This is a genomic window from Arthrobacter sp. 10N44_2 (assembly GCF_056394385.1).
This window is the reverse complement of record NZ_JBFTHT010000012.1, coordinates 57672-113393: the sequence shown is the minus strand read 5'-3', so window position 1 is coordinate 113393 and position 55722 is coordinate 57672. Positions and strand designations below refer to the sequence as shown.

Annotated in this window: 56 protein-coding genes, 7 tRNA genes and 1 riboswitch (2 of these 64 running past the window's edge); of the genes, 33 read left to right on the top strand and 30 right to left on the bottom strand. The window is 66.9% G+C overall.

Translation table 11 applies throughout. The features are described from left to right. The 14 genes from AC1DBX_RS13990 to AC1DBX_RS13925 form a co-directional block, all read left to right on the top strand. Window positions 1-59 carry the 3' portion of a LysR substrate-binding domain-containing protein gene (locus tag AC1DBX_RS13990; protein WP_476858161.1) on the top strand. 925 nt of this gene lie to the left of the window's left edge, so the window shows 59 of its 984 coding nt (coding positions 926-984); its start codon lies off the left edge, out of view; it ends in the stop codon at window positions 57-59. Next, entirely contained in the window at window positions 49-1149 is a 1101-nt protein-coding gene (locus AC1DBX_RS13985; RefSeq protein ID WP_476858160.1) for a mandelate racemase/muconate lactonizing enzyme family protein, read from the top strand. The genes AC1DBX_RS13990 and AC1DBX_RS13985 overlap by 11 nt, the downstream gene beginning before the upstream one ends. Window positions 1150-1218: 69 nt before the next feature. Further along, complete coding sequence (gene catC, locus AC1DBX_RS13980; RefSeq protein ID WP_476858159.1) at window positions 1219-1497, top strand: muconolactone Delta-isomerase; 279 nt, start codon at window positions 1219-1221, stop codon at window positions 1495-1497. Window positions 1498-1691: 194 nt separating this feature from the next. Then, entirely contained in the window at window positions 1692-2540 is an 849-nt protein-coding gene (gene catA / locus AC1DBX_RS13975; protein WP_476932004.1) for a catechol 1,2-dioxygenase, read from the top strand. A gap of 94 nt (window positions 2541-2634) precedes the next feature. Further along, a complete protein-coding gene (locus AC1DBX_RS13970) occupies window positions 2635-4071 on the top strand; it encodes an MFS transporter (RefSeq protein ID WP_476932003.1) in 1437 nt (478 codons plus the stop codon). 73 nt (window positions 4072-4144) lie between these two features. Beyond that, complete coding sequence (locus AC1DBX_RS13965) at window positions 4145-4918, top strand: 1,6-dihydroxycyclohexa-2,4-diene-1-carboxylate dehydrogenase (protein ID WP_476858157.1); 774 nt, start codon at window positions 4145-4147, stop codon at window positions 4916-4918. Between the two features lie 38 nt (window positions 4919-4956). Next, window positions 4957-5541: a flavin reductase family protein gene (locus AC1DBX_RS13960; RefSeq protein WP_476932002.1), complete on the top strand. Its 585-nt coding sequence runs from the start codon at window positions 4957-4959 to the stop codon at window positions 5539-5541. 415 nt (window positions 5542-5956) lie between these two features. Beyond that, on the top strand, window positions 5957-6619 hold the full coding sequence (locus AC1DBX_RS13955; RefSeq protein WP_476932001.1) for a GntR family transcriptional regulator: 663 nt from the start codon (window positions 5957-5959) through the stop codon (window positions 6617-6619). A gap of 240 nt (window positions 6620-6859) precedes the next feature. After that, window positions 6860-7609: an amino acid ABC transporter ATP-binding protein gene (locus AC1DBX_RS13950; RefSeq protein WP_476850859.1), complete on the top strand. Its 750-nt coding sequence runs from the start codon at window positions 6860-6862 to the stop codon at window positions 7607-7609. A 40-nt stretch (window positions 7610-7649) separates the two neighbouring features. Beyond that, window positions 7650-8519 carry a glutamate ABC transporter substrate-binding protein gene (locus AC1DBX_RS13945; protein ID WP_476932000.1) on the top strand — a complete coding sequence of 290 codons (870 nt, stop codon included), beginning with the start codon at window positions 7650-7652 and terminating at the stop codon, window positions 8517-8519. Between the two features lie 10 nt (window positions 8520-8529). Further along, window positions 8530-9174 (top strand): amino acid ABC transporter permease, encoded by a 645-nt coding sequence (locus tag AC1DBX_RS13940; protein WP_476850861.1) that lies wholly within the window; start codon window positions 8530-8532, stop codon window positions 9172-9174. Beyond that, entirely contained in the window at window positions 9171-10034 is an 864-nt protein-coding gene (locus tag AC1DBX_RS13935; protein ID WP_476850862.1) for an amino acid ABC transporter permease, read from the top strand. Before AC1DBX_RS13940 ends, AC1DBX_RS13935 begins: the two co-directional genes overlap by 4 nt. A gap of 94 nt (window positions 10035-10128) precedes the next feature. Then, on the top strand, window positions 10129-11622 hold the full coding sequence (gene tcuA / locus AC1DBX_RS13930; RefSeq protein ID WP_476858155.1) for an FAD-dependent tricarballylate dehydrogenase TcuA: 1494 nt from the start codon (window positions 10129-10131) through the stop codon (window positions 11620-11622). A 372-nt stretch (window positions 11623-11994) separates the two neighbouring features. Next, window positions 11995-12249 carry a hypothetical protein gene (locus AC1DBX_RS13925; RefSeq protein WP_476858154.1) on the top strand — a complete coding sequence of 85 codons (255 nt, stop codon included), beginning with the start codon at window positions 11995-11997 and terminating at the stop codon, window positions 12247-12249. A gap of 451 nt (window positions 12250-12700) precedes the next feature. On the opposite strand, the gene AC1DBX_RS13920 is transcribed toward AC1DBX_RS13925, so the two are convergent. Then, entirely contained in the window at window positions 12701-13078 is a 378-nt protein-coding gene (locus AC1DBX_RS13920) for a hypothetical protein (RefSeq protein ID WP_028275079.1), read from the bottom strand. A 422-nt stretch (window positions 13079-13500) separates the two neighbouring features. On the opposite strand from AC1DBX_RS13920, the gene AC1DBX_RS13915 reads away from it, so the two are divergent. Beyond that, on the top strand, window positions 13501-13743 hold the full coding sequence (locus tag AC1DBX_RS13915) for a hypothetical protein (protein WP_476931999.1): 243 nt from the start codon (window positions 13501-13503) through the stop codon (window positions 13741-13743). Between the two features lie 142 nt (window positions 13744-13885). Here AC1DBX_RS13915 and AC1DBX_RS13910 read toward each other — a convergent pair. After that, window positions 13886-13967 (bottom strand) — tRNA-Leu (locus AC1DBX_RS13910). Between the two features lie 205 nt (window positions 13968-14172). On the opposite strand from AC1DBX_RS13910, the gene AC1DBX_RS13905 reads away from it, so the two are divergent. Continuing rightward, on the top strand, window positions 14173-14778 hold the full coding sequence (locus AC1DBX_RS13905; protein WP_018772478.1) for an ANTAR domain-containing response regulator: 606 nt from the start codon (window positions 14173-14175) through the stop codon (window positions 14776-14778). Window positions 14779-14921: 143 nt separating this feature from the next. Here AC1DBX_RS13905 and pyk read toward each other — a convergent pair whose 3' ends face one another. The 11 genes from pyk to hisI form a co-directional block, all read right to left on the bottom strand. Beyond that, the gene (gene pyk / locus AC1DBX_RS13900) at window positions 14922-16424 is read right to left on the bottom strand and encodes a pyruvate kinase (protein WP_043436173.1); all 1503 of its coding nucleotides are present in this window, start codon (window positions 16422-16424) and stop codon (window positions 14922-14924) included. Between the two features lie 69 nt (window positions 16425-16493). Then, window positions 16494-17951 (bottom strand): glutamate synthase subunit beta, encoded by a 1458-nt coding sequence (locus AC1DBX_RS13895; RefSeq protein WP_028277049.1) that lies wholly within the window; start codon window positions 17949-17951, stop codon window positions 16494-16496. Continuing rightward, window positions 17944-22560, bottom strand: coding sequence for a glutamate synthase large subunit (gltB, locus tag AC1DBX_RS13890; RefSeq protein ID WP_028277048.1), 4617 nt, complete (start codon window positions 22558-22560; stop codon window positions 17944-17946). Before gltB ends, AC1DBX_RS13895 begins: the two co-directional genes overlap by 8 nt. 268 nt (window positions 22561-22828) lie before the next feature. Beyond that, entirely contained in the window at window positions 22829-24139 is a 1311-nt protein-coding gene (gene lgt, locus AC1DBX_RS13885; RefSeq protein WP_476931998.1) for a prolipoprotein diacylglyceryl transferase, read from the bottom strand. Window positions 24140-24142: 3 nt separating this feature from the next. Further along, complete coding sequence (gene trpA, locus AC1DBX_RS13880; RefSeq protein WP_476851526.1) at window positions 24143-24964, bottom strand: tryptophan synthase subunit alpha; 822 nt, start codon at window positions 24962-24964, stop codon at window positions 24143-24145. Next, the gene (gene trpB / locus AC1DBX_RS13875) at window positions 24961-26325 is read right to left on the bottom strand and encodes a tryptophan synthase subunit beta (RefSeq protein WP_476857176.1); all 1365 of its coding nucleotides are present in this window, start codon (window positions 26323-26325) and stop codon (window positions 24961-24963) included. Before trpB ends, trpA begins: the two co-directional genes overlap by 4 nt. A 127-nt stretch (window positions 26326-26452) precedes the next feature. Next, on the bottom strand, window positions 26453-27271 hold the full coding sequence (gene trpC / locus AC1DBX_RS13870) for an indole-3-glycerol phosphate synthase TrpC (RefSeq protein WP_476857175.1): 819 nt from the start codon (window positions 27269-27271) through the stop codon (window positions 26453-26455). A gap of 2 nt (window positions 27272-27273) precedes the next feature. Then, complete coding sequence (locus AC1DBX_RS13865; RefSeq protein ID WP_476851523.1) at window positions 27274-27561, bottom strand: HGxxPAAW family protein; 288 nt, start codon at window positions 27559-27561, stop codon at window positions 27274-27276. A 113-nt stretch (window positions 27562-27674) separates the two neighbouring features. Further along, window positions 27675-28379: a Trp biosynthesis-associated membrane protein gene (locus AC1DBX_RS13860; RefSeq protein WP_476931997.1), complete on the bottom strand. Its 705-nt coding sequence runs from the start codon at window positions 28377-28379 to the stop codon at window positions 27675-27677. Next, on the bottom strand, window positions 28379-29956 hold the full coding sequence (locus tag AC1DBX_RS13855) for an anthranilate synthase component I (RefSeq protein ID WP_476851521.1): 1578 nt from the start codon (window positions 29954-29956) through the stop codon (window positions 28379-28381). Before AC1DBX_RS13855 ends, AC1DBX_RS13860 begins: the two co-directional genes overlap by 1 nt. A 122-nt stretch (window positions 29957-30078) precedes the next feature. Continuing rightward, a complete protein-coding gene (gene hisI, locus AC1DBX_RS13850; RefSeq protein ID WP_476851520.1) occupies window positions 30079-30522 on the bottom strand; it encodes a phosphoribosyl-AMP cyclohydrolase in 444 nt (147 codons plus the stop codon). A gap of 177 nt (window positions 30523-30699) precedes the next feature. Between hisI and AC1DBX_RS13845 the strand changes: the two genes are divergently transcribed. Continuing rightward, the gene (locus AC1DBX_RS13845) at window positions 30700-31344 is read left to right on the top strand and encodes a TIGR03085 family metal-binding protein (RefSeq protein ID WP_028277041.1); all 645 of its coding nucleotides are present in this window, start codon (window positions 30700-30702) and stop codon (window positions 31342-31344) included. Between the two features lie 121 nt (window positions 31345-31465). Here AC1DBX_RS13845 and hisF read toward each other — a convergent pair whose 3' ends face one another. The 15 genes from hisF to AC1DBX_RS13770 all read right to left on the bottom strand — a co-directional run bounded on the left by hisF (window position 31466) and on the right by AC1DBX_RS13770 (window position 43524). Then, the gene (hisF, locus tag AC1DBX_RS13840; RefSeq protein ID WP_026536975.1) at window positions 31466-32242 is read right to left on the bottom strand and encodes an imidazole glycerol phosphate synthase subunit HisF; all 777 of its coding nucleotides are present in this window, start codon (window positions 32240-32242) and stop codon (window positions 31466-31468) included. Between the two features lie 72 nt (window positions 32243-32314). Continuing rightward, entirely contained in the window at window positions 32315-33157 is an 843-nt protein-coding gene (gene hisG, locus AC1DBX_RS13835; protein WP_028277039.1) for an ATP phosphoribosyltransferase, read from the bottom strand. Window positions 33158-33261: 104 nt separating this feature from the next. After that, entirely contained in the window at window positions 33262-33525 is a 264-nt protein-coding gene (locus tag AC1DBX_RS13830) for a phosphoribosyl-ATP diphosphatase (protein WP_476931996.1), read from the bottom strand. Window positions 33526-33691: 166 nt separating this feature from the next. Then, window positions 33692-34177, bottom strand: a complete 486-nt coding sequence (gene ribH / locus AC1DBX_RS13825; protein ID WP_476931995.1) for a 6,7-dimethyl-8-ribityllumazine synthase — start codon at window positions 34175-34177, stop codon at window positions 33692-33694. 45 nt (window positions 34178-34222) lie between these two features. Continuing rightward, entirely contained in the window at window positions 34223-34885 is a 663-nt protein-coding gene (ribA, locus tag AC1DBX_RS13820; RefSeq protein WP_476886961.1) for a GTP cyclohydrolase II, read from the bottom strand. Window positions 34886-34931: 46 nt separating this feature from the next. Then, complete coding sequence (gene ribB, locus AC1DBX_RS13815) at window positions 34932-35645, bottom strand: 3,4-dihydroxy-2-butanone-4-phosphate synthase (protein ID WP_230008400.1); 714 nt, start codon at window positions 35643-35645, stop codon at window positions 34932-34934. Next, window positions 35642-36328: a riboflavin synthase gene (locus AC1DBX_RS13810; RefSeq protein ID WP_230008401.1), complete on the bottom strand. Its 687-nt coding sequence runs from the start codon at window positions 36326-36328 to the stop codon at window positions 35642-35644. The genes ribB and AC1DBX_RS13810 overlap by 4 nt, the downstream gene beginning before the upstream one ends. Beyond that, window positions 36328-37425, bottom strand: coding sequence for a bifunctional diaminohydroxyphosphoribosylaminopyrimidine deaminase/5-amino-6-(5-phosphoribosylamino)uracil reductase RibD (ribD, locus tag AC1DBX_RS13805; RefSeq protein ID WP_476932019.1), 1098 nt, complete (start codon window positions 37423-37425; stop codon window positions 36328-36330). The genes AC1DBX_RS13810 and ribD overlap by 1 nt, the downstream gene beginning before the upstream one ends. 116 nt (window positions 37426-37541) lie before the next feature. Next, window positions 37542-38240: a nicotinamide riboside transporter PnuC gene (gene pnuC, locus AC1DBX_RS13800; RefSeq protein ID WP_476857167.1), complete on the bottom strand. Its 699-nt coding sequence runs from the start codon at window positions 38238-38240 to the stop codon at window positions 37542-37544. 94 nt (window positions 38241-38334) lie between these two features. Next, a riboswitch (FMN riboswitch) is annotated at window positions 38335-38485 on the bottom strand. 106 nt (window positions 38486-38591) lie between these two features. Further along, the gene (gene rpe / locus AC1DBX_RS13795) at window positions 38592-39248 is read right to left on the bottom strand and encodes a ribulose-phosphate 3-epimerase (RefSeq protein WP_476857166.1); all 657 of its coding nucleotides are present in this window, start codon (window positions 39246-39248) and stop codon (window positions 38592-38594) included. A gap of 66 nt (window positions 39249-39314) precedes the next feature. Next, window positions 39315-40913 (bottom strand): RsmB/NOP family class I SAM-dependent RNA methyltransferase, encoded by a 1599-nt coding sequence (locus tag AC1DBX_RS13790; protein ID WP_476860254.1) that lies wholly within the window; start codon window positions 40911-40913, stop codon window positions 39315-39317. Continuing rightward, window positions 40910-41830, bottom strand: a complete 921-nt coding sequence (gene fmt, locus AC1DBX_RS13785) for a methionyl-tRNA formyltransferase (RefSeq protein WP_476857165.1) — start codon at window positions 41828-41830, stop codon at window positions 40910-40912. Before fmt ends, AC1DBX_RS13790 begins: the two co-directional genes overlap by 4 nt. Continuing rightward, window positions 41827-42399, bottom strand: a complete 573-nt coding sequence (gene def / locus AC1DBX_RS13780; RefSeq protein WP_230011447.1) for a peptide deformylase — start codon at window positions 42397-42399, stop codon at window positions 41827-41829. The genes fmt and def overlap by 4 nt, the downstream gene beginning before the upstream one ends. 121 nt (window positions 42400-42520) lie before the next feature. Further along, entirely contained in the window at window positions 42521-43366 is an 846-nt protein-coding gene (locus AC1DBX_RS13775) for a cytochrome (RefSeq protein WP_476931994.1), read from the bottom strand. A gap of 86 nt (window positions 43367-43452) precedes the next feature. Next, window positions 43453-43524, bottom strand: a tRNA-Val gene (locus AC1DBX_RS13770). A 380-nt stretch (window positions 43525-43904) separates the two neighbouring features. Here AC1DBX_RS13770 and AC1DBX_RS13765 point away from each other — a divergent pair. The 6 genes from AC1DBX_RS13765 (at window position 43905) to AC1DBX_RS13740 (ending at window position 44894) form a co-directional block, all read left to right on the top strand. Beyond that, window positions 43905-43977, top strand: a tRNA-Gly gene (locus AC1DBX_RS13765). Window positions 43978-44023: 46 nt separating this feature from the next. Next, window positions 44024-44094, top strand: a tRNA-Cys gene (locus tag AC1DBX_RS13760). 39 nt (window positions 44095-44133) lie between these two features. Beyond that, window positions 44134-44208 (top strand) — tRNA-Val (locus tag AC1DBX_RS13755). 56 nt (window positions 44209-44264) lie between these two features. Further along, a tRNA-Gly gene (locus AC1DBX_RS13750) sits at window positions 44265-44337 on the top strand. A gap of 38 nt (window positions 44338-44375) precedes the next feature. Next, a tRNA-Val gene (locus tag AC1DBX_RS13745) sits at window positions 44376-44450 on the top strand. 174 nt (window positions 44451-44624) lie between these two features. Beyond that, the gene (locus tag AC1DBX_RS13740; protein WP_476931993.1) at window positions 44625-44894 is read left to right on the top strand and encodes an antitoxin; all 270 of its coding nucleotides are present in this window, start codon (window positions 44625-44627) and stop codon (window positions 44892-44894) included. Window positions 44895-45068: 174 nt separating this feature from the next. Here AC1DBX_RS13740 and zapE read toward each other — a convergent pair whose 3' ends face one another. Beyond that, window positions 45069-46106 carry a cell division protein ZapE gene (gene zapE / locus AC1DBX_RS13735; protein ID WP_476931992.1) on the bottom strand — a complete coding sequence of 346 codons (1038 nt, stop codon included), beginning with the start codon at window positions 46104-46106 and terminating at the stop codon, window positions 45069-45071. 226 nt (window positions 46107-46332) lie between these two features. Here zapE and AC1DBX_RS13730 point away from each other — a divergent pair, with 226 nt between their 5' ends. From AC1DBX_RS13730 to ybaK, 3 genes are all read left to right on the top strand, one after another. Next, window positions 46333-47250: a sulfurtransferase gene (locus tag AC1DBX_RS13730; protein WP_476931991.1), complete on the top strand. Its 918-nt coding sequence runs from the start codon at window positions 46333-46335 to the stop codon at window positions 47248-47250. Between the two features lie 70 nt (window positions 47251-47320). Next, the gene (locus AC1DBX_RS13725; protein WP_243179191.1) at window positions 47321-47794 is read left to right on the top strand and encodes a SufE family protein; all 474 of its coding nucleotides are present in this window, start codon (window positions 47321-47323) and stop codon (window positions 47792-47794) included. Window positions 47795-47821: 27 nt separating this feature from the next. Continuing rightward, complete coding sequence (ybaK, locus tag AC1DBX_RS13720) at window positions 47822-48319, top strand: Cys-tRNA(Pro) deacylase (protein WP_476851506.1); 498 nt, start codon at window positions 47822-47824, stop codon at window positions 48317-48319. A gap of 110 nt (window positions 48320-48429) precedes the next feature. On the opposite strand, the gene AC1DBX_RS13715 is transcribed toward ybaK, so the two are convergent. Next, window positions 48430-49797 carry an alpha/beta hydrolase family protein gene (locus tag AC1DBX_RS13715; RefSeq protein WP_476931990.1) on the bottom strand — a complete coding sequence of 456 codons (1368 nt, stop codon included), beginning with the start codon at window positions 49795-49797 and terminating at the stop codon, window positions 48430-48432. Between the two features lie 137 nt (window positions 49798-49934). Between AC1DBX_RS13715 and AC1DBX_RS13710 the strand changes: the two genes are divergently transcribed. The 7 genes from AC1DBX_RS13710 to AC1DBX_RS13680 form a co-directional block, all read left to right on the top strand. Next, window positions 49935-50423, top strand: a complete 489-nt coding sequence (locus AC1DBX_RS13710; RefSeq protein WP_230007972.1) for a hypothetical protein — start codon at window positions 49935-49937, stop codon at window positions 50421-50423. 14 nt (window positions 50424-50437) lie between these two features. Beyond that, the gene (gene msrB / locus AC1DBX_RS13705) at window positions 50438-50950 is read left to right on the top strand and encodes a peptide-methionine (R)-S-oxide reductase MsrB (protein ID WP_476931989.1); all 513 of its coding nucleotides are present in this window, start codon (window positions 50438-50440) and stop codon (window positions 50948-50950) included. Between the two features lie 164 nt (window positions 50951-51114). After that, window positions 51115-52545: a DUF6421 family protein gene (locus AC1DBX_RS13700; protein ID WP_476931988.1), complete on the top strand. Its 1431-nt coding sequence runs from the start codon at window positions 51115-51117 to the stop codon at window positions 52543-52545. Further along, on the top strand, window positions 52542-53330 hold the full coding sequence (locus tag AC1DBX_RS13695) for an SDR family oxidoreductase (RefSeq protein ID WP_476931987.1): 789 nt from the start codon (window positions 52542-52544) through the stop codon (window positions 53328-53330). Before AC1DBX_RS13700 ends, AC1DBX_RS13695 begins: the two co-directional genes overlap by 4 nt. Before the next feature lie 129 nt (window positions 53331-53459). After that, window positions 53460-54548, top strand: a complete 1089-nt coding sequence (locus tag AC1DBX_RS13690; protein ID WP_028277018.1) for a threonine aldolase family protein — start codon at window positions 53460-53462, stop codon at window positions 54546-54548. 72 nt (window positions 54549-54620) lie between these two features. Continuing rightward, window positions 54621-55268, top strand: coding sequence for a DUF3000 domain-containing protein (locus AC1DBX_RS13685; RefSeq protein ID WP_018772438.1), 648 nt, complete (start codon window positions 54621-54623; stop codon window positions 55266-55268). Between the two features lie 61 nt (window positions 55269-55329). Further along, window positions 55330-55722, top strand: partial view of an HRDC domain-containing protein gene (locus tag AC1DBX_RS13680; protein ID WP_243179289.1) — the beginning only. It continues 966 nt past the right edge of the window; the window shows 393 of its 1359 coding nt (coding positions 1-393); it begins with the start codon at window positions 55330-55332; its stop codon lies beyond the right edge, outside the window.

The window sequence follows — 55722 nt, the reverse complement described above, 5'->3', positions numbered from 1 at the left end:
AGTCCCTGCCACAGTCACAACCCGCATCCGCAACAAAGGAACCACCCCGTGAAAATTGACCGCATTGAGGCCATTCCCTACGCCATTCCTTACGCGCGGCCGCTGAAGTTCGCCAGCGGCGAGGTGACTTCCGCGGAACACGTGCTGGTCCGGATCTACACGGACACCGGCATCTGCGGTATCGCGGACACCCCGCCGCGGCCCTACACCTACGGCGAAACCCAGGATTCGATCGTCTCGGTGGTGACCAAGGTCTTTGCCCCGCAACTCATCGGGCTGGACCCGCTGGACCGCTCCAAGGTCCAGCAGCTGCTCCGGCGCACGGTCAACAACCCCACGGCCAAGGGGGCCCTGGACATCGCCCTCTGGGATGTCATCGGGATCTCGCTGGGCACCCCGGTGCACAAACTGCTGGGCGGCTTCACCGACAGCATGCGGGTCTCGCACATGTTGGGCTTCAAGCCCGCCGCCGAGCTTCTGGAAGAAGCGCTGCGGTTCCGTGAAAAGTACGGCATCAACACCTTCAAGCTCAAGACCGGGCGGCGGCCCCTCTCCCTCGACGTCGAGGCCTGCCATGTTTTGCGGGAGGGCCTTGGCGAGGACGCCGAGATCTACCTCGACGCCAACCGTGGCTGGACGGCGAACGAGGCCATGGAGGTCCTGCGCAGGACCGAGGGCCTGGGCCTTTCCATGCTGGAGGAGCCGTGCGATGCCGGCGAGGCGATGGGCCGGCGCCGGCTGGTGCAGAGCTCGAGCATCCCGATCGTGGGCGACGAAAGCGTCCCCACCCTGGGCGATGTCTCCCGCGAATTGCTTTCCGGCGGCAGCACCGCGATCTGCATTAAGACTGCGCGCAGCGGTTTCACCGAAGCCCAGCAGATCCTCGGCCTCTGCGTGGGCCTCGGCGTGGACGTCACGATGGGCAACCAGATCGACACCCAGATCGGCAGCCTCGCCACGGTCACCTTTGGTGCGGCGTTCGAGGCCAGCTCCCGGCGGGCCGGGGAGCTCTCCAACTACCTGGACATGACGGACGACCTGCTCGCGGAGCCGCTCGAAATCAACGACGGCGCCATCCGGGTCCGCGAGGTCCCCGGCGTCGGCGCGGCCATCGACGCCGACAAGCTGCAGAAATACCGACAGGACTAGGCCGGCCCAGCCCCGCATCCTGCCCTCAGAACGCCCGCATACCGCTCCCCACCCCGCAAGGAGAACCACATGCTGTACCTGGTCCGCATGGACGTCAATATTCCGCTGGACACGCCCAAGGAACACGCCGACGCCATCAAGGCGGAAGAGCGGGAGTATTCCCAGCAGCTGCAGCGCGACGGACGCTGGGCGCATTTGTGGCGGGTCGTGGGCGAATACTCCAACTACTCGGTGTTCGACGTCGCGGACAACGACGAGTTGCACACCCTGCTCTCCGGACTGCCGCTCTTCCCCTACATGGACATCAAGGTGACGCCGCTGGCCATGCACCCGTCCGCTGTGAAATAGCCCGGCCCCTCGCTCGAAACATTCATATCCAAAAGCTTTCAATGGGCCGGAAATAGGTATTTCCCCTCGATCAATTACGGGCCTACCGTTGAATCAACACCGGTTGTGATGTGCGGCACGGCACTGAGCGAAATTTGCCAGTCCGAAACCGCCGACCGTTTTTACCATCGTTCTTTTTTGACAAGGGAGTCACCATGACAATGGAAACCGAAGCCACAGCAGCTTCCTCGGGCGCAGGGGCAACCGCCCGCTTCCGGGAGAACAAGCACCTCGCCGCCGGCACCAGCCAGGAGCGGGTCAGCACGCTTGCCGGCCGCGTCATCAAGGCGATCAACGACACCGTCCTGGACGAGAAGGTCACCTACGACGAATACAACGCTTTCAAGGCCTGGCTCATCCAGGTCGGCGAGGACGGGGAGTGGCCGCTGTTCCTGGACGTATGGGTGGAGCACTCCGTCGAGGAGGTCGCCAATTCCAGCCGCCACGGTTCCAAGGGCAGCATCGAGGGACCGTACTACATCCCGAACGCCCCCACGCTCAACACCCCGGCCACCCTGCCGATGCGCGACGACGAACCAGGCACGCCGCTGCTGTTCCAGGGCCAGGTCACGAACGTCGCCGGCCAGCCGCTCGCCGGAGCACTGATCGAACTGTGGCACGCCGATGACCTCGGTTTCTACTCCCAGTTCGCCCCCGGGCTGCCCGAATGGAACCTCCGCGGCTCCATCATCGCCGACGCTCAGGGCAACTTCCAGATCAACACCATGCAGCCCGCGCCGTACCAGATCCCCACCGACGGTGCCTGCGGTGCCCTCATCGCCGCGGCCGGCTGGCACGCCTGGCGGCCGGCCCACCTGCACCTGAAGGTTTCGGCCCCGAAGCACGAGCTCATCACCACCCAGCTCTACTTCGAAGGCGACGAGCACGTCGCCGACGACATCGCCTCGGCCGTGAAGCCCGAACTCGTCCTGGCCCCCACCGAGCGCGCCGACGGCAAGGGCCGCGAAGTCATCTATAACTTCGTGCTCGATCCCCGGGGCTAAGCCCCCCCTTTTCGGCGCCGGGGCCGGAACCGCCCGGCCCCGGGCCCAACCCCAATATCATCCCCACCACCCGCCGTAATGCCGCGTGCCCAAAATGAAGTGGCCGCAGCCGCCCGGCCCCCGGATCAGTCGGGTCAGAACATCACACGAAAGTGAGTTACCGGTGACTAAACTCGCCTATAACGTCCAGGACGTTATCGACAACACGCCCATGGGAATCAAACGATGGTCCATCGTCGTCCTCTGTTTCGTGATCGCACTGCTGGACGGATTCGACACCCAGTCGATTGCATTCATCGGACCGGCAATCGCCGAAGGCTTCGGCCTGCAGGCCACTGACATGACCTGGGTGATCACCGCCAGCACCGTTGGCATGTGCGTGGGCGCAATGTCCCTTGGCACCTTCGGGGACAGGATCGGTCGGAAGAAGACCATCCTGCTCGCACTGGCCCTTTTTGGTGTGTTCTCCCTTGCCGGTGCTTTTGCTCAATCCCTGGAGCAGATAGTCATTCTGCGCTTCCTCATTGGCCTCGGCATGGGGGGGGCCACCCCGGCGCTGCTGGCACTGACCGCCGAGTACAGTCCCAAATCGCGCCGCGGCACGTTCATGACATTGGTGTTGCTTGGCCTGCCCGGTGGCGCGCTACTCGGTGGGCTTATGGCGGCGGCATGGCTGCCAGTGATGGGCTGGCGTGGCATCTTCCTAGCCGGCGGCGTGCTGCCACTTGCCATGGTTTTGGTCTGCAGCAAGATTCTCTCCGAATCGCCGATCTTCCTGGCGGCCAAGGGCACCTCCGCAGCCGACGCACAGGCGCGTCAGATCATGGCCTCAATTTCCGGGAGCCCAGTCAGCCCGGACGCCGTGCTCGCAACCAACGACAAAATGCAGGAGCGCAGCTCCGTCGCCGCACTTTTCTCCGCTAAGTACCGGATGGTCACCATCGCGGTCTTCGCCACCTACCTGCTCAATTGGATCGCGTGGTTCCTGCTGCTGCTCTGGATGCCAACCGCGCTCAAGATGTTGGGGCTGGCCGGCTCGCAGGCCGCGATGGGAACCGTGACCGTCAACGGCGCCTTTATCCTCTTCGCCATCCCTCTGTCCATCATCCTGCCCAAGGTCAACCCCAGAAAATTGCTGCTGGTCATGTTTGCGGCGGGGATCGTCATCGCGCTGGGCCTGGGCCTGGCCGGCTCCAACTTTGCGCTGGTCTTCGTGCTTATCGGGCTGGCCGGCTTTGGCATTGGCGGCCAGCAGTTGGCCCTGAACTACCTGATCGCCAACGCCTACCCCACTCAACTTCGTGCCACGGCTACCGGCTGGGGCATCGGAATTGGCCGCCTCGGTTCCATCGTGGGCTCCGCCCTCGGCGGGCTCATTCTCACGGGACTGGGCGTCTCCGGCTACTTCATGGCACTCGCGGTACCCCTGGTTCTGGCCGGACTGGCCACCCTGATGGTGCGAAGCTCGACAGTTAAAGCCGAGATTGCTTCGACGGAGCCGGCGCCACGGGAACGTGAAGCCATCAGCTGACGCGGGGGCAGCTACGCAGATATCGAACTGGCCTCAACGGCTGAAAAATCCTAATAAGAGAGGACGCACAGCAATGCGTTTTACCGACAAGGTTGTTGTGGTGACCGGCGCTGCCCAAGGGATTGGTGCCGTCGTCGCCCGTAAGATTGCGGCCGAGGGAGGCACCCTAGTGCTGGCGGACCGGTCCGAGCTGGTCATTGAAGTGTGTGCTGAGCTGACGGCCAGTGATGCACCCGCACGATACTTCCTTTGCGATCTGGAAACTTATGCGGGCGCCGTGAAGCTGATGGCCTACGCCGTGGCAGAGTTCGGACGCATCGACATCCTGATCAACAATGTCGGCGGTACGATCTGGACCAAGCCCTACGAGCACTACGAGGAGGACGAGATCGAGGCCGAAGTGCGGCGCTCCCTCTTCCCCACGCTGTGGTGCTGCCGCGCAGTGCTGCCGCACATGGTCGAACGGACGGCCGGGGTCATCGTGAACGTCTCCTCGATAGCCACCCGAAGCATCAATCGCGTTCCATACGCGTCGTCCAAGGGTGGGGTCAACGCTCTGACCGCGTCGCTGGCGTTCGAAGCCGCTCCGAAGGGCATCCGGGTAGTGGCCACCGCGCCCGGCGGCACCGAAGCTCCGCCGCGGAAGGTCCCGCGCAACCCGAACGCGCAGTCCGCCCAGGAAGAGACGTGGTACCAGCAGATCGTGGAACAGACCACCGAAAGCACCCTCTTCAAGCGGTACGGCACGCTGGAAGAGCAGGCAGCTCCGATCTTGTTCATGGCCTCTGACGACGCCAGCTACATCACTGGCGCGGTGCTGCCGGTGGGCGGCGGGGACCTTGGGTAATTCAGCGCGGCCTGAACAACAGCAGAAAGGAGAAGTCGATGACTCAGGAAGTCATGGGATGCATTGAAGAACGAGAATTGCGCCACGCCTTTGGCACGTTCGCCACCGGTGTCACGGTGGTCACCACCCGGACGGACGACGGCGTTCCGCACGGCGCCACCGTCAGCGCCTTCACCGCGGTATCCCTCGACCCGCCGCTTGCCCAGGTCACACTGACCCGGTCCTCGCGCGGCGCCCGGTATCTGGAAGCTGCGCCGTTCGCTATCAACATCCTGTCGGTAGAACAAAAGGATGTGGCCCTGCACTTCGCTGGCAAAGTCCTTGACGCGGAACCGGAATGGACGCTGGACGGCAACGTCCCGGTGCTGACGGGGAACGCCGCGACGCTTAAGTGCCGGCCGTGGAATATCTACGACGGCGGCGACCACATCATCGTCGTCGGCGAGGTCATCACACTGGACGTCACCAAGCGGGAACCCCTCGTGTTGTTCGGCGGCGAGTTCCACAATCCAGGAGGACGGATCGAGGGTGCCCGGCGGGATAACTCCGGCGATGCTCCCGAATCGGACTGGTTCGCCGGCTCCAGCTCCTTCAGGCCGCTTCACGACCGGACACCTGTCTAATCTGACCGGCCCTGCAGGGCGCAGCGATCTACATGTCGGGCTATGCGACTCAGTCTCCCGAGTAAATGACCTCGGCCAAACTCAGGCTCGCCACGGCCTCCCTGGGCAAGCCCGGAACCAAAGTCGGCGATCTCTGCACCGAACTCGGCATCACCCGCCAGACCCTGTACCGGCACGTATCACCGACGGGCGAGGTCCGCCCGGATGGCAAAAGTTGCTGGCGAAGAACTAGGCCGGCAGCGGCCGAACAATACCGATTCATGCACCATCCGGATGGAAAGGACAACACATCTTGGACTCGCGCGTATCCACTGGAATACTATGGGGGTCCGGGCGATGGCTCGGGTCTGCGAACTGGCGGGACCGAGTGGCGGCGTAAGCCTCCCTTCCGAGTCGCCACTGTGGAAGGAAAGTTGTGTCACCTGGTTCTGAAACGATGCGGCACGACGGGGATTCGATCTACGCCCAGCTGCGCTCTGAAATCCTGGCCGGTGCAATTGCTCCGGCCACTCCCTTGCGGGAAGTTACCTTGGGGGAACGCTTCGGTGTCTCCCGCACGCCGGTGCGCGAGGCTCTTCGCCGCCTCCAGCACGACCGTCTTCTGGATCGCGGCGCCCGTGGACTGCAGGTCCATCAGGCAACACCCCAGGAAGTCATCCAGGTCTATGACGTGCGGATTCTTTTGGAACAGGAGGCGGCCGGGCAGGCGGCCCTGTCCCACGACATCACTGACATTATGCAGCTCGAAGGCCTGGTGGAACGTGACCGCGCACTTTCGGAGCCGGATGACATCACCCGGGCGTCGACGAACCTGGAGTTCCACGCTGCCGTCTGGGCGGCTGCGCACAATCCCGTCCTCCAGGATCTCCTGCAGCGGCTGTCCACCCACCTGATCCGCACGCCGCACTCGACTCTGTCTGTGGGAGAGCGTTGGGACGAGGCCCTGGCCGAGCATTCGAAGCTGGTCGCGGCCATCACCGCCGGCGACGAAACTGCTGCGCGGAACACCGCACGCGAACACATGGAGACAGCCCGTCGGATCAGGCTCGACCTGCTGCGGAAATCGGCCTCCCACTAAGATCACCGCCAGGCTCTCCGGCTAGCTCTCCGGGCCCCGATGCGCCAGCTTTTCTGCCTTCTCCCGGGCATCAGCCCGGTGCTGCCACCCTTGCGCCCACCGCTGCCATTGGTAACTGCCGCGGCGGTGGGCGAGACCTCCACACCCATCCAAGACTCGTAATGACTTGCCGTGATTGCGGTCACCATGCCACACTGTACTTCACTGTATACAGTCGTATTCCATCAAAGGAGATAGATCATGACAGCCATCACGGAGACGGACACCGTCGTTGAGTTCCGCGGAGTCGGCAAGCGCTTTGGCAGCATGCAGGCCCTGACCGGCATTGATTTGTCGGTGCGCCGTGGCGAGGTGGTCGTCATCCTGGGCCCGTCAGGGTCGGGCAAATCGACGCTGTGCCGGTGCATCAACCGGCTCGAAGCGATCGACGAGGGCCACATTCTCATCGACGGCCACGAACAGCCGGTGGAGGGCAGGGATCTGTACAAGTTCCGTACCGAGGTGGGGATGGTCTTTCAGTCCTTCAACCTCTTCTCCCACAAGACCATCCTGGAGAACATCACCCTCGCCCCACGGAAAATTCTCGGCCTGGCCAAACAGGCGGCAGAGACGCGGGCCCACGAACTGCTCGCCATGGTCGGCATCGCCGACAAGGCACACAGCAGGCCTGCCCAGCTCTCCGGAGGCCAGAAGCAGCGCGCGGCCATCGCCCGCGCACTGGCCATGGATCCCAAGGTCCTGCTCTTTGATGAACCGACGTCGGCGCTCGATCCGGAATCCACCCGCGAGGTTCTGGCGACCATGCGGAGCCTCGCGCAGAGCGGCACGACGATGATCGTCGTGACCCACGAGATGTCGTTCGCGCGGGCCTTCGCGGATCGGATCGTGTTCATGGCCTCCGGCGCCATCGTGGAAATTGCCGACCCTGAAACGTTTTTCACCTCCCCTTCCTCGGACCGGGCCAAAGCCTTCCTCTCCTCGGTCCATTAACAGCACCTGTGCAACGACGCACCCACCCTAAGGAGTCACCATGAAACGCGAGCACTTCCTGCCGGCCCTGGCCATCGCCGGCGCATTGGTCCTGGGCACCACAGCCTGCGGCGGCAGCACCCCGGCCGCCGAGACCCAACCGGCCCGGAGCTTCCCGGCCAACAGCACGATGGACAAGATCCAGAAACGCGGCAAAGTGATCGTCGGGGTCAAATTCGACCAGCCGCTCTTTGGCGTGAAGAATCCGGTCACCGGCAAGATGGAAGGCCTGGACATTGAGATGGCCAGAATCCTGGCCAAGGACATCACCGGCAGTGCAGAGAATGTCGAGTTCGTTGAGGCGGTCACCAAAAACCGTGAGGCGTTCCTGCAGCAGAACAAGGTCGACGCCGTGATCGCCTCCTACGCAGTGACGGACGAACGGAAGAAAGTCGTCAGTTTCGCCGGACCCTACCTTGAGAGCAACGTGGCCCTGCTGGTACGCAAGGACGACAGCTCAGTGAACAAACCCGAGGACCTCCAGGGAAAGACCGTGTGTTCCACCACCGGCGCCCGCGCGGCCCAGCTCATCGGTGCGGCCGTGCCCGCGGCCAACGTGGTCCTGTTCAGCACCTACAGTGAATGCGCGCAGGCACTGAAGGATAAGAGGGTCGACGCGGTGACCACGACCGAGGCAATCCTGCTCGGTGTCCAGTCCCAGAATCCGGATGCCTACCGCATCGCGGACGGCCATTTGGCCGATGCCGAGGAATTTGCCATCGGCGTGGCCAAGGACGATGCAGCATTTCATGACTACCTCGATCAGCTCCTGACCAAGGCCATCGCGGACGGGGACTGGAAGAAGGCCTACGACGCCACGATCGGCCAGGTCAAGCCCGGCGATGTTACCCCGCCCAAAGTAACGCTGTAGGGATCCGCTGATGTCATTCCTTCTCAATCACCTCGGCGATTTTGGCCAGGGCGTGATGGTGACTCTGGGACTCGTTCTCCTGGGGGCCGCCGGTTCGGTGCTCCTGGGGACACTGCTCGCCGCACTGCGGACGAGCCCCATCAGGACGGCCCGGGGTGTTTCCTCGGCCTACGTGCTGATTTTCCGGAACGTGCCGCTTCCCGTGCAGATGGTGCTGTTTGTCTTCGGACTGCCGGTCCTGGGCATCCAGTACTCGCTCTACGCCTCGGCCGCCATCGTCCTGGTGCTCTACACCGCGCCGTTCGTAGCCGAAACCCTGCGCGCGGGCCTGAACACCGTGGACCGCGGCGAGCTGGAAGCCGGACGCGCCCTGGGCTTCGGGCCGATGGCCTCACTGAATCACATCGTCCTCCCGCAGGCCTTCGCCACGGTGACCAGACCGCTTGGCAACGTCTTCATCACCATGGTCAAGAACACCTCGGTCGCTGCCCTGGTGGGGGTATCCGAACTGACGTTCCTTTCGGACAAGATCGCGGTGGATGAGGCACAACCGTTCATTATCTTCGGCGGGGCCGCCCTCTGCTACCTCGCCATCGGGCTGGTCATCGGCCGGCTCGTATCCGCAGTCGATCAGAAGGTGGCGTTCAGCCGATGAGTACCGTATCGCTTTTTGACCCGGCCGGTCCGCGCGCCAAACGCCGCCACCTGCTCCTGGAAATCCTCACCGCCCTCATCGTGATCGCCGGCGCCTATCTGGTCTTCCGCGTCCTCTACGACAAAGGCGAGCTGAGCGCCGCGGCGTGGGCCCCGTTCGCCGAGCCCGGACTCTGGGCGCTTCTCGGCCAGGGGCTGTGGAACAACATTGCGGCCGCAGCCGTCGGCATGGTGCTGTCCATGATCACCGGATGCCTCCTGGCCTTCGGACTCGTCTCCACACACGCACCTCTGCGCCGGACCTGCCGGGTCTACACGGACGTCTTCAGCAGCATCCCCCTGCTCCTACTGCTCTACTTCACGTCCCTGGTGCTGCCCAACTACGGCCTCAAACTCGGGGACTTCTGGTTCCTGGTCATCGCGCTGACCCTGTACAGCGGGGCCGTCATCGGTGACCTGCTGCGCTCCGGGATCCTCGCGCTGCCGCCCGGTCAGGCCGAGGCCTCCCTCGCACTGGGTTTCTCCCACGTAGGGACGCTGCGCCTGGTCCTGCTCCCGCAGGCCCTGCGGTCCATGAGTCCTGCCCTCGTGAGCCAGCTCATCATCCTCTTCAAGGGAACAGCACTGGCCTTTGTGCTCGGCGGCTACATGGAACTCCTGAGGTCCGCCACCGTCATCGGCCAGTACTACACCCGGTCCCTGCTGCAGGCCCAGTTTGTTGCCGCCCTGGGATTCCTGGTCGTCAACATCGCCCTCGGCGCCCTCGCCGTGGCCCTAGAGCGCCGCCAAAACCGCCTCGCCGCCCATGAACCGCTCCCCGTGACAGCGGCAGAGCCAGCCCCCGTACCGGCCCACCGCTAACACCCCCGGACGCGCTCCTACCCCCAAATCACCCCTATCTCACTGTGTATACAGTCGAATACTTAAGAATTCAACATGAAGGAGACAGAAAACAATGGCTGATCAGAACGAACCTGCAGCGGGAAACCTCACCAAGGCCGACGTGATCGTCGTCGGCGGCGGAAATGCCGGATTCACGGCGGCCCACGCCGCTGCCGTCCGCGGACGAAAAGTCATCCTGCTCGAAAAGGGCACCAAAGACATGGCCGGCGGCAACAGCTTCTACACCGCCGGCGCCACACGCATCGTCCACAACGGCCTGGATGACCTCCAAGGGCTCGTGGAACCGGACGAACGGCACAGCCGGACCGTCGTTCCGCCCTACAGCGCTGAGGAATACGCGTCTGACCTGGAAAAGGTCACCGAAGGCCGCAACGACCCGGCACTGACGGAAGTCCTCATTGCCGAGAGCCAGTCCACCCTTCGGTGGCTCAACAGCCTGGGCCTGAAGTACCGCCTGATGTACGAGCGTCAGGCCTTCGAGCGTGCCGACGGGTCCTACCTCTTCTGGGGCGGCCTGCACGTGGGAAACGTGGGCGGCGGCGAAGGCCTGATCGAAGACCACACCCGGGTCGCTGCAGAGCTGGGCATCGAAGTCAGGTACGGCCACGCGGCCCAAAGCCTCATCGTTGAGAACGGCCGTGTAGCCGGCGTCGTCGTCAACACCGCTGGAGGGGAGCTGCGCCTGAGGGCAGAATCCGTGATCCTCGCCGCCGGAGGCTTCGAGGCGGACCCGAAGCGGCGGCGGGAGTACTTGGGCGAAGGCTGGGAAAACGCCAAGGTACGCGGCACTCCCTACAACACCGGCGACATGATCGCCGCAGCGTTGGAGATCGGCGCCACCAAGGGCGGAGACTGGGGCAGCTGCCACAGCGTCCAGTGGGATGCCTTTACCGCCACTAACGAAAGCAACCGCGAACTCACCAACCGCCTCACCCGGCAAAGCTACCCGTTTGGAATCATCGTCAACACCGACGGCAAGCGTTTCCTGGACGAGGGTGCCGACTTCCGGAACTACACGTACGCCAAGTACGGCAAGGAAATCCTCAAGCAGCCCGGCTCGGTTGCGTACCAGATCTTCGACGCCGGCCTTCGGCCCATGCTGCGCAGCGAAGAATACGAGATGCCCGGCATCTCTGTCGAGGTCGCCGACACCCTCGAGGACCTGGCCGTCAAAATCGGCATAGACCCGGAAAGCTTGTCCAAAACAGTGACGGACTTCAACAGCTCGATCGAGCGCTCCACCCCGTTCGACCCCAACGTTAAGGATGGCCGGAAGGCCGCAACCGAACCGGTCAAGAGCAACTGGGCCGCCCCGATCGAAACCGGACCCTTCTACGCCTACGGCGTCACCTGCGGAATCACGTTCACCTTCGGTGGCATCAAGTCCGACACCCACGGCCGCGTCCTGGACGCAGACGGCAAGCACATCGAAGGCCTGTTCGTGGCAGGTGAAATGCTCGGCGGACTATTCAGCGTCAACTACCCGGGGGGCACCGGACTTGCTGCCGGGTGCGTCTTTGGGCGGCGGGCGGGCGTCCTGGCGTAGGGCACGGATCCACTGCACTTCTCCTCAAAAACCCGGGCGGGCCACCGCCGGCTTCACTCGCTCCGACGCTCGTCGCAGTGACCGGGACTGAGGGAGAGCCGGCTCTTGACGGCGAAACCTCCCCCGGGAGATTTGCCCTGATGTTCGCGAGCAAAACGGGTCTCCCGAGCGGACCATCACCACCGACTGCCGGCCCATTGTCCGGCACAGATGGGCGCTCTTCCCGCACTCCATCGCAACAGGCAGCCCGATAGTCGGGCGTGGGAAGAGAGCCCATAAGGAGGAGGCAGGGTGGCGGAAACGCCGCCCTGCGACCTCCCCCGACGCTCAAACGATGCCGGCACCGCAGTCGCCCCAACCCAAGGACAACCCATGACGCCCCGATCGTCCGGATCTCATACAGAAAACCGGAAACCCGCCCCCGTTGCCAACTGGTCCAAGCTCTCACGGGCCGACTACGTGCAAATCCACCAACACGGGGAAGTCATCGCTACCGGGCGCATCGACATGCTGGCAGCTGACGGCAGCGTGCTTTGGCTCCATCTCGCGGGCGGCAACGAACGCGCCATCTTTCTCCAGAGTGACGGGCTAAGAATCTACCGAAGCCACCGCAGCGCAGCCAACTGACGGAACAGCTTCATCCCAGGACCGTGCTGGTGCTGCACCGCGCGGCCCGACAACAGCTGAACCGGATCATGGAACCGGGCCACCAGACATTCGGCTAACGTCACGATGACCAGTTCAGAGTGCAGAGGACTTCTGACATTCCGTGCCTCGACTGCTGAAAATGACAACTTTCGAAGCCCATGGCTGAAAGACCACGCTGTCTCAGTAATTGATCGTTATTGAGAACGGCGGGACCACCCCTTTGGCTCCTTATGCGCGCTATCGTGTGGCATGAGCTGTGGAGTTGGTCGCTCTGTGGCGGCGTTTTTTGGTCGGTCCGTGTCGCAACAGTGCCCGTAAGGCGAGCACCTATTCCCAATACATCGCAGCCGCACGTGAGCAGAGGCGCATCTCATGACCGCCGACACGAAACGCCGAGGCTAGTCGACGCACCGGATCGCGTCGCAGACGGTCACGGCTGGGCGTGACGCTCCAACGCGTCCAGAGTCGTCTCGGGCGATGTGTTGAAGCAGAAGGTGATTCCGGGCGATTCCGCATTGCACACGTTGATGATCCGCTCGAAGAGCTCGGTGTACTCCGGGATCATCCTGATGCCGCCCCCGATCATCACGAGGCCGAAACGATCACGACCGAACGCCGAGCGAATCTCTGCTTCGGCCTCGTCCGGGGAGGTGCCGATCAGGCAGTTGACGGCGTCGAAGCCGGCGGCCGTAGTGGCCCCGAACCCCGCTTCGATCCGTTCGGTCATCGTGGCCTCGTCGAGGCCAGGAGGCAGCTTGCTATAGTCGAGGGCTCGCGCGTGGATGCCGATCATGAGGATTCGAGTCATGGGCCTCATTGTGGCATGCACCCGAAACACTTGGCTGCGGGCCCGCTGGATCCTTGCTCGACCCGCCCCGCCCCAGATGAGCTGTTCCTGTAGTGCAGAGGACTCGTGACGTTCCGTGCAGACGACTTCGGAAAATGACATTGGTGGGCCGGCTCCAGGTTTGCAAACCGCCCGTTAGACGATCCCCCACCGCGACACCGTCCGCCCGCACTGGCGCTGCGAGAAATCAGATACAGATACTGGAAACTTGGATTCGCGCATGCCCCGCCCGCAAAACTGTCCCGCTCAGGTTGGACAATCGCGACAGTTGCACCCCTGCCCGCGCAGATCATCGGGCTACGCCCGGATCTCCACCAACGAACAGGACCTGACAGCGCCACGCTTTGGCTGGGTGTCCCCAGGGGGCCCGATCTATTTCGACAATGGCTGACCGACAGGAAAAAGAAACGGCCAGGACCAAGCGAAAGCCGTGGCGGCTGTTCGAGCCGGCGTCACCAAACGCGATAGGTTGGCCCGGCTCCTGCCCGCTGCTCGAGAACATTGCCGAGGACACAACGAAAATTTCCCAGGAGTTCTGGCTGCCGACAGGGATGACCATAGAGTTTTTGATCCCGAAGTCGCAGCAGGTCATGCAGTTCCAAGCGCTCCCGGCCATGAAGGAGTAAGCAGCAACACCGCTGTCCAAGGCAAGAGGAGGAGCCGCCAGACCGCAACGGGCATCAACAAAAATGGGCCCCCGCAGGGGGCCCATAAAGGAGATTTGTACACATTCAGAGGCCCAACAAGCCCCTGCACAGGGAAAACACGTGCCCGAGGTGGGACTCGAACCCACACACCTTTCGATACCGCATTTTGAGTGCGGCGCGTCTGCCAATTCCGCCACTCGGGCGCGGAGTACACCGGTGTAACAATCAGCCTGCCACAGTGCTGTGAGCAACGCGATCGCTTCCAGTGCGCGAAATTACTCTACATGCAGATAGGCTGAATTCCAGAATCGCGCCAGTGACGCCGCATCGAACCAAACCGGTCCAAGTACATTGGCGGACAAAACCTATGATGGTTGAGTTCCCGCCGTACCTTTCCAAGGAGTTCCCGTGTCAGAACAGACGGAGTCAACCCCCACTTCCCAGCCGGCGCGCCGCGTTGTCGTCGCCGAGGATGAGACCCTCATCCGCCTGGACATCATCGAGATCCTGCGGGGCGAAGGCTACGACGTCGTCGGTGAGGCGGACAACGGCGAAAAGGCCGTCCAGCTTGCCGAGGAGCTCAAGCCCGACCTGGTCCTGATGGACGTCAAGATGCCGGTCATGGACGGCATCTCGGCCGCCGAGAAGATCGTCAAGGCCCGGATCGCCCCCGTGGTCCTGCTCACCGCGTTCAGCCAGAAAGAACTCGTGGAGCGCGCCCGCGACGCCGGCGCCATGGCGTACGTGGTCAAGCCGTTCACCCCGGCGGACCTCATCCCGGCTTTGGAGATCGCGCTGTCCCGCCACGAGGAAATCAAGGCCCTCGAGAGCGAGGTCACCGACCTGCAGGAGCAGTTCGCCACCCGCAAGCTCGTGGAGCGCGCCAAGAGCCTCCTGACCACCAAGATGGGCCTGACGGAACCGGAAGCCTTCCGCTGGATCCAGAAGACCTCGATGGACCGCCGCCTCAGCATGCGCGAGGTTGCCGAAACCATCATCAACCAGGTCAACTAGCGGCCGGCGGTTCCGGCCGCGCTCCGCGGCCGCCAGCCGCGCACTCGAAGCACTAAGCACCAAGCACCAAGCACCAAGCACCAAAAAGGGAGGATCCCCGCCAGCCGGCGGGGATCCTCCCTTTTGCGTTCAAGCTTTCAGAACTAGGCCTGGACCCGGTTCTTCTTCTTCTTTTCCGGCCACGGGCCGAGCTTGTCCTTGGCCACTGCCGCTTCGCCCTGGCCGCCGATGTCAGCGAGGTCGCCCACCTTGTGGACCTTCAGCAGGTTCGTCGAACCGGCCTTTCCGGGAGGCGAACCGGCGGCGATGACCACCAGGTCGCCGTCCTCGACGACGTCGAGTTCCAGCAGGCTGCGGTCAACCTGGGCCGTCATCTCGTCGGTGTGGCCCACCATCGGGACCAGGACCGGCTGGATCCCCCAGGTCAGTGCGAGCTGGTTCCAGACGTGCTCCACCGGGGTGAAGGCGAAGACCGGCTTGATGGGGCGCAGCCGGGAGAGGCGGCGTGCAGAGTCACCGGACTGGGTGAAGGTACAGATGTACTTCGCATCCAGCTGGTCGGCGATCTCGACGGCGGCCCGGGTGATGGCGCCGCCGCGGGTCTTGGGCTTGGTGCCGAGCGGGGGGACGCGCTCGAGGCCGTGGACCTCGGTGGACTCGATGATCCGGGCCATGACCTTGACGGTCTCGATCGGGTACTTGCCCACGCTGGTCTCGCCGGAGAGCATGACCGCGTCGGCGCCGTCGAGCACCGCGTTGGCGCAGTCGGAGGCCTCGGCGCGCGTCGGGCGCGGGTTGTCGATCATGGACTCGAGGACCTGGGTGGCTACGATGACCGGCTTCGCCCAGCGGCGTGCCAGTTCAACGGCGCGCTTCTGCACGATCGGCACTTCCTCGAGGGGAAGTTCCACACCGAGGTCGCCACGGGCCACCATGATGGCGTCGAAGGCGTCGATGATCTCGGGGAGCTGCTCCACGGCCTGCGGCTTCTCGATCTTGGCGATCACCGGCACGCGGCGGCCTTCCTCGTCCATGATCTCGTGCACGCGGACGATGTCCGAGGCATCCCGGACGAAGGACAGGGCAACCATGTCCACGCCGCGGCGCATGGCCCAGCGCAGATCGTCCTCGTCCTTTTCGCTCAGCGCCGGCACGTTGACGGCAACGCCGGGCAGGTTGATGCCCTTGTTGTTGGAGACCCAGCCGCCGACAATCACCTGGGCGACCACCTTGACGTCGTCGACGTCGATCGCGCGGAGGGCGACCTTGCCGTCGTCGATCAGCAGGGCATCACCGGGGTTGACGTCCTCCGTCAGGCTCTTGAGGGTCGTGGAGCAGATGTCCTTGGTGCCGGGAACGTCCTCGGTGGTGATCGTGAACGTGTCACCGACTTCCAGGAGGTGGGGACCGTCGACGAAACGTCCGAGGCGGATCTTCGGGCCCTGCAGGTCGGCCATGATGGCCACGGCCTTGCCGAGCTGTCCCGCAGCCTTGCGGACGTTCTCGTAGGTGTTGTCGTGCACGGAGTAATCGCCGTGGCTCATGTTCATGCGTGCCACGTCAACGCCGGCTTCCAGCACGGCCAGCGTGTTGTCAAAGCTTGCGATTGCCGGTCCGAAAGTGGCCACGATTTTAGCGCGTCTCATATACCTACCCTACTGGTGTGTTGCATGGATTAAGTTGAAGTGCGGATGAATCCCGGAGGTCCTGTGGGACTACAGAACAGCCATCGCACGGTCGGTCGGCGCCACGGGTGCCGGCAGAATGGTGCTGCCCATCAGGAACTTGTCCACCGCGGCCGCGCAGGCGCGCCCTTCGGCGATGGCCCAAACGATGAGCGACTGGCCGCGGCCGGCGTCGCCCGCGACGAAGATGCCTTCAGTGTTGGTCATGTAGTAACCGTCGCGTGCCACGTTGCCGCGCCCGTCGAAGTCGGCCTGGACCTGGTCGGTGATCCCGGCCGGCTCGGCGCCGGTGAAGCCCAGGGACAGGAAGACGAGGTCCGCCGGAATGATCCGCTCGGTGCCGGCCTTCGGCAGGCGCTTGCCGTCGACGAATTCCGTCTCCGCAACCTTGACGCCCGTGAGTTTGCCGTTTTCCCCGACGAACTCCACGGTGGAGGCGAGGTAGGTGCGTTCGCCGCCTTCCTCGTGCGCGCTGGCGACCTCGAACAAGGTGGGGAATGTCGGCCAGGGCTGGTGGCCGGCCCGCTCGACGGGCGGCTGCTTGCCGATCGCCAGGGTGGTCACGGACGCGGCCTGGTGACGGTGCGCGGTTCCGAGGCAGTCGGCGCCGGTGTCGCCGCCGCCGAGGATGACCACGTGCTTGCCCGCGGCATTGATCTGGTTCTCCACGGTCTCCCCCGCCACCACCCGGTTGGCCGGCACGAGGTAGTCCATGGCGTAGTGGACGCCGTCGAGGTCGCGGCCCGGGATCGGCAGGTCACGCGGGACGGTGGCCCCGGTGGCGATGACGACGGCGTCGTACCGGCGGCGCAGCTGCTCCCACGTCACGTCGGTGCCAACCGCCACTCCGGTGCGGAACCGGGTGCCTTCGGCCTTCATCTGCTCCAGCCGGCGGTCCACCTGCTCCTTTTCCATCTTGAAGTCGGGGATCCCGTAGCGCAGGAGGCCGCCGATCTTGTCGTCGCGCTCGTACACGGCCACAGTGTGGCCCACCCGGGTCAGCTGCTGGGCGACGGCGAGCCCGGCGGGGCCGGACCCGACGACGGCGACCGTCTTGCCGGTCAGGCGCGCCGGCGGCAGCGGGTTGACCCAGCCGTTCTCGAAGGCCTGGTCCACGATCGACACCTCGACCTGCTTGATGGTCACGGCGGGCTGGTTGATGCCGAGTACGCAGGACGCCTCGCAGGGGGCCGGGCACAGCCGGCCGGTGAACTCGGGGAAGTTGTTGGTGGCGTGCAGCCGCTCCATCGCTTCCTCGCCCTTGTCCCGCCAGACGAGGTCGTTCCATTCCGGAATGAGGTTGCCCAGCGGGCAGCCCTGGTGGCAGAACGGGACGCCGCAGTCCATGCAGCGGCCGGCCTGGCTCTTCAGGACACCCTTTTCCTGGGCCTCGTAGACCTCTTTCCAGTCCATGATGCGGACCGGGACGGGACGGCGCGGCTGGGTTTCACGCTGACGTACTTTCAGAAATCCGCGTGGATCAGCCACCGGTCACCTCCAGGATTCGAGACCAAACTTCTTCGCCGTCGGGGTCCAGGCCCTCTTCGATGGCGTCAAGACGGGTTTGCAGGACGGCCGCGTAGTCGCGCGGCAGCACCTTGGTTATGCGGGCTGCGGTGTCATCGAAGTTCTCGAGGAGCCGTGCCGCGAGCAGCGACTCGGTTTCCTCGAGGTGCTTGACGAGCAGCCCGTGGACGATGTCGCGGTCCTCGGCGTCGAGCTCGCGCAGCTGCAGCTCGCCTGACTCGAGGGCCTGCTTGTTGACGCGCTCAGTCTGCAGGTCCAGCACGTAGGCCGTGCCCCCGGACATGCCGGCGCCGAAGTTGCGGCCGGTGCGGCCGATGATGAGCGTCTGGCCGCCGGTCATGTACTCGCAGCCGTGGTCCCCGATGCCTTCGACCACAGCGGTGGCGCCGGAGTTGCGGACCAGGAAGCGTTCGCCGACCTGGCCGCGGAGGAACAGCTCGCCGCTTGTGGCGCCGTAGCCGATCACGTTGCCGGCGATTACGTTGCGCTCGGCCGGGAACACGTTGGTGCGGTCCGGCCGGACGATGATGCGGCCGCCGGAGAGTCCCTTGCCGACGTAGTCGTTGGAGTCGCCGAACATGCGCAGCGTGATGCCGGCCGGCAGGAACGCCCCGAGCGACTGGCCCGCGGTGCCATTGAGCGTGATGTCGATGGTGTCCGTGGCCAGGACGTCGGTGCTGAAGGTCTTCGTCACGACGTGGCCGAGCATGGTGCCGACGGAGCGGTCCGTGTTGATGACGTTCACGGAGATCTTCACCGGCGTGCGGTCGCTCAGCGCTTCGGCCGCCATGGCGATCAGGCGCTGGTCGAAGTGCTTGTCGAGTTCGTGGTTCTGGCCGGTGAGGTTACGCAGCGGCGCGTCGTTGTCGAACTCGAGCCCGTGCAGGATCGGATCCAGGTCCAGCCCTTCGGCCTTCCAGTGGTTGATCGCGTCGCGGGAGTCGAGCATCTCGGCGTGGCCGATCGCCTCCTCGATGCTGCGGAAACCCAGCTCGGCGAGGATTTCGCGGACTTCCTCGGCAAGGAATTCGAAGAAGTTCACCACGAATTCGGGCTTGCCGTTGAACCGGGAGCGCAGCTCGGGGTTCTGGGTCGCGACGCCCACCGGGCAGGTGTCCAGGTGGCAGACGCGCATCATGATGCAGCCGGAGACCACCAGCGGGGCGGTGGCGAAACCAAACTCCTCGCCGCCGAGCAACGCGGCGATCACGACGTCGCGGCCGGTCTTGAGCTGGCCGTCGACCTGCACCACCACACGGTCGCGCAGGCCGTTGAGCATAAGCGTCTGCTGCGTCTCGGCGAGGCCGAGTTCCCACGGGACACCGGCGTGCTTGAGCGAGTTCAGCGGCGAGGCGCCGGTACCGCCGTCGTGCCCGGAGACCAGCACGACGTCGGCCTTCGCCTTGGTGACGCCGGCCGCCACGGTGCCGATCCCGACCTCGGAGACGAGTTTGACGTGCACCCGGGCCGAGGGGTTGGCGCGCTTGGCGTCATAGATCAGCTGCGCGAGGTCCTCGATCGAGTAGATGTCGTGGTGCGGGGGCGGCGAAATGAGGCCGACGCCGGGCGTCGAGTGTCGCGTGCGGGCCACCCAGGGGTAGACCTTCTGCGCCATCAGCTGGCCGCCTTCGCCGGGCTTGGCACCCTGGGCCATCTTGATCTGGATGTCGTCCGCGTTGGACAGGTACAGGCTGGTGACGCCGAAGCGGCCGGAGGCGATCTGCTTGACCGCGGAACGGCGGGTGGGATCGAGCAGCCGGTCCACGTCCTCGCCGCCTTCACCGGTGTTGGACTTGCCGCCCAGCCGGTTCATGGCGATCGCGAGGGTCTCGTGGGCTTCCTTGGAGATGGAGCCGTAGCTCATGGCGCCGGTGGAGAACCGCTTGACGATGCTGGAAACCGGTTCCACTTCCTCGAGCGGCACGGCGGGACGCGAACCGGCCTTGAACTTCAGCAGACCGCGCAGGGTCATGAGGTTCTCGGACTGGTCGTCAACGCCGCGGGTATAGGCCTTGAAGATGTCGTAGCGGCGTTCACGCGTGGCGTGCTGGAGCCGGAAGACGGTCTCGGGGTTGAACAGGTGGGGTTCGCCGTCACGGCGCCACTGGTACTCGCCGCCGCCTAGCAGGGGCTGGTGCGGCAGTTCGATGCCGTTCTCGGGGTAGGCCATGCGGTGCCGGGCCAGGACTTCGGCAGCAATGACGTCGAGGCCGACGCCGCCGAGCTGGGAGTGCGTGCCGGAGAAGTACTCGTCCACGAGGTCCTGGCCGAGGCCGAGGGCTTCGAAGGTCTGGGCACCGGTGTAGGAGGCCACGGTGGAGATGCCCATCTTGGACATGATCTTCAGGACGCCCTTGCCCAGGCCCTTGATCAGGTTGTAGACGCCGTCCTGCGGGGTGACCCCCACGACGTCGCCGGAGGCGATGAGCTGTTCCACGGATTCCATGGCCAGGTACGGGTTCACGGCGGAGGCGCCGTAGCCGATGAGCACGGCGACGTGGTGGGTCTCGCGGACGTCGCCGGCTTCCACCACGAGCGCGGTTTTGGTGCGGTTGGCGCTGCGCAGCAGGTGGTGGTGCACGGCGCTGACCAGCAGCAGGGACGGGATCGGGGCCCACTGGGCGTTCGAGTCGCGGTCCGAGAGCACCACGTACTGGACGCCGCGGTTGATGGCGCCGGAGACCTGTTCGCAGATTTCGGTGAGCCGGGCCCGGAGGGAGTTCTCGCCGCCTTCGGGGCGGTAGAGTCCGCGGACCTTCATGGCGACCTTGCCGCCGTCGGCGCTCTCGATGTTCGCGATCTTGGCGAGCTGGTCGTTGTTGATCACGGGGAACGGCAGCGAGACCTGCGGCTGCCGGACCTGCTTGGTGTCCAGCAGGTTGCCGTTCGGGCCGATTGCGCACGTCAGGGACGTGACGAGCTCTTCACGGATGGCGTCCAGCGGCGGGTTGGTGACCTGTGCGAAGGACTGCACAAAGTAGTCGAAGAGCAGCCGCGGGCGTTTGGACAGCACGGCCACCGGGGTGTCCGAGCCCATGGCACCGAGCGGTTCGGCGCCGGTGCGGGCCATCGGGCCCAGCAGGATTTTCAGTTCCTCGGTGGTGTAGCCGAAGGTGCGCTGGCGGATGTTGACCGAGGCTGCGGTGTGCACGACGTGCTCGCGTTCGGGCAGGTTCTTGAGGTCGATCAGGTTGTCCTTGACCCATTCGGCCCAGGGGTTCGCCGCGGCGACCTCGGCCTTGACCTCGGCGTCGTCGATGATCCGACCGGCCCCGGTGTCCACCAGGAACATCTTGCCCGGCGAGACGCGGCCCTTCTTGACCACTTTGGAGGGTTCGACGTCGATCACGCCGACTTCGGAGGCGAAGACGATCAGGCCGTCCTCGGTGATCCAGTACCGGCCCGGGCGCAGGCCGTTGCGGTCCAGCGTGGCGCCGACCAGGTTGCCGTCCGTGAAGGAGACGGCCGCCGGGCCGTCCCACGGCTCCATGAGCATCGAGTGGTATTCGTAGAAGGCGCGGCGGGCCGGATCCATGGTGGCGTGGTTTTCCCACGCCTCCGGGATCATCATCATGATCGAGTGCGTGATGGGCCGGCCGGAGAGCCAGAGCAGTTCGGCGACCTCGTCGAAGGAGGCCGAGTCCGAGGCGCCCGGGGTGCAGATCGGGAACAGCTCTTCGGGTGAGTCCCCCAGCAGCGGGCTGGCGAGCTGCGACTGCCGTGCCCGCATCCAGTTGCGGTTGCCCTTGACGGTGTTGATTTCGCCGTTGTGCGCGATGGTGCGGAACGGCTGGGCCAGCGGCCAGGACGGGAACGTGTTGGTGGAGAAGCGCGAGTGAACGATCGCGAGCTTGGTCTTGAAGCGCTTGTCCGACAGGTCCGGGTAGAACGGCTCGAGCTGCGCGGTGGTGAGCATGCCCTTGTAGACGATGGTCCGGGAGGAGAGCGACGGGAAATACACGCCAAACTTGTTCTGGGCGCGCTTGCGGATCCGCCAGGCGCGGGAATCGAGCTCGTTGCGCTCGAGGGTTTCCCCGGTACTGGAGGCGAAGAACGGCTGCGAGAAGTACGGCATGCAGGCCCGGGCCATGGCCCCGACCAGGTCGGCCACGATCGGGACTTCACGCCAGCCCAGGACGGTCAGGCCCTCGTCCGCGGCGAGGCCTTCGATGCCGGCGCGGGCGGCGTCCGATTCGCGCTGCTCGGCGGGCAGGAACGCGGTTCCCACGATGTACTGGCCGGGGGCCGGAAGTTCGAAGTCCGTGACTGCGCGGAAGAATTCGTCCGGCACCTGCATCAGGAGGCCGGCGCCGTCGCCGGTACCTTCATCGGCGCCCACGGCACCGCGGTGCTCGAGGTTGCGCAGGGCGGTCAGGGCGGCGTCGACGATGTCGTAGCCAGGCTCACCGCGGAGCGTGGCGATGATGGCCAGGCCGCAGGCGTCCTTCTCGTTCTCCGGATTGTAGAGTCCGGCAGCGGCCGGAATCGCCGCGAAGCGGCTGAAGGGTGACGCGGCAGCCGAGGGCTGGTCCGGATCGGACCAGCTGGGGCTGTGAAGAGTTTGGGTCATTGGAGACGTCCTTCCTCCTGATCGTGCGTATGGGAGGGACAACATTGGCCCCACTCGGCACGCCGGTGTGTGACGGGCGCAACAGAGTGTTTTTCTAACTGGAATTGTAGGCCAGCCCGGCCTCCTGTACTAACAGTTACGCAGGTGCTGGCCTGGGCTTGCATGGACAGCTTCGATCTGCTGTCCACGGCAAGCCCTCTTGCCACGACGCTGTGGAGTCGGGTCCGGTGAGCGGTGGCTCCGGTCAACCCGAAGTGCCGGCGCTGAGCTACTTGGTGCCCTCAGCCTCCGGCGCGGTTCCAGTTCCCTGGCGGCCGGAAACTCCGGCTGCCGGAGCTCCATTGGCGGGCGCGGTGCCGCCCGTGGAGTCCCTGCCCGCATCCTCGGATGCGCGAACTGGTCCGCTTTGGTTATTCCGGAGATTAGCACGGGATTCACTATCTGAGACAGCGGCGTCCGAATGGCGGATGGTTGCCGCGTCTGCGGGGACGGTGGCGCGGTCAGCGTGGGCGGCACTGTCGGCGCCGGTGGTGCGGTCAGCGCTGGTGGTGCGGTCAGCGCTGGTGGCCTCGGTCGCGTCGGCGACCGGCTTTGACTCTGCCGACTTTGCCTCCGCCGACTTTTCCTCAGCCGGCGTAGTCTCCACCGGCTGGGTCCCTGCCGGCGTAGTCTCCGCGGGCGCGCGGCCGGGGAGGAACGGGGTGTCCGGCTCCGAGCGCTTGCGCAGGCCGAGGAGGATGAAGGCGAGCAGGGCTCCGGCGAAGACGATGATGCTGGTCCAGACATTGAGCCTGGTGGTGAGCCCGAAGAGGGTGATCTGTTCGGCGTCGTCGATCCGCATGGCCTCGATCCAGACGCGGCCCAGGGTGTAGTACATGGCGTAGACGCAGAAGAGGCGGCCGCGGCGGAAGCTGAATTTGCGGTCGAGTGCCAGCAGGATCAGCACGCCGGCCAGGTTCCACAGCGACTCGTAGAGGAACGTCGGGTGGAAGAGCGTGTCCGTCGGCATGCCGGCGGGGAAGTTCGGGTTGTTGGGATCGATCTGCAGCCCCCACGGAAGCGTGGTGGGGCCGCCGAAGAGTTCCTGGTTGAAGTAGTTGCCCCACCGGCCAATGGCCTGGGCCAGCAGCAGTCCGGGGGCCGCGGCGTCCATGAAGGCGCTCAGCTTCACCCCGGCACGCCGGCACCCGATCCAGGCGCCCACGGCGCCGAGCACGACGGCGCCCCAGATGCCCAGGCCGCCGCGCTGGATCTGCGGAATCAGGGACAGGTCCCCTGTGCCGTCGAATCCCGGGCCAAAGTAGGCGTCCGGAGAGGAGAACACGTGGTACAGCCGTCCGCCGATAATGCCGAACGGGATGGCCCAGATGGCGATATCCCAGACGCTGCCCTCGGGGGCGCCGCGGCGTGCCCAGCGGACCGAGGTCAGCCACAGGCCGGCAATAATGCCGGCGAGGATGCACAGGGCGTAGGCGTGGATGCGCAGGGACCCCCACGGCAGCGGGATGTCGAATCCGGACCAGGTGGGGCTCGGAATGCTCGCGGGAATCATCGCCGCCGCGTGGAGGACTGACTGCATTGCTTAGGCTTCTTCCTTGGTAAGGCCGGTGCTGAGGTCTTTCGTCAAGGAGGCTACCGCATCCACGCCGCCGTCCCGGATTGCCGCGACGAGGGCGGTGCCGACAATCACGCCGTCGGCGTACTCGGCGATCTCGCGGACATGGCTGGCGGTGGAGACGCCGAGGCCCACGCAGACGCGCTCGGCGCCCGCGGCGTGCGCTGCGGCGACGACGTCCCTGGCCGCGGAGCTGACCGAGGTCCGGGCGCCGGTGACGCCCATGATGGAGACGGCGTAGACGAAGCCGCGGCTCGCGTCGACCGTGCGTTTCATGCGTTCGGGCGAGGACGAGGGAGCCACGAGGAACACCCGGTCCAGGCCGTACTTGTCCGAGGCCGCCATCCATTCGGCGGCCTCGTCCGGAATGAGGTCGGGCGTGATGAGCCCGGCTCCCCCGGCCTCGGCCAGGCGGCGGGAGAACTCGTCCACGCCCATCCGGACCACGGGGTTCCAGTACGTCATGACCAGCACGGCGGCGTCGGTCTTGCTCGTAATGCCGCGGACGACGTCGAAGACCTCCCGGACGTGGAAGCCCTTCGCGAGGGCCTCCGTCGTGGCGGCCTGGATGACCTGGCCGTCCATGACCGGGTCCGAGTACGGGATGCCGATCTCGATGAGGTCGGCGCCGTTCTCGGCCAGGGCGATGCCGGCGGCAATGGTGTCTTTAACGCTCGGGTAGCCGGCGGGCAGGTAGCCGATCAGGGCCGCCCGGCCCTGGGCGCGGGCGCGGTCAATGGCCGCGGCCGACTTGCTGGCGTGCTGGGTGCCGTCCTGGCTGGTGCTCACAGCTGTTCCCCCTCTTTGGCGATTTCGGCTTCAGGTGAATCCTTGTCCAGCAGGTCGAACCATTCCGCGGCCGTGGCCACGTCCTTGTCGCCGCGGCCGGAGAGGTTCACGATCACGATTTTCTCTGAGGCGTCTGTTGCCTTGCCTGCGGCCGCGTCAGCGGCGAGCCGCTGGCCCACCTTGATGGCGCCGGCGAGGGCGTGGGCGGACTCGATGGCGGGGATGATGCCCTCGGTGCGGCACAGGAGGCGGAAGGCCTCCATGGCCTCGCTGTCCGTGATGGGCTCGTAGCTGACCCGGCCAATGTCGGCCAGGTAGGAGTGCTCGGGGCCGACTCCGGGGTAGTCCAGGCCCGCGGAGATCGAGTGCGACTCGATGGTCTGGCCGTCGTCGTCCTGCATGAGGTAGGAGCGGGCGCCGTGCAGCACGCCGGGCTTGCCGAGGGTGATGGTGGCTGCGTGGCGTCCGGTTTCGACGCCCTCGCCGCCGGCCTCGAACCCGTAGATCTTGACCGAAGGGTCATCGAGGAAGCCGTGGAAAATGCCGATTGCGTTGGAGCCGCCGCCGATGCAGGCACAGACGGCATCCGGCAGCCGGCCCGTCTGGTCCAGGATCTGGGCGCGGGCTTCCTCGCCGATGACCTCGTGGAAGTAGCGGACCATCGCCGGGAAGGGGTGTGCTCCGGCGGCGGTGCCCAGCAGGTAGTGCGTATTGCCCACGTTGGCCACCCAGTCGCGCAGGGCCTCGTTGATGGCGTCCTTGAGAGTCTGGGATCCGTTGGTGACCGGGATGACCGTGGCCCCAAGGAGCTCCATGCGGGCCACGTTGAGGGATTGCCTGCGGCAGTCCTCGGCGCCCATGTAGACCACGCATTCCAGGCCCAGCAGGGCTGCGGCCGTGGCGCTGGCGACGCCGTGCTGGCCGGCGCCGGTTTCGGCGATGACGCGGGTTTTGCCCATCCGCTTGGCGAGCAGCGCCTGGCCCAGGACGTTGTTGATCTTGTGCGAGCCGGTGTGGTTGAGGTCTTCGCGCTTGAGGAAGATCCGCACCCCGCCGGCGTGCTCGGCGAAGCGCTTGGCCTCGGTCAGCAGCGACGGCCGGCCTGAGTAGTTCTTGTTCAGTTCGGCGATCTGGGCTGTGAACTCCGGATCGGCCTTGGCCTTCTCGAAGGTGTCCTCGAGCTCGTCCAGGGCCGCGATGAGCGACTCTGGCATCCACCGGCCGCCGTAGTTCCCGAAGTAGGGCCCCGGGGCGTGGCGCAGGGACGGTTCGCCCTGCGCGGGATGCTCCGCGGGGCGGCCGCCCTGCAGGAACGCGTCCACGGCACTTTCGTCAGAGCCGGCTGCTGGTGCATCGACCATCAGTCTCACCATCCTGTTCCACTGCTAGCTTTGGGGATCTGCTGATGAGATCCGCTCATTGGTCCGGGCAAAATTGCGGGCCCGGCACCGCTCACGGTCCGGACGGAGGCGCCAGGACCGGCCGGCCTCAGGCGCGCGCGGCGATTGCCGTCGCGCCGGCAGCCATGAATTCGGCGATCCGCTCGTGGGGCGTCGCGTCACTGACCAGCGCCTCCCCGACCAGGACCGCGTTGGCTCCGCGGGCCGCGTAGTGCTTGACGTCCTCGACGTCGCGCACACCGGACTCGGCGACCACGAGCGCACCGGCGGGAATGCCGCCGGTCAGCGCCGCGAAGACGGAACGGTCGACGTCGAGCGTCTTGAGGTTGCGTACGTTGACGCCGATGATCCGGGCCTCCGCGGCGACTGCGCGCTCGATTTCCTCCGCCGTATGGGTCTCGACCAGCACGTTCATGCCGAGCTCGCGGCTGAGGGCCGTGAACTCACGCAGCTGGGCGTCCGAGAGCGAGGCCACGATCAGCAGGATCAGGTCGGCGCCGTGCGCCCGGGCCTCCCAGATCTGGTATTCGTCAACCATGAAGTCCTTGCGCAGCAGCGGAATGTCCACGGCTGCCCGGACGGCGTCGAGATCGGCCAGGGAGCCGCCGAAGCGGCGCTCCTCGGTCAGGACGCTGATCACGGCGGCCCCGCCGTCGGCGTACTGCGCGGCGAGGGACGCGGGATCGGCGATGTCCGCGAGCTGGCCCTTGGACGGGCTGCGGCGCTTGACCTCGGCAATCACCTTGAGCTGGTCCCGGCTGCTTGAGGTCCCGCCGAGGGCGGCCCAGGCGTCACGGGCGGGCGCCGCCGCGGCGGCACGCTCTTTCAGCTCCGCGAGCGTAACCAGACGCTGGCGCGCCTGCATATCCTCCCTGACACCGGCATTGATGTCGTCGAGAACGCTCACGCTCAGTGGCCGGAGTTCTTCAGCTTGCTGCCGCCGACGCCGTAGCCGGCCTTGCGCATGGCCCAGCCGGCGAGCAGGCCGACCACCATGACCGCCGCGCCCGCGACAAAGATCGGGGTGTTGGCGATGACGAAGGCGATGGACGCAATGAGGGCGCCGATCAGCATCACGATCACGCAGGTCCACGCGGCCGGGCTGTTGCCGTGACCCTGGGGTTCGCTGTGGTCGACGTCGTCGTAGACGCCCTTCGGCGCAGCGGACGTGGATGCGGAAACAGTGGCTTTGCTCATTGAAATCTCCTCAGGATGAATACTGCTTACATTCTGCCATTTTTTGCTGTGTTATTTGGCCGCGTTGCTGTCGCGTTACCGGTCGCGTTGCCGGTCGCGCCCGCGGCATCGGCTCAGGTGGGGTCGTCACCGCGGGACAGCCGGTCCCAGCTGTCAATCTCGTCCGCGGGGGCGGCCGGCGCATTACCGCCAGCTGCAGTGCCGCCGGCGGCGGGCCCGGCGGCGGCCGCGTCATATTTGGTGCGGGTCTTCCAGTAGCGGCCGGCCGGCACGATCGCGAGGGCGCTGAGTCCCAGCAGGGCTCCGGCGACGACGGCGAGGACGGGGAACACCGTGACGTCCACCTGTACGCTGCTGCCGCTGATTCCGGTGGCGGCCGCGATCGATCCCTGCGCCGCGGCCAGCGGGTCCGCCAGCACAACGGCTGCCGCGGCGACGATGCCCGCGGCCGCGAGGAGGATGATCGCCGTGATCACCCAGCGGGCCACGCGGCCGGCGATGGAGGCCGCGAGGCCGCCTGCGAGGGCCACAAGCGCCAGGGCTGTCACGGTGGTGGCAGCCTTGCTGCCCTGAACCTGCAGGCCGTCCTGGCTGGCCACGGCCGCGCCGAGCTGCGTGGGATCGAGGTGCACGGTGAGCCAGGTCTGGGTGGTGGTCCCGAACACGGCAAGGGCCAGGGCAGCGATCACCAGGACCAGGGTGGACTTGCGGGCCCAGCCCGGGACGGCGGGCCCCCCGGTGCTCTTCACAGTGCCCTTCACGGTGTTCTTGGCGGTGTTCTTGGCGGTGTTCTTGGCGGTGGCTTCCGGCTCCCCCATCAGGACTCGGCTCCTGCGTCGGGCGCTGCGTCAGTGACTGCGTCAACGGTGATGTTATGCAGCGACCTGGCGGTGTGCACGGCGCGCAGCGGGGCGGCGGCCTTGTTCACGGTTTCCTGGGCCTCGGTCGGGTTCACCGAATCTGCGACGATCCCGCCGCCGGCCTGGACGTACGCGCGTCCTTCCCGGAGCAGGGCCGACCGGATGGCGATCGCCATGTCCATGTCCCCGGCGAAGTCCAGGTACCCCACCACGCCGCCATAGATGCCGCGCCGGTGCGGTTCAAGTTCGTCCAGCAGGCGCAGGGCCCGCGGCTTCGGGGCGCCGGAGAGGGTGCCGGCCGGGAACGTGGCCTTGAGCACGTCGTAGGCCTTGGCTGCCGGGGCGAGCTCTCCGACCACGGTGGAGACCAGGTGCATGATGTGGCTGAAGCGCTCCACTTCCATGAATTGCGTGACGTCGACGGATCCTGCCACGCAGACCTTCGAGAGGTCGTTGCGGGACAGGTCGACCAGCATCAGGTGCTCGGCGCGTTCTTTCTCGTCCGCCAGCAGTTCCTCGGCCAGGGCCTTGTCCGCCTCGACCGTCTTGCCGCGCGGGCGTGAGCCGGCGATGGGGTGGGTGATGACTTCGTCCCCGGTCACGGTGACGAGGGCCTCCGGCGAGGAGCCGACGATCGTGTATTCGCGGCCGGCGGCGTCCTCGAAGCTGAAGAGGTACATGTAGGGGCTGGGGTTGGTGTTCCGCAGAACCCGGTAGACGTCGAGGGGGTCGGCGCCGCACTCCATTTCGAAGCGGCGGGAGATCACCACCTGGAAGACCTCACCGTCCACGATCGCCTCCTTGCCGCGGTCCAGGGCGGCCAGGTACTCGGTTTCGTCCCAGCGCTCCTGCACACTGGACGCGAAATCCAGGGCGGCCGTCTCCAGCACGGAGACCGGCTGCTCCACGGGGCGGCTGATCTTTTCGAGCAGGGCTTTGACGCGGGCGACGGCGTCATGCCAGGCGTCGTCGACCCGTTCGGTGCTGTTGTCGAAGTTGATGGCGTTGGCGATCAGCAGGACGGTGCCGTCCATGTTGTCGTGGACCGCCATGTCGGTGACCAGGTTGAGGGCCATTTCCGGCAGTTGGAGGTCGTCCTCCGGCGGGCTGGTCAGTTTCTCCCAGTGCCGGACGGTTTCCCAGCCCAGGAACCCAACCAGGCCCGAGGTGAACGGCGGGAGGCCGTCGAAGCGCTCGGTCCGCAGCGCCGCGACGGTGTCGCGGATGGCGTCCACGGGGTTGCCGTCCAGGGGCACACCGACCGGGGGCTCGCCCAGCCAGTGCGCGCTGCCGTCCTTGGTGGTCAGGGTGGCCCGGGAGCGGGAGCCGATGAAGGAATAGCGCGACCAGGCGCCGCCGACCGCCGCCGATTCCATCAGGAACGTTCCGGGCTGGCCATGGGCGAGCTTGCGGTAGAGCCCGATCGGGGTTTCGGCGTCAGCCAGCACCTTGAGCCGGACGGGGATGACACGGCTGTGGCCTGCGAGTTCGCGGAACTCTTCGAGGCCGGGGCTGATGATTCCAAGGTCCTGCATGGCTGTGCTTTCCGCCTGTTCTTTAGGTGGACCTGCGACCGGATCCGGTCATGGGATCCTGCCTGGGGTCCGGTTCGTGAAGCTGTGGAAGCGCCGGGGCGCTCTGCCGGTGTGCCGGGCGCCTAGCCTCCGTGGCCGACGACGGCGTCGAGCTCGCGGCCGTCGAAGCACGTCCGGGTTCCGGTGTGGCAGGCCGCGCCGACCTGGTCGACCCGCACCAGCAGCGCATCGCCGTCGCAGTCCATGGCCAGCGACTTGACCCATTGCACGTGCCCGGAGGTGTCTCCCTTGCGCCAGTACTCCTGGCGGGAGCGCGAAAAGAACGTCACGCGCCCGCTGGTCAGGGTGCGGTGCAGCGCTTCGTCGTCCATCCAGCCCAGCATCAGCACCTCGTGGGTGTCGAATTGCTGGATGATGGCGGCCACCAGTCCGGCGCTGTCGCGCTTGAGCGCGTCCGCCAGTCCGGCCGGGAGGGGGCTGCCGCTGACGGGACTGCGATCGACGGCGCTGCCGTTAATGGCGCTGCCGTTGGTAGGGCTGGGGGCGGAGGCGGGCTGCTCAGACATCAGATCAAGTCTAGTGCCTCCGGGCCGGTCGCCGGCCTGCGGACAGGTCCCGCCGCTTAACACTGGCGCGCCAATCGGCCCGGCGCCGCGGTCCGGCCCTGCGTCATGCGGCCGGGTGCGGTCGCGGCGGCGATTCCTGTGCCCACGCACGGCCGTCTCGTGCTAGTTTCACAAGTGATGCATTTCGTCGAACCGTCCCGAGAAGTCCTGGCCGAAACCCTGCTGGCGGCCGGCCCTGATGCCGCCACGCTCTGCACAGGTTGGCTCACCCGCGATCTTGCCGCGCACCTGTACCTGCGCGAGCGGAAAATCGCCGTCGGACTGGGCCTGCTGATCAAGCGCCTGTCCAAGGCCTCGGACCAGGCGACGGCCGAACTGGCGGGCACCCTGAAGACCACCGAGGACTACGCCAAGCTGGTCAACGACTTCCGGGCCGGTCCCCCGGCGCTGTCCCCGCTGCGGATCAAGGCGCTGGACGAAAGCTCCAACCTGATCGAGTACTTTGTGCACACCGAGGACGTCCGCCGCGCCGTGGACCGCTGGGCCCCGCGCGCCCTGGACCAGGCCTACTCGGACGCGCTGTGGGACGAGCTCGTCAAGCGGGCCGCGATCCTGTACCGCGGCGTGGATCTGGGCATCGTGCTGGTGAGCCCCTCGGGTCCGCGGCATGTCGCCAAACGCGCCCCCGTGTCCGTGGCCATCGTCGGCGAACCGGGCGAGCTGCTCATGCACGCCCACGGCCGCACCCGCCACGCCCTCGTGACCTTCGAAGGCCAGCCGGACGCCGTCGCGCTCCTGCAGTCCGCCGAAGTCGGCCTCTAATCCCCACCCGCTTAATCCCCGCCCGCTCCCTAAAAAATAAAGCAACGCGGGGTCACTTACGGCCCATAATCCCGTCCGGGATGGGCGGTAAGTGACCCCGCGTTGCTTTAAGCGGTGGAGACTAGCGGACTTCGAAGCCTGCGTCGCGGATCGCGGCCTTGACCTGCGCGATCATGTCCAGCGGGCCGAAGTGGAAGACCGAGGCCGCCAGGACGGCGTCGGCGCCCGCTGCCACGGCCGGCGGGAAGTGCTCCGGCTTGCCGGCGCCGCCGGAGGCGATGAGCGGGACCTTGACCCCCGCCCGCGCCAGGCGGATCAGTTCCAGATCGAAGCCGTCCTTGGTGCCGTCGGCGTCGATCGAGTTGAGCAGGATTTCACCCACCCCGCGGTCGGCCGCTTCCCGCGCCCAGGCGATCGCGTCGATGCCGGTCCCCTGCCGTCCGCCGTGCGTGGTGACCTCGAAGCCGGACGGGGTGGGCTGCGAGCCCGGACGGGTCCGGCGCGCATCGAGGGAGAGCACCAGGACCTGGGAACCGAAGTGCCGGGTGATCTCGTCGATCACGTCCGGCCGGGCCACGGCTGCGGTGTTGATGGCGGCCTTGTCCGCGCCGCAGCGCAGGAGTTTGTCCACCTCGGCCACGCCACGGACGCCGCCGCCGACCGTCAGCGGGATGAAGACTTCCTCGGCGGTGCGGCGGACGACGTCGAACGTGGTCTCCCGATTGCCGGAGGACGCCGTGACGTCAAGGAAGGTCAGCTCGTCGGCACCGCTGTTGTCGTAGCGGTGCGCCAGTTCCACCGGGTCCCCGGCGTCGCGGAGGCCCTCAAAGTTGATGCCCTTGACCACGCGGCCGGCATCGACGTCGAGGCACGGGATGACGCGCACGGCAACAGTCATGACTTCTCCTAGGTAGTGACGGAGGTTTATTGACGGAGGGGAATTGCTGGTGGAACTCGGCGGGTGTGGCGCCTAGATGCGGCAGGCGTGGATGCTGCTGACCAGGATGGCGCGGGCGCCGAGGTCGTAGAGCTCGTCCATGATCCGGTTGGTTTCCCGCTTGGGCACCATCGAGCGGACGGCCACCCAGTCCGAATCGCGCAGCGGCGACACGGTGGGCGACTCCAGGCCGGGGGTGAGCCCGGCGGCCTGCTCGACGAGTTCCTTGCGGATGTCGTAGTCCATCAGCACGTACTGCCGGGCCACGAGGACGCCCTGGAGCCGGCGGATCAGGACCTCCGTGGCAGGATTCTGCTCGCCCTTGCGGCCAATCAGCACGGACTCCGAATTCAGGATCGGCTCGCCGAAAATCTCCATGCCGGCGGCCTTGAGCGTGGTGCCGGTCTCGACGACGTCGGCAATCGCGTCGGCGACGCCGAGGCGGACGGAGGATTCCACGGCGCCGTCAAGGCGGACCACCTTGGCGTTGATGCCGCGCGCGGCCAGGTAGCCGCGCAGCAGTCCGTCGTAGCTCGTGGCCAGGCGCTTGCCCTCGAGCTCGGCGACCGTGGTGAAGTCGCCGACCGGGCCGGCGAAGCGGAAGGTGGAAGCGGCGAAGCCCAACGGCAGCAGCTCCTCAGCCTCGACCTCCGCGTCGAGCAGCAGGTCGCGGCCGGTGATGCCGACGTCGAGCGTTCCCTGGCCCACGTACACAGCAATGTCGCGCGGGCGGAGGAAGAAGAACTCAATGTCGTTGTCCGGGTCCACCATGACAAGCTCGCGGGTGTCGCGGCGCTGGCGGTAGCCTGCCTCGGCCAGCATGGCCGCGGCAGCTTCGGACAGGGATCCCTTGTTCGGGACGGCAACTCTAAGCATGGGAAAAGTCTCTCTTGGGTGTGGAAGTCTCTGTTGGGGCACATCGGCCACGCGGTGCACGGGCTCCGCCAGCGAAGTCATGGCGGTGTCCGGTGCGGGCGCGGCTACAGATGCTTGTAGACGTCTTCCAGGGTGAGTCCTTTGGCGAGCATCAGAACCTGCAGGTGGTAGAGCAGCTGGGAAATTTCCTCGGCGGCGGCCTCATCGGATTCATACTCCGCAGCCATCCAAACCTCGGCTGCTTCCTCCACGACCTTCTTGCCGATGCCGTGGACTCCGGAATCCAGTTCGGCGACGGTGCGGGAGCCCTTCGGGCGGACGGCTGCCTTTTCACTCAGTTCTGCGAACAGCGACTCGAAATTCTTCACGCCCCCAAGCCTACTTGCTCCCGGCGCGGGAACGCCCGCCGGGGCGTTGCATGACGGCGGAGATGTGAGGCACTGCATATCCAACACGGCCAGCGAGGCCGGCACACTCAGCCGGCGCGGGCGGCCAGGGAGGCGCCCGCACCGGCTTTGGCTGCAGCCTGGCGGCTCAGCCGAACTGCTTGAGGGTCACTGCCGTGGCCAGGGCGGCGGTAACGGCCTCGTGACCCTTGTCCTCGGTGGATCCCGGCAGGCCGGCCCGGTCAATCCCCTGCTGCTCGGTATCGCACGTCAGCACGCCGAAGCCCACGGGAACCCCGGTGCGGACGCTGACCTCGGTCAGGCCCAGGGTGGCCGCCTCGCAGACATATTCGAAGTGCGGAGTGCCGCCCCGGATGACGACGCCGAGCGCCACGACGGCGTCGAAGTGCGGTGCCAGCCGGGCGGCCGCGACCGGGAGCTCAAACGTGCCCGGCACGCGCAGGACGGTCGGCTCATTGATGCCGGCGTCCTTCGCGGCGCGCAGGGCGCCGTCGAGCAGTCCGTCCATGATCTGGGTATGCCAGCTCGCGGCCACAATGGCCAGCTTGAGCCGTGAGGTTTCTTCCGGCTTGAAGGTGCTGAGGTCGATCCGGGGGGCGCCGTGGCCGCTCATAGGGTAATCCTTGCTGTTGAGTCTGGTGGTCGTGTTGCTGCCCGGTCAGTCCTGGTCGTGCTCGAATCCGGACAGGCCGGCGGCCGGAGCCGGTTCACCGTCCAGGACCAGGCGGTGGTCCATCCGGTCCTTCTTCGTCTGCAGGTAGCGGATGTTCTGCTCCCGGGAGGGGACCTCCGTAGGGACCATCTCCACCACCTTGACGCCTGCCTGCGCGAGCCGGTCCTGCTTGTCCGGGTTGTTGCTCAGCAGCCGGATCTCGTGAAGCCCCATCTCCGCGAGGATCTGGGCCGCGGCCTTGTAGCAGCGCGCGTCGACCGGCAGCCCGAGCTGTTCGTTGGCCTCCACGGTGTCAAAACCGGCCTCCTGCAGGGCGTAGGCCTTCATCTTGTTCGCCAGGCCGATCCCCCGGCCCTCCTGGCCGCGCAGGTACAGCAGGGTGCCGCCGAGTTCGTTGATCAGCTCGAGCGCATAGGCCAGCTGCTCGCCGCAGTCGCAGCGGTAGGAGCCAAACACATCGCCGGTCAGGCACTCCGAATGGAGGCGGACCAGCGGTGGCTGGCCGTCAACCGGCGCCATTGGTGAACTGACGGCCAGGTGCTCCGCGCCGGTGGCGAGATCGGTCCAGGCCTGTGCCACGAAGTCGCCGAAGGCGGTGGGCAGCTGGACGATGGGTCCCGCGCTGACCGGATGCGGTTGACGGGCCATGGCCGTCTCTTCTCGGGTCTCCGAAGTCGTCACTGTTTCTCCTCCATCAGACAGGGTCCGCTGCGTGGCTGCCGTGCTGTTCCGCTTCAAGATACGCCACCAGATCCGCAATCGAAATCAGGGGGCAGCCATGCTCGATGGCGAAGCCGCGCAATCCGTCCAGCCGCATCATTTCTCCGTTGTCGTACACCAGCTCTGCTATCACGCCCACGGGCTCCAGGCCCGCGAGCCGGCACAGGTCCACGGCCGCTTCGGTGTGGCCGGGACGTTCCCGCACTCCCCCCTTAACGGCGCGGAGGGGAAAAACATGCCCGGGACGGGTCAAGGAATTTGGCCGGCTTTGCGGGTCGGCCAGGATCCGGGCCGTCAGGGCGCGGTCCGTGGCGGAAATTCCGGTGCTGACACCCACGGCGGCGTCGCAGGACACGGTGTAGGCGGTGCCCTTCGCGTCTTCGTTGATTGCCACCATTGGCGGCAGCGCCAGGGCGTCGGCCCTGTCGGCGTCGAGCGGTACGCAGATCACGCCGGAGCTGTAGCGGACTGTCCAGCCCATCAGCGCGGGGGTGGCGTGCTCGGCGGCGAAAATGATGTCGCCTTCGTTCTCGCGGTCCTCGTTGTCCACCACCAGGACGGGCCGCCCGGCTGCCATGGCGCTGATGGCGTCCTCGATCGGATCGAGGCCTGCACGCCCGGTGCCGGCAGCGGCGGTACGGAGCACCCCGGCCACATCATGGCCGGGCTGGTCCGTGACCCGGCTCATTTCGCGGCCCCGTCCGTGAGGGCGGCTTCTCCGGCGGAACCTTCGGCTGCCCTGTGCGCGGCGGGCGACGAACCGCCGGCAAAGGACAGCAGGCGTTCGGTGTACTTCGCCAGGACGTCGACTTCGAGGTTTACATGGCCGCCGGGTGTCTTCTGGCCCAGGCCGGTCTCGGCCAGGGTGGTCGGGATGAGCCCTACTTCAAACCAGGGCGCCGGATCGTTGGCCGGGCTGACTGCCGTGACGGTGAGGGAGACGCCGTCGACGGCGATGGATCCCTTTTCGGCGATGTACCGGGCCAGCCCGGCCGGCACCGCGAACCGCAGCCGGTCCCAGTTGCCAAGCCCCTCGCGCTCCACGAGCTGGCCGACGCCGTCGACGTGGCCCTGGACCACGTGGCCGTCCAACCGTCCCCCGGCGGGGACGCAGCGTTCCAGGTTGACGGGATCGCCCGCAGTGAGTTCTCCGATCGTGCTGCGGACCAAGGTCTCGCCCATAACGTCAACGCTGAAGTCTCTGCCGTCGATCTGCGTGGCGGTGAGGCAGACGCCGTTGACCGCTATGGAACCGCCCAGGGCGAGACCGTCCGTGGTGCCGGGTGCGTGGAGCCGTACGGTGGCGCTGCTGTCCCCGTTGCGCTCAATGGACAGCACCTTTCCCTGCTCGGCGATAATTCCGGTAAACATCAATTGCCTCCTGCGGCGGTGTCCGCGCCGGTGCGGTGCGGGGTGGTATCGGATGAAGTAGGGCTGGCGGCCGGGTCAGCCTCATCGGCCGGGGCGGCCGGGCGAAGATGGAGCCGGAGGTCGCGGCCGAGGACCTGGACGGCGCCGCCGGATGCCGGGTCCCATTCCCAGCGCTGGGCATCGGCCAGGGTCGTGATGCCGAGGTCGTCCAGGGCGGCGGTGCCGGAGCCAAGCAGTGTGGGCGCCAGGTAGACGATGAGTTCGTCGACCAGGCCGGCGGCCAGGAACGCGCTCAGTATCCGGGAGCCGCCCTCCACCATGAGGTGCCGGACGCCGTATGCGAACAGCTGGTCCAGGGCCTCGCGCGGGTCGCGGGTGGCCAGGTGCAGGACGTTGCCGTCGGCTCCGTGGATGGCGGCGTCGTCGGGAATGCCCCGGTACCCCATCACGGCGCGGAGCGGCTGTTTGCCCTCTGCTTCGCCGTCGCCGTTCCGGGCGGTGAGCCGGGGGTTGTCGATCAGCACCGTCTGGGTGCCCACCAGGATGGCGTCTATCCGGCCGCGCAGGGCGTGGTTGTCGGCGAGCGATTCCGGGCTGGATATCCACTGGCTGGTGCCGTCGCTGGCGGCGATGCGGCTGTCGAGGGTCTGGGCGATATGCAGGGTGACGAACGGCCGTTTGGCGGCGACGGCGTCGAACCAGCGCCGGTTCAGGTCCAGCGCCGCCTCGGCGGCCAGCCCGGAGCGGACGCGGACGCCCGCGGCCCGGAGCGTCACGGCGCCGCCGGCGGCCGGGTCGTGGGGATCGTCGACGGCGTAGATGACGTCGGTGATGCCGGCGTCGATGATCGCCTGCGCGCACGGGCCGGTGCGCCCACAGTGGTTGCAGGGCTCCAGTGTCACCACGATTGCCGCGCCACGGAGGTCCCGGCCCGACGCCTTCGCCTGGCCGATGGCGTCAGCTTCGGCGTGGGCAGTCCCGGCTCCGCGGTGGTAACCGGTGGCGAGGTGCGTTCCGTCGGCCCCGACGACGACGGCGCCGACGAGCGGGTTGGCGCCCCGCGGGCCCTGCGCCGCGGCGGCCAGGGCAGCCTGCATCGCAGCATTCTCGGCAGCGTTGAACGCGGCAGCGCCGGACGGGGCAGCGCCGGACGGGGCAGCGCCGGACGGCGCGGCGCTGAATCCGGCGCTCACGCCGGCGGTGTTGAGGGCACTCACTTGGCCACCACAGGGTCGGGGAAGGCGGTTTCGACCGTGACAGGCCGGTTCGCCAGCCTGGAGGCACGCCACCAGACAAAGAACCCGGCCAGGGTGAAGAAGCCGTAGAAGAGGTACATGACGGCGCTGGCGTAGTAGCCGGCGCTGAACAGCAGTGGCACACCGACGATGTCCACCGCCACCCAGATGAGCCAGAACTCCGTCCAGCCCCGCGCCATGCCGTAGGTCGCCAGCAGCGAGCCCATGAACGTCCACGCGTCGGCCCAGACCGGCGGGTAGGAGCCGAGGGAGTCGAAGACGGGGGTAAGCGCCATGGTGCCGGCCACGAGGCTGAGGGCCAGAATCACCCGGGTCTGGTTGCCGGCCCAGCGCGGCGCGACGGCAGTCCCGCCGCTGCCGGACTTCCTGCCCTGCTGCCAGCGGTACCAGCCGTAGAGGGCGACGCCGATGAACATGACCTGGCGTCCGGCCTGGCCCCACAGCGTGGCCGGCGTGGCGGAACCGAAGACGTTGCCCAGGAAGACCGTCAGGAGCAGCAAGTTGCCGGCGATGCCGACGGGCCATGCCCAGACCCGGCGGCGCATGCCGCCGACGGCGCTGGCGAGGCCAAAGATGTTGCCTAGCACTTCACGAAGAATCAGGACAGATCCGCCTACGGGGATCTGCGCTTCGAAGAGCCATCGCAAGGGGTCCATGTGTGTGTCGTTCCTTCCCTCAAGAACCGCGATGGCTCCGGGGGTATACGACAGCGCAATTATGCGGCGCCGTTGGGGCGCCGCAGTAACAGCTGTACGTGCTTCTCTCATCCAGACTTTAACTGTCGGTACCGGAATTTCACCGGTTCAACCGTCTGCCGGCTTCCTCCCGAGAGAGGGCGCTGGCGCGCGGGTCGCGGACTGTCACCGCCGGTTCGGACTTTCACCGACCCCGGAGCACGTATGTGTGTTGTTATTCTGACACAACTGCGGCCCTGCCCGGGCTATTCCCCGGATGCCGATGTTACGCCCGGCGTCATCTTCGCAGCAGTTCCCTGCCGGGACCGCGCGTCAGCGGGACCCCGCCGCCCGGAGCCTTTCGACAGCCTCCGCCGGATCCGCGGCGCCGTAGACGGCTGACCCCGCAACAAAGACGTTCGCCCCCGCCTCTGCCGCGCGCACGATCGTCTCCTCGGTGATGCCGCCATCCACCTGCAGTGCCACCGCGACGCCGGAGCCGTCAATCGCAGCACGGGCCCGCCGGATCTTGGGCAGCGTCAGGTCCAGGAAAGCCTGCCCGCCGAAGCCTGGCTCCACCGTCATGATCAACAGCAGGTCCAGTTCCGGGAGCATGTCCAGATAAGGCTCCACGGGAGTGCCCGGACGCAGCGCCATGCCGGCTTTGGACCCACGGGCGCGCAGTTCCCGCGCGAGTTTGATCGGCGCGATCGAGGCTTCGGCGTGGAACGTCACCGAGGCCACCCCGGCGTCGGCGAAGCCCGGCGCCCAGCGGTCCGCGTCGGCGATCATCAGGTGGGCGTCCAGCGGCACCGGGCTGACGGCCTGGATGCGCTGCACCACGGGCAGCCCAATGGTCAGGTTGGGCACGAAATGATTGTCCATGACGTCCACATGCACGGCATCGGCATTGCTGATACGGCGCAGTTCGGCCTCAAGGTTGACGAAGTCAGCCGAAAGGATGCTCGGGTTGATGCAGCACTGGGCCATGGATTTCCTTCTCGTTCGTACTTTGCTGGTTCGTTTTTGGTGGCAGTGCCCCAGTATCAGCGAAACTCAGGCCAACTTGCGAATCAGCGCCAGGAACATGGCGTCCGTCTGGTGCACGTGCGGCCAGAGCTGGGCGGTGAGCTCGTGCCCGGCCTCGAGGTGGCCCGTGAGGCTGACGCCGTCCAGCACGGCGCCTGCGTCGAGGAGCTCGAGGTCCTCGCGCTTGCGCAGGGCATCACTCACGACGGCGGTGGTCTCTGCCGGGTGCGGCGAACACGTCACGTACGCCACCACGCCGCCGGGCTTGACGGCGTCGATCGCGGAGTTGAGCAGCTGGCGCTGCAGCGGGCCAAGGTCCACGAGGTCCTTGGGCGTGCGCCGCCAGCGCGACTCCGGACGCCGGCGCAGGGCGCCCAGGCCGGTGCACGGGACATCCACCAGGACGCGGTCGAACGACTCCGGCTGCTCGGCGCCAATGTCGCGGCCGTCCCCGGTCCTGACCTCCCAAGCCTCCCGCGGGACCGCGGACAGGGCCTGCCGCACGAGTTTGGCACGGTGCGGGGCGGATTCGTTGGCCAGCAGGTGGGCGCCCCGCTGCCGGGCGAGGGCTCCGAGCAGGGCGGCTTTGCCGCCGGGACCGGCACAGAGATCCAGCCAGCGCTCCCCCGCGCCCCCGCCGTCCGTCCCCGCTTCGCCGCCAGAATTTGTGCCGGGGTCTGCGCTGTTGTTGCCGGGCCCGGCGCCGGGGGTTGTGCCGAGATCGACGGCGGCCATGGCGCGGGCCACGAGCTGCGAACCGACGTCCTGGACACGGGTGCTTCCGTCACGGACCGAGGCGAGGCGGCCGAGGTCCCCGCCGCTGGAAAGCGCGGATCCCTCGACGAGCTCGCCCGGGGTGGCCCCGCCTTCCAGGGCCTCGTCGAGGCTGCCGACGCCGGGCAGCGCCACAAGGTTCACCACGGGCGCGGCATTGTCGGCTTCGAGGAGCGCGTCAATCTCAGAAACCGCCCGGCCGTGGGCCACGAGCGACTGGCGGAGCGCGCGGACGATCCACTCCGGGTGGGCGTAGCGGATGGACGCGATCTTGGTGGCATCCGTCTCGGTGCTCAGCAGCAGGTCGAGCCACTCGTCGAGGGTGCGGGCGGAGACTTTGCGCAGGACGGCGTTGATCAGTGCCGAGGGCCCGGCCCCGATCACGGCGCGAGCCAGCCCCACCGTCTGGTCCAGGGCGGCGTGAGCGGGCACGCGCATGGCGAGCAGCTGGTGCACCCCGATCCGCAGGGCATCCAGGATCGCGGGATCCAGCTCCTCCAGCGGACGGTCCACGCACCGGGCCAGGATGGCGTCGTACGTGCCCTGGCCGCGGAGGGCGCCATAGCTGAGCTCGGTGGCGAAACCGGCGTCGCGCTTGTCCAGCCCGTGGTGCCGGATCCGGGCCGGGAGCACCAGGTTCGCGTAGGCGTCCTCGGCGGCCACCGCGCGGAGCACTTCAAAGGCAACCAGCCGGGCCGGATCGGCGCGGCGGGTCCGCTGGGACGGGGCGCTCTCGGTGAAGCCGCGCTGCGGGCCGCGGTTGCGTTCCCGGCCCTGGGCGTTCCGCCTGCTGCCGCCCCCGGCGCCCTGGCCACTGCCTCGGCTGTTGCCGTTGGTCCCGGAACCGCTCATTCGAATACCACGCTTTCAAGTGTTGCCTGCCCACGCGCCCAATCAGCGGCGGCCATCATTTTCTTGCCCGCGGGTTGCACCCGCGTCAATTCCACCGGGTGCGATCCCGTACCGACGAGAACCCGTTTCCCGTCCAATGCCAGCTGTCCGGGCCGAAGCGCCGCCGAGTCCGCTGCCGGCAGCACTGGCTCCAGTTTGATCCGCTGGCCCTCCAGCAGGGTCCAGGCGCCCGGCTCCGGCGTGACGCCGCGGGCACGGCGGCCGATCGCCAGGGCGGGCTGCTGCCAGTCGAGCCGGCCGTCTTCGAGACTGAGTTTCGGTGCCAGGCTGACGTCGCCCTGCTGCGGGAGCGCGACGGCCTTGCCGGCGTCGATGGCGGACAGCGTTTGGGCCAGCAGAACCGCGCCGCTGTGGGAGAGGCGTTCGAGCAGGGCCCCGGCGGTATCGGCGGGGTGCACGGTCTCGGTGAGGGTCCCGAAGACCGGACCGGTGTCCAGCCCCTCCTCCAGGCGGAAGGTGACGGCACCCGTGACGTCGTCGCCGGCGATGACGGCGCGCTGCACGGGAGCTGCGCCGCGCCAGGCCGGCAGCAGGGAGAAGTGCAGGTTCACCCAGCCGTGGCGGGGGACAGCGAGAGCCGCAGGGGGAATCAGCCCGCCATAGGCCACGATCGCCGCGACGTCCGGTGCTGCGGCGGCAATGCGGGCGGTGACCCCGGCATCGACTTTGGCGGCGTGGATGATCTCAATGCCGAGCTCGGCGGCCCTGGCGGCCACGGGCGACGGCGTCAGGACGCGTTTGCGTCCCAGCGGTGCGTCCGGGCGGGTGAGGACAGCGACGACGTCGAACCCGGCGGCAACAAGGGCGTCGAGCGACGGCACGGCGACAGCGGGGGTCCCGGCGAAGAGAACCCTCACGGGGTGATTCCGAAGCTGGACCCGCCAAAGCTCGTCCCGACGCTCTTCGCGCGCTTGGTGGTTGTCTGTTCCGTGATGGCGTCGTAGTTGGCATTGCGGATGGCGCGCAGGGCGGCCTTTCGGTCTTCGCCCTCGAGCCGGTCGGTATAGAGAATGCCGTCCAGGTGGTCGGTCTCGTGCTGGAAGCAGCGCGCCAGCATGTCTTCGCCCTCCACGGTGACGGGGTTGCCGTGCAGGTCCACGCCGGTCACCCGGGTTTGGCGGTACCGGCGGACGGGGAAGCCCAGGCCCGGGATGGACAGGCATCCCTCGACCTGGTCCGGCTGGAAGTCCTCGCTGTTTTCCAGCACGGGGTTGACGATGTGACCCTCGACGCCGCCGATCCGGTAGGTGAAGACGCGCAGGCTCACACCGACCTGGGGCGCGGCCAGGCCGGCGCCCTCGACATCCTCCATGGTTTCGGTCATGTCGGCGACGAGCTTTGCCAGTTCAGGCCCGAATTCCGTCACGGGATCGGCGACTGTGCGCAGCACAGGATCTCCGATGATGCGGATATTCAAAATGGCCATGTGCAGTCTGTCCTCACGGTGGGCGGCTAGGGGTCCAGTCCAGTTTAGTTGCAGCTGCCCGGCTTCTGTTCGGCGCGTCTGGTCGGTGCTTCTTGTCGGTGCTTCCGGTCGGCGCTACTTGTCAGCGCTTCACGGGCGGCGCCAGCGGGAGCAGTGCTGCTCCGGCGGTTGCCGTGTCGGCGGACATCTCCCACACGCGGCGCAGCGCACAGAATTTCCACCAGTGATGCTTCAGGACCTCGGGGTTGGCCCGCTGCGGACGGACCTCGGTCTCGCCGACCGCCACGGCCAGGAGGATCGGGGACTCGCCGTGCTGCCAGGCCTCCCACTCCCCCGCGACGGGATCCACGAGGCTTTCCTCCGCCTTCATGCCCGCCACGAGCTGCATGACCACCTTGTCATCAAGCGGTTGGACGGTGCCGTCCCGGCTGGTGCCCTTGGTCTTGTAGTCGATAAGACAGGTCCGGCCGTTGATCCGTGCGACGAGGTCCAGGGTGCCGGCATAGCCGACCGTCTTGTTCCACACCGTAATTTCCGGGGCGATGGGCTCAACCTGGAAGAGCTCCCACCATTCGTCGAAGCGTGCCGCGAAGGCTTCCTCGCCGTTGGCGGCCAGCGCCTCCCGTGTTTCCTTCATCTGGTGCGGCCGGCCGAGCGCACGCAGCGCAACCTGCTCGCAATAGTTGTGGACCCGGTCGCCGCGTTTGGCGGCATCGTCCCGGTACGACTCCGCCGCCTTGGCGGCCCGGCTGACCGCCTGCCGCAGTTTGGCCGGGCTCCCCAGGATGCCGGGGAGCTCGGGATCCTGGGCCAGACTGTTGGCGCCCATGTACCCGAACCAGCCGTCCAGGCCGTGTGGCTGCTGGCCGATCACCGTGGTGATGGAAGGGACAGAGAACTGAGCCGACGTGGAGCGGGCGTACATGCGGCCATGGTCCGTGGCGTGGGCGAGGAGTGGAGCGGTCATATGAAGACTCTTTCACGGGGGTCAGACAACGATGAAAAGCAAAATGGCCCGCCCCGCTGAGTCAGCGGAACAGACCATTTCGTTAGTGGGCGATACTGGGTTCGAACCAGTGACCTCTTCGGTGTGAACGAAGCGCGCTACCACTGCGCCAATCGCCCTAACGACATTGAATGCTAGCCCACCCGGGCGGATTTTAGAAATCGGCCCGGGGGAACCTGGCCGCGGCGGGAATGCGGCCCAATACTCCCGCGCAACAGGCCCCGTGCACGGGCAGTTCCACCAGCCCTCCACCGGCCGTTCCAGTCGTCCCCCTCAGAAGGCCCGCTCAGTAGTCCCGGCGCCACTTAGGGCCACGGCTGAACAATGACGCTAATTACAGCGCTGTAATTAGCAAAATCCCCTAGAACTCGGGGAAGTAGGGCCATGGAACCCGGGCCAATGGGTCTCGATTTGTAGATTCCCAGAACCTCCTATAGAGTTCTTACTCGTTGGAACGCGAGGAAATGCCGAATGCGGCAAGGAAATGCACACCAACAATGCGGACGTAGCTCAGCTGGTAGAGCACCACCTTGCCAAGGTGGATGTCGCGAGTTCGAATCTCGTCGTCCGCTCGCAGGACACTGTCACGGCAAAGGTTCTTCGGAATCCTGTCTACACGGTGGGTTGGCCGAGAGGCGAGGCAGCGGCCTGCAAAGCCGTATACACGGGTTCGAATCCCGTACCCACCTCGGTGAAAACCCTGGTTTCCGGTTTCGATCGGATGCAAGGGGCGATTGGCGCAGCGGTAGCGCGCTTCCCTGACACGGAAGAGGTCACTGGTTCGATCCCAGTATCGCCCACCAGAGCAAGGCAACTTGCTTGATGCAGTACCACCGGCCCAGCCGGCATGGACTAAAATGCGGACGTAGCTCAGCTGGTAGAGCACCACCTTGCCAAGGTGGATGTCGCGAGTTCGAATCTCGTCGTCCGCTCTCTTCATTACAACTCCACTCCGGATCCTTCCGGTTGCGGGCGATTGGCGCAGCGGTAGCGCGCTTCCCTGACACGGAAGAGGTCACTGGTTCGATCCCAGTATCGCCCACCACAAGAGCAGCTCCCCCGGAGCTGCTCTTTTTTGTGCACTCCGGGCCCTTCTACCCTGTGCACCTGGCCTTCCATCTTTTATCCTCTGGGCGGACACCCTTGGCACCCCCGCCACCTCCCGCTAGGGTAGAAAACGCAAGGAGCGATCTGGCTCCGCGACCGAAGGGAGGTGCCCGTGGGTTTACTTGACGATCTAAAGGGCAAGGCTCAGCAAGTTATTGGTGGCAACGAAGAAGCCATCAAGGACGGCATCGAAAAGGCAGGCGACTTCGTCGACTCCAAGACCGGCGGAAAGCACGCCGGCACGATCGATGCCGTGCAGCGTGGCGCTTCCGACTTCGTGGACAAGGCGAACGACCGGCCGAATTCGGCCCCGGTCGCCGATCAGACTCCCGCAGCCGGTGAGCCCCACGTAGCCGGGGAACCCCGCCAGCCAGGCCTCTGACCCAGATCCGTCAGCGAGGTGCCGGTCCCGCCGAGAGGCGGCGTCGGCACCTCCGGCATTTAAGGGCGACTCCAACCGGGCAACGCGGGGTCAGTTACGGCCCATCCGGTGCATCCGGATGGGCCGTAACTGACCCCGCGTTGGATTTGGCGTTGTACTTGGAGGGGCTGGCGGCTAGGACGGTTCGTGGTTTTGGCCCTCGCGGGCCAGCGCGGTCAGCCTGGAGACGGCGCGGAAGTACTTCTTCATGTACCCGCCGGTCATCATTTCCTCGGTGAAGAGCTGGTCGAACGGCACACCGCTGGCAAGGATGGGCACGTCCTTGTCGTACAGCCGGTCAGCCAGCACCACGAAGCGCAGCGCAACGGCCTGCTCGGTAATCGTGTGCACGTTCTTCCAGACCACGCCCTCGATCCCCTCCAGCAGCTGGCGGTAACGGCTCGGGTGCACGCCGGCCAGGTGGTTGATCAAGGTGCTGAACTCATCGCGGGCCACGGTCTTGCCGTCGAACTCGGCATGCATGTGGTGGGTCAGGTCATCATTGCGCAGCGGCGACGGCGCGGCCGGCAGGCCACGGTGGCGGAAGTCCTCGCCGTCGATCCGCACGACGTCGAACTGGTCCGCCAGCACCTGGATTTCACGGGCGAAGTCGACGGCGGCGAAGCGCCCGTCCCCGAGGGACCCCGGCAGCGTGTTCGATGTGGCGGCAAGCTTCACGCCGGCGTCGGCGAGTTCGCGCATGAGCCGGGACATGAGCACAGTGTCGCCCGGATCATCGAGCTCAAATTCATCGATGCAGACCAGCTTGTAGTGGCTCAGGGCCTCAACGGTCTTGCGGAAGGACAGCGCACCGACGAGGTTGGTGTATTCGACGAACGTGCCGAAGGCCTTGGGCCCGGGGGCGGCGTGCCACAGCGATGCCAGCAGGTGGGTCTTGCCCACACCGAATCCGCCGTCGAGGTAGATTCCGGCCCGGGAAGTTTCCTTCTTGCCGAAGAGCCGCTTGAACAGCCCGTCGCCGTCGCGTGCGCCCACGCCCGCCGCAAAATGCTGCAGGGCATGGACCGCCTGGGCCTGGCTGGGCTGGGCGGGATCGGGCCGGTAGCTGGAAAACGACACCTCACCGAACCGCGGCGACGGATAGAACCCATTGAGGAGTTCATCCACGGAAACTGCCGGTGTGCGGGCGGCGAGCTGTTCGATCTGTACCAAGGTGGTCCGTTCTGCTGGTCTCTTGTCCCCAGCAAGAATACCGGCAAAGCCTGGCCGGCCCGCGTGCGCGACTGTGGACCCGCGGCCGGCGTGAGGAAGACCACATTTCCCCGTGTGAACCCGGTGGAGCATTCCCACCGGCCCGTGACTAGTGTTGTAACAGGCCCGGCGCGGCGCACGCTTTCCGCGCCCGGCCTCCTGACCGTTCAAGTGAAAGGCCATCGCAATGACCTACCCCGTTGAGCAGAACGAGAAATTCGCCGCCTACGCCCACCCTGACCGCCTGGTGTCCACGGAATGGCTGGCCACGGCGATCGAGGACGGTGCCCTCGACGGCGGCAATCTCGTGGTGGTCGAATCCGACGAAGACGTCCTGCTGTACGAGACCGGGCACATCCCGGGAGCCGTGAAAATCGACTGGCACACGGACCTGAACGACGAGGTGACCCGCGACTACGTCGACGGTGAAGCCTTCGCCGCGCTGGCCGCGTCCAAAGGCATTTCCCGGGACAGCACGGTGGTCATTTACGGCGACAAGTCGAACTGGTGGGCCGCATACGCCCTGTGGGTGTTCACGCTCTTCGGCCACGAGGACGTCCGGCTCCTGGACGGCGGCCGGGACAAGTGGATCGCGGAAGACCGGGCGCTCTCCACCGTCACGACCGTCGCCACCCCCGCCGACTACCCCGTCGTGGAGCGGGACGACGCCCCGATCCGCGCCTTCAAGGATGACGTCCTGGCGCACTTCGGCAAGCCGCTGATCGACGTCCGCTCGACCGAGGAGTACACCGGCCAGCGCACCCACATGCCCGCCTACCCGGAAGAGGGCGCGCTGCGCGGCGGCCACATCCCCACGGCGGCCTCCATCCCCTGGGCCCGCGCGGCGGCCGGCGACGGCACGTACCGGAACCGCGGCGAGCTCGAGGCCCTCTACCTCGACGAGGCCGGATTGAACGAAGGCGACGACGTCGTTGCGTACTGCCGGATCGGCGAGCGGTCCAGCCACACCTGGTTTGCGCTGAAGTACCTGTTGGGCTTTGAGACCGTGCGGAACTACGACGGCTCCTGGACCGAATGGGGCAACGCTGTGCGCGTCCCGATCGTCAAGGGTGCCGAACGCGGCGCGGTTCCGGCCGGCCGTTAGCCGCGGTGACCGTGGAGCGGGACCGGTCCCGACAGGGACACAATCGGCGCGCCTGCGTAAGCTGGGAGTGATGAATACTTCAGCCCTCCCCGCCGCACTGGCGGACATTGTCGACGATTTCCAGGCCCTGACCGAAGCAGAGCGGCTGCAGCTGCTCCTTGAGTTCTCGCAGGGGCTTCCGGAACTTCCGGAGCGGCTCCGGGATCACCCGGAGCTGCTCGAGCAGGTAGTGGAGTGCCAGACGCCGCTGTTCCTCACCGTCGAGACGGAACAGGCCGACGGCGACGCGCCTGAGCGCGTCCGGCTCTACTTCAAGGCACCCAAGGAGGCCCCGACCACCCGCGGCTTCGCCGGAGTGCTCCACGAAGGACTCGACGGGCTCAGCGCCGCGGAAATCCTGGCCGTCCCCGACGACATGCCCGAACTGTTGGGCCTGACCCGCGCCATCACTCCCCTGCGCATGCGCGGAATGACGGCCATGCTGGGCCGGATCAAGCGCAAGGTCGTCGCCTCCGGAGACCGCCAGCCGTCGGCGCAGTCCTGACCTTCGGCGCCCGGACAGCCAGAGAACATGGCCCGCAAGCACGCGTCGCAGGGAACTCCGGCCACCGCGGCACTCGCGGCCGCCGGGGTTCCCTTTGTGGCCCACCCCTACACCCATGACCCCGCGGCGGCCAGTTATGGCCTGGAAGCGGCGGAAGTGCTCGGCGTCGACCCTGACCGGGTCTTCAAGACCCTGATGGTCGACGTCGACGGCCGGCTCGCCGTCGGCGTCGTGCCGGTCAGCGGCAGCCTGGACCTCAAGGCGATGGCCGCGGCTTTGGGCGGCAAGAAAGCAGAGATGGCCGATCCGGCCGCGGCGCAGCGGCGGACCGGATATGTTCTCGGCGGCATCTCACCGCTCGGCCAGCGCCAGTCCTCCCCCACGGTGGTGGATGAGAGCGCACTGGCGCTGGAGACCATCCTCGTTTCGGGTGGACGGCGCGGCCTGGACATCGAGCTGGATCCGGCCGAGCTCATTCGGCTCACGGCTGCCCGCACCGCCAGGATCGGGACCCGGCGCGACTGACCCGGCCCCAGGTGTCGAGACGGCACGTCACGGCAATTTTCGCGCACAACACTGCCGTGATCTGTCAGCGAACCGTCAATGAACTGTCAATGATCTCTGTCAGTGAACTGTCAATTGAATGCGGCATTGCCGGCCGGAGGCTCCTGGTCGCCGGGGTTGGCGCGGGGCGCCAGCTGCTGCCGGAGCCAGGCCGAGACCTGCCGCTCCCAGCGCTCCGGGTCCACGTTCCATTCCTTGGTATGCAGGGCCTTGTCGAAGGGCTCGAAGGTGACCATCTCGGGGTTTTTCTCGGCCAGCGCCGCGGAGGGCCCGTACGGTACGTACTCGTCGTCCACGCTGTGCACAATGAGGGTCGGCGTCCTCAGCTCCACGGCCCGCGAGACCCAGTCCATCGCTTTGAGGTCGACCGGCGCGGCCAGCCCGGTCAGCCGCCGGCCCAGGCGGTGGCTGAGCATGAGTTGTCCGTAGCGGCCCACGGACGACGGAATCCGGTTCAGCTCCGCGTGGTGGGCCAGCACGTTGACCCAGTTGATCACCGGCGCGTCCAGGACCATGGCCCGGATCAAGTGGCGGTGCCGGGAAAGGTCAGCGGTCTGGAGGCATATCGCGCCGCCCATCGACCAGCCGAACAAAACCACCTCGCGGGCGCCCTGCTGTACGGCGTAGCCGATGGCAGCCTCGACGTCGCGCCATTCGGTGGAGCCCAAGCCGTACCGCCCGTCGCTGGCTGACGGGGCCAGGCCGTCGTTGCGGTAGGAGATCAGAAGACTGGACATGCCCAGTTCCCTGGCGGTCCGGACAGCCCGCAGCCCCTCCTGCCGGGTGGCCCCGCGCCCGTGCACCATGATCGCCCACACGTCGGGGGCCACATCCTCCGCCACGGCCGGCGCGGCGCGGACAAGCCAGGCCGGCGCGGTCCCGGCGTCGACGTCGATCAGCACGTCCTCCACCGGAAACCCCAGGGCGGCCGGATCCGGATAGGCCGCGCCGCTCCACCAGCCGCGCCGGGCGGTGGCCATGTCCCCGCTGTAGACGTGCTCGACCTCGCGCAGCACGGTGCGTTCGGCCGGGGAGTAGGACAGGATCCGGCCGATCCGCGCATGCCCGCGGCCGCCGTCGAAGAAGAAACCGTACACCCCGTCCACCGTGGCGTCCGGGGTGGCGGCGAAAATGACCCGCAGCGCCCGTCCCTCGCGGATGACGGCCAGCACTTCCTGGTCCTCTGCCCGGAACCGGGCCGGGGTGATGACGCGGCGGGCGAAGTAGAGGGCGAGGGCGGAGGAGCCGGCGGCGAGCACGCCCGCAGCGGCGCTGCCGCCGATGATGCCCCCCACCGCCCACTTGGCGCTCCCGGACGTCACGCCGCCGGGGGCCGGCGCGACGGGGAGTGCTGTTCTGCGGGCAGAGGCCCGCCGGGCGGCGGCCCGCCGGGCAGCGGCCTGACGGAGGTCCGGGCGGAGGCGCAGGGAGGATGCCATGGCACCATTCTTACTGAAGCGCAGCCCAACCACGGCATTGGCGGGATTTCAGGCGCACGGCCGGGCCGGTACAGACACGCCAGGGTCCCGCGGGACACAACGATGCAGGTCAACACGAGCGCGACTAGGCTGGGGTCATGAGTGATCCAATCGTCATTTTGACAGAAGAGCCCCTCGGTGCGGATGACCGCGTCAATATTGAAACCCTGATTGCCGGCGGTGATGCGCCCCTGCTGATCCTGGTGCCGGCCAACACCGAGCGACACCTGGTGGTGGATTTCCTGGAAAACCTTTCCATGCTTGAAATCGCCAAGGCCTTCCGTGAACTGACGGCACACTCGGATCCCGCCGAGGAGCGGGCCGAAGCAGCCGATACCCTGGCCGCCTCGCTGGCCGCGCTGGCCGGTCTGGGCGGCGGCGTCTCGGGCGAAGTCGTCGAGGGCAAGGCCGTTGACGGCCTGGTTGCCAAGGTCAAGGAACTCAGCGCCGGACAGGCTGTGGTCATCACCCGCCCGCACGCCGTGGCCGACACGTTCCACACCGACTGGGCCACCAAGGCACAGGACAAGCTGGGGCTGCCCGTCCTGCATCTGTACGCCGGTTCGGGATTTATCGGGGACTCCTGAGCGTTATTGAGGCTATGAGTATCTTTAACAGGCCTAAATCCATGCCCTCGGCAGTGCCCGCCACCGAACCCACAGCCGACCCCGCCGCCACGGCCTTTGACCAGGCTCCGACCGGAACGCCCGTCGAAAAGACGGACGCCCAGTGGCGCGAGGAACTGACGCCCGAGGAGTACCGCGTGCTCCGCCAGGCAGGCACCGAGCGGCCGTACACCGGCGAATACTGGGACACCCACACCCGCGGTGTCTACAAATGCAGGGCCTGCGGCGCCGAACTCTTCACCAGCAACGAAAAGTTCGACTCGCACTGCGGCTGGCCGTCCTTCTGGGCGCCCCTCGCCGAGGGCACCGTTCGCTACATCCATGACCGCACCATGGGCATGGACCGGGTGGAAGTCCGCTGCAGCACCTGTGATTCCCACCTGGGGCACGTGTTCGACGGCGAGGGCTACGGCACCCCCACGGACCAGCGCTTCTGCATCAACTCGGTTTCCTTGAAGCTGGTTCCCGCGGACGACGCCGGGCAGTAGCCCGCAGCCCTGCCTCTCCTTCCGCTGGAACGGCTTTTCAGAATCACTTGCCACAGACTTTCTTATGCTCGAGGCAATTTTGCATTAGAGTCTCTGCTTGCTTGCTACGCTCGATTTAGATCCAGCGACACGCTCCACAGCAAACAGAAAGGCGACCGTCGACGATGACCACGACCGCTCTTACCGCCCCCGCCCCGATCACCGCCGGCAACCAGGAATGGCTGCGGCTCAAGGCTGCCGCCACCGCCCTGCGCGCCCTCCAGGTCCAGGACGGATCCGTGCCGGATGCCGAAGCCCACGAAGCCGCGGCCGGCCACGTCGCAACCATCACCGCGGCGGTCGCGGCCCTGGCCCCGTCCTTCCCGCACGACGCGAACTACCTGGAACTGCTGGTCACCGACTTTGACCGCTGGGCCGATGGCGGCTTTGGGGTCCCGGACTTCCTGGATTCCCTGCAGGCGTTCCAGCCGCAGCAGCACCGGGTCAACGGACTCCAGCACCTGGTCGTGTTCCCGATGTACACCCAGAACGGCAGCAGCAGCCGCCTCGTCGAGGCCGTGCTGATCGAGGTCATCTGGCCGGAATTCATCGGCGGCCTGGAAGCCGGCGAATACTCCAACAAGCTCTTCGTCCCGATCCGGTTCCTCGACTTCACCGCGGGCTACGACACCAACTCCGCAGTCCTGTTCCCCGAGACCGTCGCGGTCCGCGAGACCCCGACGTTTACGTGGGGCGCGATCTTCGCCGACCGCGAGGCAGCACGCTTCCGCCGCGTCCTGCGCGCGGCCGCCGGGATCACCTCCCTGCAGCTGCCCGAGGACGCCGCCGGGCTCCTGGAGGACCAGCAGCTGACGCAGGAAACCTTTGTCATGTGGGACCTGATCCACGACCGCACCCATATGCGCGGCGACCTGCCCTTCGACCCGTTCATGATCAAGCAGCGCATGCCGTTCTTCCTCTACTCACTGGAGGAGCTGCGCTGCGACCTCACCGCCTTCCGCGAATCCGTGAAGATCGAGAAGGACGAGGACGCTGACCCGGAGGCCCGCCGGCACGCCAAGCTGGTCCAGTACGCCGTGATCTTCGACCGCATCTTCCGCTTCGCCATCACCGGCACGCGCGTGCGGAACTACGACGGCCTTGGCGGCCAGCTGCTCTTCGCCTGGATGCACCAGCACCACGTCCTGCACTGGACCGACAGCAAACTCAGCATCGACTGGGACGAGGCTGCCGACGTCGTAGTTGAACTCGGCGCGAAGATCGAGGAACTGTACTGGCGCTCGATCGACCGCCCCAAGATGGCCCACTGGCTCGCCGCCTACGAGCTCATCTCCGGTACGGTCACGCCCAACCCGGCCTCGGTCTGGGCCAAGGGTCCGGACGCCCTCCCCCTGGACGGTCCGCCCCGTGGCCTCACGGACCAGGTCCTCGACGACGAGTTCCCGCTCTCCATGTTCTACGAGGCGCTGGAGAAGAAGATGCGGCCCGTCATCGAATCCACTGCCGGCATCACAGGATCGTCAGACATCAGCACAGATAGCGGCACTGACACGGGATCAGAGTCCGGCGGCACCCAGGCCCTGAACGCCGGATGAGTGCCGGACGCACTTTGAACGTGCTGGTCACGGGGGGCAGCGGGCCGTCGGGAATCGCGACGGCCCGCGCCCTGCGCGGCGCCGGCCACAGGGTCTTCACGGTCGGATCGGATGCCGCGCGCATCGAGGCAGCCGCCGCCGAGGCCGGCGACGGCGTCACGCCGCTCGCCTGCGACCTCGCCAGCCTGGCCGACGTCCGCGCCCTGCGGGAAAGCATTGCCGGCCTGGCCGGACGAGTCGACGGCGTTATCCACCTGGTGGGCGGCTGGCGCGGCGCGAAAGGCATCACGGACCAGAGCGACGACGACTGGGACTTCCTGGAGCGCAACGCCGTCACGACCCTGCGGAACGTTACGCGCGTCTTCTTCGACGACCTCGCTGCCTCTGAGGCAGGACGCTTCGCCATGGTGTCCTCCACGGCGGTAAGCGCCCCGACGGCGGCGGGGGCGAGCTACGCCGCGGCCAAGGCGGCCGCCGAGGCCTGGACGCTGGCGGTCGCTGACGGCTTCCGCCGGGTCCACGCCGCGGGCAATGCCACCGGCACAGGCACTCCAGAGCAGGACAGCGCGCAACAGGGCAACGCCAGACAGGACAGCGCCGCGCTGCGGAGCGCCGCCGTCATTTTCGTGGTGAAAGCCCTCGTTGACGCGCAAATGCGGGCCAAGGCCCCGGACCGCAAGTTCCCGGGCTTCACGGACGTGGCTGACCTGGCGGCTGCCGCAGCGGGACTCTTCAACGCTCCTGCCGGCGACCTGAACGGCCAGCGGCTGCTGCTCAGCCGCTGAACCATCCCTGATTCCGCGGCCCTGATCCAGGGCCCCAGCGCCGGCGGCACAGGGTCTGGGGCCCCGATCCAGGGCCCCGGGCTTAGCCCGGGCGGCCCGACCTCTTAGACTGAAAGCGTGAGCAAAACGATGACCAGCACAGTTGAAACTGTCCCTGCCGGCACTGCGGTGCGGCTCCACGATCCCTCTGTCCGCGGTTTCGCCTCGGACAACTATTCCGGCGTGCACCCGGAAGTTCTTGCGGCCCTGGCCGCCGCCAACGAAGGCCACCAGGTCTCCTACGGCGAGGACGATTACACCGCGCGCCTGCAGCAGCTGATGGAAGAGCACTTCGGCGAAGGCATCGAGTGCTTCCCGGTGTTCAACGGCACCGGAGCCAACGTCCTGTCCCTGCAGTCGCTGCTCCCGCGCTGGGGTGCGGTCATTTGCGCTTCCACCGCCCACATCAACATGGACGAAAACGGTGCACCGGAGCGGATCGGCGGCATCAAGCTGCTGCAGGTCCCCACCACCGACGGCAAGCTCACCCCCGCACTGATCGACCAGGAAGCCTGGGGCTGGGGCGATGAGCACCGCGCCCAGCCGCTGGCCGTGTCCATCACCCAGACCACCGAGCTCGGTACCTGCTACACCCCGGACGAGGTCCGGGCCATCGCTGAGCATGTCCACGCAAAGGGCATGAAGCTGCACATGGACGGTGCCCGGCTGGCCAACGCCGCCGCCCACCTGGGGGTCCCGCTGCGGGCCTTTACCCGTGACGCCGGCGTGGACATCCTCTCCTTCGGCGGCACGAAGAACGGCCTGCTGTTCGGCGAGGTTGTGGTCGCCCTGAACCCGGAGGCCGCACACGGCCTGGTCTACCTGCGCAAGATGAACATGCAGCTGGCCTCCAAGATGCGGTTTATGTCCGCCCAGTTCATTGCCCTCCTCGAGGGTGAGCTGTGGCTGCGCTCGGCCTCGCACGCCAATGCCATGGCCGCCCGGCTGCGCGCCGGCGTCGAGGCGATCCCCGGCGTCGAACTGACCCAGAAGACCGAGTCCAACGGCGTCTTCGCCGTCCTGCCTGCCGGTGTCGCGGACCGGCTGCGCAAGTCCTTCCGCTTCTACGACTGGAACGAGGCGGCCCGCGAGGTCCGCTGGATGTGCTCCTTCGACACCACCGAGGATGACGTTGATTCCTTCATTGCGGCCATCAAGCGCGAGCTCGCCGCTGCCTGAGCCGTGCACCGCTTCCCCTGCCCGGCGGCGAGCCTGCCGGGCAGGGCTCCGGCCGTTGCATAACCTTCCAAGGTGAGCTCCCTCGATCAGGTTCCGGCAGATTTCCTCTTCGCCCTGGGGACCCTTCGGCAGGCACGGTGCCGCAGCGAGCTGCACCTGGACGAAATTCCGGCCCCGTCCCGGCTGGCACCGTTCGCGGTGGCCCTGGGCGCGGAAGTGATCGGCCCGGGCGACTCCCCCGCCGGCGGACCGGTCCACGGCCCGGCCGCCGCGGCGCTGGCACGGGCGTCCGGCAGCGACGACGTCGAGCTGGCCACTGGCCGCTTCATTCTGCTCCACGATCCCGACGGCTCTGCCGTATGGGACGGGGAATTCCGGATCGTCACCTACATCCGCGCCCAGCTGGAACCCGAGATGGGCAACGACGAACTCCTGGGGTCCGTGGCGTGGACCTGGCTGGTAGAAGCGCTGGAAAACCATCAGGCCCCGTACCGCTCCGCCGGCGGCACCGCCACCCGGGTGCTCTCGGAGAGCTTTGGAACGTTGTCGGACCGGCCGAATTCAATCGACATTGAGCTCCGGGCCTCCTGGACCCCGGCCACCCCGGACATCACCTCGCACCTGGAGGCGTGGTCGGACATGGTGTGCACCTTCGCCGGACTGCCGCCCCTGCCCGAGGGCGTCACGGCCCTTCCCCGCCGCCCCCGCGGACACGCATGAGGCCCCTGTTCGGCCGCGGTCACGGCCCTATACGCCATGTTGTCGGTAAACTGTAGAGACCATGACCCCTCAGAATCCGGAAATCAGCACGGCCGGCGCCAGTCGCACCACGGCCGAGGCTGCTGACACCACAGCCCACATCACCGTGGAAGGCTTCGACAGCCTGGTCCCTGAAGTGATCGACCTCGACATTCCCCGCGACGGCGTGCCGCTGGTCATTGAAACCCAGTCCGGACTCGAACGCTGCGCCGCGGCCCTCGCCGCCGGCCACGGCCCTGCGGGCGTGGACGCGGAGCGCGCCTCGGGGTTCCGCTACGGCCAGCGCGCCTTCCTGGTCCAGATCCGGCGCGAAGGCTCCGGAACCTGGCTGATCGATCCCGAACCTTTCGGGGACCTCAGCATCATCAATGACGCTTTGCGTGGCGTCGAATGGATCCTGCACGCCGCCAGCCAG

Bases quoted from the DNA above. Each gene is read 5' to 3' on its own strand.
- AC1DBX_RS13940 (WP_476850861.1), top strand. From the start codon at position 8,530: ATGTCATTCCTTCTCAATCACCTCGGCGATTTTGGCCAGGGCGTGATG.
- AC1DBX_RS13855 (WP_476851521.1), bottom strand. From the start codon at position 29,956: ATGCAGGACCTTGGAATCATCAGCCCCGGCCTCGAAGAGTTCCGCGAA.
- AC1DBX_RS13950 (WP_476850859.1), top strand. From the start codon at position 6,860: ATGACAGCCATCACGGAGACGGACACCGTCGTTGAGTTCCGCGGAGTC.
- pyk (WP_043436173.1), bottom strand. From the start codon at position 16,424: ATGAGACGCGCTAAAATCGTGGCCACTTTCGGACCGGCAATCGCAAGC.
- AC1DBX_RS13845 (WP_028277041.1), top strand. From the start codon at position 30,700: ATGCATTTCGTCGAACCGTCCCGAGAAGTCCTGGCCGAAACCCTGCTG.
- AC1DBX_RS13790 (WP_476860254.1), bottom strand. From the start codon at position 40,913: ATGAGCGGTTCCGGGACCAACGGCAACAGCCGAGGCAGTGGCCAGGGC.
- hisI (WP_476851520.1), bottom strand. From the start codon at position 30,522: ATGTCTGAGCAGCCCGCCTCCGCCCCCAGCCCTACCAACGGCAGCGCC.
- AC1DBX_RS13965 (WP_476858157.1), top strand. From the start codon at position 4,145: ATGCGTTTTACCGACAAGGTTGTTGTGGTGACCGGCGCTGCCCAAGGG.
- AC1DBX_RS13725 (WP_243179191.1), top strand. From the start codon at position 47,321: ATGAATACTTCAGCCCTCCCCGCCGCACTGGCGGACATTGTCGACGAT.
- AC1DBX_RS13915 (WP_476931999.1), top strand. From the start codon at position 13,501: ATGGCTGACCGACAGGAAAAAGAAACGGCCAGGACCAAGCGAAAGCCG.
- ribA (WP_476886961.1), bottom strand. From the start codon at position 34,885: ATGGCCCGTCAACCGCATCCGGTCAGCGCGGGACCCATCGTCCAGCTG.
- ribB (WP_230008400.1), bottom strand. From the start codon at position 35,645: ATGAGCCGGGTCACGGACCAGCCCGGCCATGATGTGGCCGGGGTGCTC.
- catC (WP_476858159.1), top strand. From the start codon at position 1,219: ATGCTGTACCTGGTCCGCATGGACGTCAATATTCCGCTGGACACGCCC.
- ybaK (WP_476851506.1), top strand. From the start codon at position 47,822: ATGGCCCGCAAGCACGCGTCGCAGGGAACTCCGGCCACCGCGGCACTC.
- AC1DBX_RS13945 (WP_476932000.1), top strand. From the start codon at position 7,650: ATGAAACGCGAGCACTTCCTGCCGGCCCTGGCCATCGCCGGCGCATTG.
- AC1DBX_RS13865 (WP_476851523.1), bottom strand. From the start codon at position 27,561: ATGAGCAAAGCCACTGTTTCCGCATCCACGTCCGCTGCGCCGAAGGGC.
- AC1DBX_RS13710 (WP_230007972.1), top strand. From the start codon at position 49,935: ATGAGTGATCCAATCGTCATTTTGACAGAAGAGCCCCTCGGTGCGGAT.
- ribH (WP_476931995.1), bottom strand. From the start codon at position 34,177: ATGAGCGGCCACGGCGCCCCCCGGATCGACCTCAGCACCTTCAAGCCG.
- gltB (WP_028277048.1), bottom strand. From the start codon at position 22,560: ATGACCCAAACTCTTCACAGCCCCAGCTGGTCCGATCCGGACCAGCCC.
- pnuC (WP_476857167.1), bottom strand. From the start codon at position 38,240: ATGGACCCCTTGCGATGGCTCTTCGAAGCGCAGATCCCCGTAGGCGGA.
- AC1DBX_RS13935 (WP_476850862.1), top strand. From the start codon at position 9,171: ATGAGTACCGTATCGCTTTTTGACCCGGCCGGTCCGCGCGCCAAACGC.
- AC1DBX_RS13970 (WP_476932003.1), top strand. From the start codon at position 2,635: ATGAAGTGGCCGCAGCCGCCCGGCCCCCGGATCAGTCGGGTCAGAACA.
- lgt (WP_476931998.1), bottom strand. From the start codon at position 24,139: ATGCAGTCAGTCCTCCACGCGGCGGCGATGATTCCCGCGAGCATTCCG.
- catA (WP_476932004.1), top strand. From the start codon at position 1,692: ATGACAATGGAAACCGAAGCCACAGCAGCTTCCTCGGGCGCAGGGGCA.
- trpB (WP_476857176.1), bottom strand. From the start codon at position 26,325: ATGGTCGATGCACCAGCAGCCGGCTCTGACGAAAGTGCCGTGGACGCG.
- AC1DBX_RS13695 (WP_476931987.1), top strand. From the start codon at position 52,542: ATGAGTGCCGGACGCACTTTGAACGTGCTGGTCACGGGGGGCAGCGGG.
- AC1DBX_RS13690 (WP_028277018.1), top strand. From the start codon at position 53,460: ATGACCAGCACAGTTGAAACTGTCCCTGCCGGCACTGCGGTGCGGCTC.
- rpe (WP_476857166.1), bottom strand. From the start codon at position 39,248: ATGGCCCAGTGCTGCATCAACCCGAGCATCCTTTCGGCTGACTTCGTC.
- hisG (WP_028277039.1), bottom strand. From the start codon at position 33,157: ATGCTTAGAGTTGCCGTCCCGAACAAGGGATCCCTGTCCGAAGCTGCC.
- AC1DBX_RS13925 (WP_476858154.1), top strand. From the start codon at position 11,995: ATGACGCCCCGATCGTCCGGATCTCATACAGAAAACCGGAAACCCGCC.
- AC1DBX_RS13775 (WP_476931994.1), bottom strand. From the start codon at position 43,366: ATGACCGCTCCACTCCTCGCCCACGCCACGGACCATGGCCGCATGTAC.
- AC1DBX_RS13860 (WP_476931997.1), bottom strand. From the start codon at position 28,379: ATGGGGGAGCCGGAAGCCACCGCCAAGAACACCGCCAAGAACACCGCC.
- def (WP_230011447.1), bottom strand. From the start codon at position 42,399: ATGGCCATTTTGAATATCCGCATCATCGGAGATCCTGTGCTGCGCACA.
- tcuA (WP_476858155.1), top strand. From the start codon at position 10,129: ATGGCTGATCAGAACGAACCTGCAGCGGGAAACCTCACCAAGGCCGAC.
- AC1DBX_RS13810 (WP_230008401.1), bottom strand. From the start codon at position 36,328: ATGTTTACCGGAATTATCGCCGAGCAGGGAAAGGTGCTGTCCATTGAG.
- AC1DBX_RS13715 (WP_476931990.1), bottom strand. From the start codon at position 49,797: ATGGCATCCTCCCTGCGCCTCCGCCCGGACCTCCGTCAGGCCGCTGCC.
- msrB (WP_476931989.1), top strand. From the start codon at position 50,438: ATGAGTATCTTTAACAGGCCTAAATCCATGCCCTCGGCAGTGCCCGCC.
- AC1DBX_RS13920 (WP_028275079.1), bottom strand. From the start codon at position 13,078: ATGACTCGAATCCTCATGATCGGCATCCACGCGCGAGCCCTCGACTAT.
- AC1DBX_RS13700 (WP_476931988.1), top strand. From the start codon at position 51,115: ATGACCACGACCGCTCTTACCGCCCCCGCCCCGATCACCGCCGGCAAC.
- AC1DBX_RS13960 (WP_476932002.1), top strand. From the start codon at position 4,957: ATGACTCAGGAAGTCATGGGATGCATTGAAGAACGAGAATTGCGCCAC.
- ribD (WP_476932019.1), bottom strand. From the start codon at position 37,425: ATGCAGGCTGCCCTGGCCGCCGCGGCGCAGGGCCCGCGGGGCGCCAAC.
- hisF (WP_026536975.1), bottom strand. From the start codon at position 32,242: ATGACTGTTGCCGTGCGCGTCATCCCGTGCCTCGACGTCGATGCCGGC.
- AC1DBX_RS13730 (WP_476931991.1), top strand. From the start codon at position 46,333: ATGACCTACCCCGTTGAGCAGAACGAGAAATTCGCCGCCTACGCCCAC.